This is a genomic window from Pseudoclavibacter sp. AY1F1, assembly GCF_002931075.1.
Lineage (GTDB): Bacteria > Actinomycetota > Actinomycetes > Actinomycetales > Microbacteriaceae > Pseudoclavibacter.
The window spans coordinates 111,749-153,152 of record NZ_PSTQ01000010.1; the positions used below are offsets into that span (position 1 = coordinate 111,749).

The following is a 41,404-nucleotide window of genomic DNA, read 5'->3' on the forward strand; positions in this document are numbered from 1 at the left end:
CGTGCTGCGCGCGATCGACGCGATCTACAACACCCCGACCCCCTACATCGCGGCCTGGCATCAGGCGCCCGTCAACTCACATCGGGATGACATCAGGCTCATGCTGCAGATCACGTCACCTCGGCGCGCCGAGGACAAGCTCAAGTTCCTCGCGGGATCCGAGTCGGCGATGGGTGCTTTCATTGGCGACGTCCCGCCCGAAGCCACGGCGGGCCTCCTGCGCGCGGCGCTCGCGAAGGTGGACGCAGCGTGACCCGGCCAGAGCTGGCGACGGTGGCGACGGATGCGTTCGCGCGCATCCACGGCGGCGCAGCAGACGGCCTCTGGTCGTCGCCGGGTCGCGTGAACCTCATCGGCGAGCACACCGACTACAACGAGGGCTTCGTGTTCCCGTTCGCCATCGACCGGCACACGGTGGTTGCCGCGAGGCTGCGCGACGACCGGCTCGTCCGCGTCTCGAGCGGCCTTCGCGATGGCGTCGAGGAGATCTCGATCGACGACCTGGCGCCGGATGCGCTTGGCGGCTGGTCCGCGTACGCACTTGGTGTTCTGTGGGCCGCCGGGCAGTTCGGCGCGGAACTCAGCGAGGTCCGCGGGCTCGACCTGCACGTCGAGTCGGACGTGCCCCTCGGGGCTGGGCTGTCCTCATCCGCTGCCCTCGAGGGTGCCGTGGCAGTCGCGATCGACGAGCTGTGGCAGCTTGGGCTCGACCGGCGGACGCTCGCGCGCATCGGCCGCCTCGCCGAGAACGAGGCTGTTGGCGCCCCGACGGGCATCATGGACCAGTCGGCGGTGCTCCTCGGTCAGCGTGATTCCGGTGTGCTGCTTGACTGCCGTTCGCTCGAGTCTACGATCGTGCCGCTCTCGTTCGAGGCGCAGGGGCTTGCGGTGCTTGTCGTCGACACACGCGTCGAGCACGCTCACGCCAACGGCGGCTACGCCGACCGGCGCGCGTCCTGCGAGCGGGGAGCTGCTGGCCTCGGCGTCTCGTCGCTGCGCGCCGTGAGCGTCGACGACCTGGCGCGGGCCGAGCAGGTCCTGGACGAGGAGACCTTCCGCCGCGTGCGTCACATCGTGACCGAGAACGCCAGAGTTCTCGCCGTCGTGGATGCGCTGCGCGACAGCGGCCCGCGCAGCATCGGCCCGCTGCTCGCCGAGTCGCACGCATCGATGCGCGACGATTTCGAGATCTCCGTGCCCGAGCTTGACCTCGCTGTATCGACGGCCGTCGCTGCAGGGGCCATCGGCTCGCGCATGACGGGCGGCGGTTTCGGGGGAGCGGCGATCGCGCTCGTGGAACGCGATGATCTCGCATCCATCTCGCAGAGCATCCACGAGGCCTTCGCGTCGGCGGGCTTCACGGAGCCCGCAACGTTCGAGGTGCTCCCCTCCCAAGGCGCCGCCCGCGTCTAGGGGGCCCTGGGTGTGTGCTGCGCCCGGCGGTTTCTCGCCGGCCGGGCGCGGCGCTGGCGCTTGCTCCGCCGGCCGGGCGCTCGCATCTCCGGCGCAGATGTTGGGGTTGTGCACTGCTGCTTGCGCCGAGGATGCGCCTTCCATAGGTCTGCGCGCGGACCGCGCTTCCCGGCATAGACCTGGGGCTTGCGCATCCGCTCGCAGCCAAACGGATGCGCGAGGCCCAGGTAAGTTCGCGCGCCGGCCTCTCCTCCGCAGACGTAGGGCCCTCCGCAAACTTGGGGCCCTGCACAGACGTGGGGCCCGCGCATCCGCTCGTCGCCGAACGGATGCGCGGGGCCCAGGTTTGCGGACCTGCTGCGCCGCTACCCGCGCGGGGCGAGCGACACGATGAGGTCGGTGCGCAGGTCGTCGGGGTTCATCTCGGGGCTCGGTTCGGTGACGTAGATCTCCACCATCGAGCCTGGGCCGTCGCCGGAGTCCAGGACATCCTGCATGAGGCGCCCCCACGATTCGCCGAGGCCGTCGAACGAGCCGAGGTGCGAGGCGCCGGCAGCAGGACCGACCGGCAGCGTTGAGTTCTGGATCGTGATGTCCCCGACGAGCGTCTTCTCTCGAATGGGCTCGACAACCGGGAAGCCGATCTCGACGTCGAACGTCTGGGCTGGGTCGCCGTGGTAAACGGCGAGGGCGGGACCTGCAGGCTGCACCTTGCCGGCCCCGATCGCGGCGCCAAGTGCCTGGAACGTCGTGTCGAAGAGCGTGCGCAGGTCGCCCATCGTGACGTTGTCGTACCGGGCGACGGCCAGCGGAACGGCGGTCAACTCGAAGCGCTCCACGCCCTGGCGGGGCGATTCTGGCAACGGCAGTGTCTCTGGCATGGTGTCCTCCTCGACGCCCCGTTCGAGCGGGGCAGATGCTTGACGCCAACCTAGGGCAAGCAGTCGTGCGCCGGCCGCAGTTTCGGGGTCTTCCCGGCATTCTCTGCACAATGTCTGGAGTCACCCGGCACCACCGTGAGGCGCTACGATTCCGCAGGTGGCGCGCCGGCGCAGATGACGGTCGGGTGGATGCGCCACCGGAACCACGAGAGACACGAGCTGCGCATGAACACGGTCGAGAACAACGGCATCGACACCGGGGCGACGCAGAAGCAGCCCCTCGCGCGTGCGCTGACGGCGCGGCACATCCGCTTCATGGCGCTCGGCTCGGCCATCGGAACGGGCCTCTTCTACGGGTCGTCGGCTGCGATCCAGGCCGCCGGCCCAGCCGTGCTGCTCGCCTACATGATCGCCGGCGCCGCCGTCTTCATGGTGATGCGCGCGCTCGGGGAGATGACGGTGCGTCACCCCGTGACGGGGTCGTTCGGGCAGTTCGCGAACCGCTACCTCGGCGCGCGCTGGGGCTTCATCACCGGTTGGACGTACGCGTTCGAGATGGTCGTCGTCGCGATCGCCGACGTCACCGCGTTCGGCGTCTACATGGGCTTCTGGTACCCGGACGTCGCGCGCTGGGTCTGGATCGTCGCCGTCATCCTCTTCATCGCCGCCATCAACCTGCTCGGCGTGCGCGCGTTCGGCGAGCTCGAGTTCTGGCTCGCCCTCGTCAAGGTCACGGCGATCATCGCCATGATCGCGGGCGGCATCGCGATCATCATCTTCGGCTTCGGCAACCAGTCAGCGGATGCGTCCGGCATCGGCGCGCTCTTCAACCCGGCGGCGGGCGGGTTCTTCCCGATGGGCATCGAAGGCCTCATCGCCTCCTTCGCGATCGTGGTCTTCGCGTTCGGCGGCATCGAGATCATCGGCATCACGGCGGGCGAGGCGCAAGACCCGAAGCGGGTCATCCCGAAGGCCATCAACAGCGTGCCGCTGCGCATCCTCCTCTTCTACGTCGGCGCGCTCGCGGTCATCATGATGCTCGCGCCGTGGAACACGATCACGGGGGATGCGAGCCCGTTCGTCTCGATCTTCGACGGCCTCGGGATCCCCGCCGCCCCGCACATCCTGAACTTCGTGGTCATCACGGCGGCGCTCTCGGCCATCAACTCGGACGTGTTCGGGGCTGGGCGCATGATCTTCGGCCTCGCCGAGCAGGGGCAGGCGCCGCGCGTCTTCCTGCGCGTCTCGAGGAACGGCGTACCGTGGGCGACGGTGGCGCTCATGGTCGCGGCGCTCGCGGTCGGCGCGTGGATGAACGCCGTGATCCCCGAGGACGTGTTCCTCGTGATCGCCTCGATCGCGACCTTCGCGACCGTGTGGGTGTGGATCATGATCGTCTGCTCGCACATCGCGATGAAGCGTGACATCGCGCGTGGCGGGCGGAGCGCTTCCGAGTTCCCCGTTCCGCTGTGGCCGTACGCGTCGTGGGCGACGCTGGGCTTCCTCGTGTTTGTGCTCGGGGTGCTCGGCTGGTTCGAGAACACGCGCGTGGCCCTCGTGGTCGGTGCCGTGTGGCTGGCGCTGATGCTCCTTGCCTACCAGTTCGCCGTCGGGGCGGCCGGTAAGCGGCGGGCGGACCTCGTCGACGAGACGGGCACGCTCGAGGTTCAGCCCCGCGAGCAGACGCCGGAAGTCAAGGGCACCTCGCGCGACTGACCCGCCCCGATACGATGGGGGCGCACATTCCCGGTGAAACACGATGACTGAGGCGAGCAACTTGCAATACATCTCTACCCGTGGCGGCATGCTCGGTTCCTACTCCGACGTTCTTCTCGAGGGCCTCGCCCCGAACGGCGGGCTCGCCGTGCCGGAGCTGCTGCCCCGCTTCACGAACGAAGACCTGGAGAGCTGGCGCTCGCTCGACTACGCAGGGCTGGCTACGGCGGTGCTCGGCCTCTTCGCGACCGACATCCCGCGCGACGACCTCGAGCAGCTCACGGCGCACGCGTACGGCGAGGGCCGCTTCGTGTCGGAAGATGTCGTGCCGCTGCAGAAGCTGGATGCGCGGCTCACGCTGGTCGGCCTGTCCGAGGGGCCGACCCTCGCGTTCAAGGACATGGCCATGCAGTACCTGGGCCAGACGCTCGACTACGTGCTCGGCAAGCGCGACCGCGTGCTCAACGTGCTCGGCGCGACCTCGGGCGACACCGGGTCCGCCGCGGAGCACGCGCTGCGCGGCCGCGAGCGCGTGTCCGTCTTCATGCTTTCCCCGCAGGGCCGCATGAGCGCGTTCCAGCGTGCGCAGATGTACTCACTGCAGGACGAGAATGTGCACAACATCGCGGTCAAGGGCGTCTTCGACGACTGCCAGAACCTCGTGAAGCGCCTCGCCGAGGACATCGACTTCAAGCGCGGCAACAACATCGGCGCCGTGAACTCGATCAACTTCGGCCGCATCTCGGCCCAGATCGCGTACTACGTCTGGGCGTGGCTGCGGGCGACTGACGAGCTGTCGGCGGATGCGCGTGACGGCTTCGAGGTGTCGTTCGCGGTGCCGTCCGGCAACTTCGGCAACATCCTGTCCGGCCTGTACGCGAAGCTCATGGGCCTGCCCGTGCGCAAGCTTGTGCTCGCCGTCAACGAGAACAACGTGCTGGACGAGTTCTTCCGCACGGGCTTCTACCGCCCGCGCAACGCCGAGAACACGCTCGCCACGTCGAGCCCCTCGATGGATGTGTCGCGCGCGTCGAACCTCGAGCGCTTCGTCTTCGAGTTGCTCGGCCGCGACGGCGGACGCACGGCGGCCGCGTGGAGCGAGCTCGCAGAGACCGGCGAGATCGACCTGTCGGTGGCCCAGCACACGTTCGAGCCGCTCTTCGGCATCGTCAGTGGCACCAGCACGCATGCCGACCGCCTCGCGACGATCCGCAGCGTCCACGACGCATCCGGGATCACGATCGACCCGCACACGGCCGACGGCGTGAAGGTCGCCCGCGAGCACCTCGAGGACGGCGTGCCCATGCTGGTGCTGGAGACCGCGAAGCCGCAGAAGTTCGCCGACACGATCTCTGAGGCGCTCGGCGCCGAGGTCGAGGTCGACGCGGAAACACAGGCCCTCCTCGACGCACCCCAGCGGGTCGTCGAGCTCGACGACGACGAGCAGGCACTGCGCGCGTTCATCGCGGAGCGCGTGCTGCGCTAGCTGCCCGCCCGCACTCGCCTCCGCCGCGCCCTCGCCCCCGCCCGCCCCGACGGGCACAAGAGTTGGCCAGATGCACCTCCCTGATCTCAGGGGGATGCATCTGGCCAACTTTTCTCGCGGGGCGCCGCCGCGTGCTTCGCCCCGCCCGCCCGCGCCGCGCGCCTACTTGTAGTGGTGCTCTCCGCGGGCGGCCTTCTCGACGACATCCTGGATGCGCGCGGCACGGATCGCGGGCGTCTTGATGCCCGTGATGCGGAAGATCACCTGGAAGCGTTCCTGCTTCTTCATGGCCTCGAAGAAGGCGAGCGCCGCGGGATTCGCGTCGAGCGCCGCCTGCAGGTCGGCGGGAACCACCGCATCCTTGACTCGGTAAGCGGCGTCCCAGCGGCCGTCGGCCTTGGCTCGTTCGACCTCCGCGTGGCCGGCCGGCTGCATCCGCCCCTCCTCGATGAGGCGTGCCACGTGCCCGACGTTGATCTGCGACCACGGGCTGTTCTTCCGCCGAGGCGTGAACGCCTGCAGCATGTAGTCGTCGTCGAACCGCGCCGACTGGCCGTCGATCCACCCGAAGCAGAGGGCCACCTCGAGGGCCTCTTGCCAGGTGATGCCCGGCGCCTTCGAGAGCTTCTTCCGCAGCTTCAGGCGGACGCCGCCGTCGTCGGGACCGGCCGCGAGGAACTCCTCCCACTGCGCGATCGTGAATTCGTGGATGGGTTTGTCGGCAAAGCTCACCATGTCGTCATCCTAGGAGGGCATCTGGCCAGTCGGCGCCGTCCAACTTCCGCGATGGATGCGCCTCACCGGTCGCCAGCCACGCGTCCCTCCCCGCTTCATCCCGGAAGTCGGTCAAGACCCGCGCCCAGCAGGAGGCTGAGCGCGGGCCTTGACCGTCGGTCCAAGTCGCCGAAACGTTGCGCCTACCCGGCGATGAAGCTCATGAGGAGCCGCACCGAGAGGGCGAGCACCGCGAACAAGCCGATGATGCCGAACGCGTTCTGCCACCACCTGTTGCGCATCTCGCCCATCAGCGAACGCCGGTTGGCCATGATGATGATGAGCGCGGCCAGGATGGGCGCAACCAGGATCGTCAGGGCCTGGGCGAGCACGATGAGCTCGACCGGCGAGGTCTGGAAGAGCAGCGTCACGCCGAGCCCGAAGGCCAGGATGAACCCGCTCGTGATCCGCGCCGTGAGCGTGTTCGCGGAGCCGCCCCTTCCGACGGCGTCGGACAGCATCGTGCCGCCCGCGATGGCGTTGGGGATCATCGAAGAGAAAGCTGACCCCGCGAACCCGAGGGCGAAGATGAAGCCTCCCACCGGGCCGGCCAGCGGCTCGAAGATGGCCGCGAGTCCGGTGATCGAGGTCGCCGTCTCCTCGGTCTTGCCCAGGGCGCCTGCCGCGACGATGATGACAAGCCCCGTCATGATGCCGGGCGCGATGATGCCTGGGATCGTGTCGACGAGCGTCACGTCGCGGTAGTCCTCCTCCGTGCGGCCGCGCTCCTTCGTGCCGTATGAGGTGTAGAAGGCGGCGTTGATGGAGAAGTTCGTGCCGACGAGGGCGACGATGAGCAGCCACGAGCCCTCTGGCGCCGTGAGGATGAGCCCCCGGCCCGCCGCGGACCAGTCTGGGTTCACGACGAACGCGCTCACGACGAAGCAGATCGCCATGAGGGCGACGATGCCGATGAGCACCTTCTCGATGACGTTGTAGATGCTGCGGATGAACAGCACGGCTGCGACGCCGAGCGTGCAGATGGCGGTCCACATGACGGGGGAGGAGCCCTCGACGAGCATGGAGAGCCCGAGGCCGGAGCCGACCGCGTTGCCCACCGAGAAGCAGAGCGTGATGAGGAAGACGCCGACGCCGGCGACGACCCCGAAGGGCTTCCCGAGGTGGTCCTTGATGGAGGCGATGAGCGAGACCGGCGACTTGATGCCGAGGCGCACGCTCATGTCCGTGAGGAAGATCATGAGCACCGTCGAGACGGCGATGACCCAGATGAGCGTGTACTGGTACGAGCTTCCCGCCTGGACGGCGGTGGTGAGGTTGCCCGGGCCGAACTGCCAGGCGCCCGCGACGAACGCGGGGCCGATGAGGGCCAGCTGCTGCCAGAAGCGGCGGCGAGTGCGGCTGGATTCGACGATCGTGCGGACTGCTTCGGTCGAGATGCGCGCGTGGCCTGTGCCCGGCGTCGAGTGGAGGCGTGTGTCGCCCATGGGGGTCTCCTTCGTGGAGTGCGGCTCAGCGGATGCTGTGCATCCGGCCGCGAAGTCGTCATTGACTTGGAGGGCGCGCAGGTTGGGGGAACCGGCGCGACCAGAGCCGCTTCTGGGCGGCGTGTGTCGTCGATCGTCGAGCAGTCGACGTCAAGCGTAGGGGCAGCGACCCTGTTGTCGCTGCCCCTCCCTGCTAGGAAGCGACCGTGACTCGGTCGAGCCCGGCGAGAGCAAACGCCTCGGCGATCTCGCGGTCCGCGCCGTCGGCGAGCGGCAGCAGCGGGGTGCGCACGGTCGCGTGGTCGAGGATGCCCCGGTGCACAAGGCCCCACTTGAGTGCAACTGTGCCTTCCATGTGCGAGCCGCGGTGGTACACGTTCTTCGTGACGGGCAGGAGGCGCTCGTGGATCTCGTGCGCACGGTCGTAGTCGTGCGCCTTGCCTGCCTCGATGAGCTCGACAAGTGCCTCGGGAGCGATGTTGCCGTAGCCGACGAGCAGGCCGTCGACATCGAACATCGTGGGCAGCAGGTACTCGTCGTGACAGGAGAGGATCTGCAACTCCGGGTAGGCGGCGCGCAGCGCGGGGATCTCGGTGTACCAGCGGCGCATGTTGCGCACGCCGTTCTTCGTCGCGAACACACCCTCCTGGCCTGCGATCTCGAGCTGCGTGTCGAGGTTGTAGCTGGCCTTCGTGTTGTCGGGGTACTGGAAGAGGATCAGCGGGAGTCCACTCTCTTCGTAGATGTCCCGGTACCGCGTCTGCGGTGCGCCGTCCTGGTAGCCGAAGCGCAGCCATCCGTGGGACGGGTAGACGAGGCCGGCGGACGCGCCAGCATCCACTGCCCGCTTGGCTTCTTCGGCGGCGACGGCGTTGCCCTCCTGGGTGATGCCGGCGACGATCGGGATGCGGGAGTCGACCGACTCGCGGAAGGCCGTGATGACCTTGGCCTGCTCGGTCTGCGTGAGGAACGTGCCCTCGCCGGCGTGGCCGAGGACGACGAGGCTCTTGACCCCGTCGACGGAGCCGAGCCAGGAGCCGAGGCGCTGGATGGCGTCGTAGTCGACGGCTCCATCCTCGGTGAAGGGCGTGACGGGGGCGGGGGAAAGGCCGCGGAGATCGATCGACATCTTGTCTTCCTTTGCTCATCGTTGAGGTGGTGGGTCCCGGCCGTCGCGAGCTGGCGGTGCTTCTGCTTCTGCACTTGCGTTTTGCAAACGTTTGCGGGAACGATTGCAAGTCTTGATGCAAACGTTTCCACTGTCAACCCCCGGATCCTGAGATTCCTGCCGGAGGAGCGTCAGCGCCCGGGATACACTCCTCCGCATGAGGCGAAACGACAGTGCTGTTGCCCCCGGTGCGGGCGAGCGTCGAGTCGTGACCCTCAAGCAGGTCGCCGCGGAAGCAGGTGTCAGCATCTCGACGGTCAGCCGCATCCTCGACGAACGCGCCGCCCAATCGCAGTCGGTGACGGCCGTGCGCGTCCGCGAGATCGCGAACGAGCTCGGCTACCGGCGCAACGTCTTCGCGTCCCAGCTCCGCCGCGGGTCCACCAGTACCATCGGCGTGCTCGTGCCGCGCCTCAGCGACACGGTCATGGCGCTCATGTACGAAGCGATCGAGCGCGCCGCGGCCGCACGAGGCTACGTCGCCGTCGTCGCGACGACGGGCGACGATGCCGAAGGCGAGCAGCGCGCAGCCCAAGTGCTCCTCGACCGCAACGTCGACGCGCTCATCATCGCCTCATCGCGCCGTGTCGACAGCTTCCCCCAGTCGCTGCAGGAGTCAGGCATCCCGCTCGCGCTCGTGCTGCGCACCGACGGGGTGAGCCCCTCCTCTCTCGGCGACGACGAGGTCGGCGGCTACCTCGCCGTGCGCCACCTCATCGACCTCGGGCACCGCGACATCGCGCTCGTCACCGGACCGGACTTCACCTCCAGTGCCCGCGACCGTCTCGCCGGGGCCCTGCGAGCGGCGCGCGAGGCCCACGTCGAGATCCCGGAGCATCGCATCGCGGGCGACGGCTTCCGCATCGAGCATGGCGCTGCCGCGGCCGAGCGCATCCTGAACGCCACCAATGTGCCGCCGACCGCCATCTTCGCCGCCAACGACAACCTCGCCCTCGGCGTCATGGCCGCCTCGCACCGCCACGGCCTGCGCATCGGCACCGACCTGGCGCTCGTCGGTTACAACGACGTCCCTCTCGCCGAGGCGCTGCCCGTGCCGCTCACTTCGGTGCGCACTTCGTTCGACCAGATCGCGACGACGGCACTCGAGCTGCTGCTGACGCCCGGGGTCGGGCCAGCCATCCGGCGCGCGATGCCGACCCTCATCCCGCGAGCATCCAGCTGCCCGCCACCGCACCGCTGAGGCTCCGGGCCGCCGCAGCTTCCGCTTCCGAGGTGGCCCTGACCAACATCAGTGCAAAATCGGGGCTTCCTGGGGCGTAACGGCACATTCGGGCGTTTATTGCACTGATGTTGGACAGAGCCTGGCCAGAGCTTGACTCGAATGGCTCGGCGGGCAAGCGCTGCGCAGCGTTACTCCGCTGCTCGCGTCAGTCGTCGAGCAGGTCGAGGAGGGTTCGGATGATCGCCTCGCGCTCCTCGTCGCTCGGCAGGAGCTTCGCCGCTTCCGGCAGGCTCTCGCGCGACTCGGTGACAAACGACGTCGAGTGGTAGAGGCCGTCGCCGAGGAGCTTCGTCATGTGCGCGACGAGGGGGCTGCCGGTCGACTCGAGGATCGTGTCGTGCCACGAGCGTTCGAGTTCGAGGATGGCGCGGGTCGCGCCCTGGTTGCCGTTGCGGGAGAGGTTCATGACGGCGAGCCAGGCGGTGTCGAGCTCGTCGCCGACGGAGCTGCTCATCTCGATGAAATGGCGGACGGTGGTCGCGGCATCACCCTGCAGCTGGTCCGCGCTTGCACGGGCCATGCCTGCGAAGCGCGCGATGAGCGCGTCTGCCAGCGCTTCCTTCGAGGGGAAGTGGTAGATGAGACCACCCTTCGAGACGCTGGCGATGCGGGCAACGGCGTCGAGGGTGGTCGCGGCGACGCCCACTGTGGTCAGTGACTCCTCGTAGGCGTCGAGGATCTTCTCTCTGGCGGAGCTCATGGCCGACATCCTACAGTTGCCAACTGTACCGGCTGGTCGGTATAGTCCTCTCTTATGACCACACTGATCGAACAGCGCGCAGGCCGGAAGGAATGGCTCGGCCTCGCGGTGCTGATGCTCCCCGTCCTCCTCGTGTCGATCGACAACACGGTCCTCAGCTTCGCCCTTCCCTACATCGCGCTCGACCTCGAGCCGAGCGCCGCGATGCAGCTCTGGATCATCGACATCTACCCGCTTGTCCTTGCGGGGCTCCTCGTCACGATGGGCTCGTTCGGCGACCGCATCGGCCGCCGCAAGCTGCTGCTCATCGGATCCACGGGCTTCGCGCTCGTCTCCGTGCTTGCGGCGTTCTCCGTCTCGGCCGAGATGCTGCTGCTGTCACGCCTGCTGCTCGGCGTATTCGGCGCCATGATCATGCCCTGCACGCTCTCGCTGCTCCGTGGCATGTTCCACGACCGCGCGCAGCGCCGCCTCGCCATCGCGATCTGGGCGACCGGCTTCTCGGCGGGCACGGCCATCGGGCCGATCGTCGGCGGTGTGCTCCTCGAGCACTTCCACTGGGGATCCGTGTTCCTCATCGCCGTGCCGTTCCTGCTGCCGCTCCTGATCTTCGCGCCGCTGCTCGTCACCGAGTCGCGCGACCCGAACCCCGGCCCCATCGACGTGCCCGCGATCCTGCTCTCCATGGCGGCGCTCGCGCCGATCGTCTTCGCCATCAAGCACACCGCGACTGACGGCCTCGACTTCATCTCGGTCGGCGCGCTCCTCGTCGGCCTGCTGTCCGGCTGGCTGTTCGTGCGGCGCCTCCTCAAGCAGGAGAACCCGATCCTCGACATGCGTCTCTTCGCGGTGCCCGCCTTCACCGGCTCGGTGCTCGTGAACCTCGTGAGTGTCGTCGCGCTGGTCGGGCTGCTCTTCTTCCTGTCGCAGCACCTCCAGCTCATCCTCGGCCTCACGCCGCTGCAGGCCGGTCTCATGCTGCTGCCCGGAACGGTCATGATGATCGTCGCCGGCCTCCTCATCGTGCGCGTCGTGCGCCGCGTGAAGGTGCACATCGCCATGGCGTTCGGCCTCGGCCTCGCGTTCCTCGCCTACCTGTCGCTTGCGATCACGGGCGGCTCCGCCCCGCTGTGGATGCTCGTGGCGGCGTTCACGCTGCTCGCGGCGGGAATCGCCATCGCCGAGACGCTCTCGAACGACGTCATCATCGCGAGCGTTCCGCCGGCGAAGGCCGGCGCGGCTTCCGCCGTGTCGGAGACGGCGTACGAGGTGGGCGCGGTGCTCGGCACGAGCGTCCTCGGCGGCGTGCTGACGGCGAGCTACCGTTCCGGCATGGTTGTGCCGGAAGGTGCAACGGCCGAGCAGGCTCACGCCGCCCGCGAGACGCTCGCTGGCGCCGTGAACGTCTCGAGCGAGCTTGAAGCGAGCGGCATGACGTCGCAGGCCCAGACCCTGCTTGACTCGGCGTTCCACGCCTTCGACGCGGGCAGCACGGTCACGTCGGCGGTTGGTGCCGTGCTCATGGTCGGCGCGATCTTCCTCGCGCTGCGCATGGTCGGCAAGGCCTCGGCGTAGCTCGCGGCGGGGCCGGGAAATCGGCAGAAATCGCGCCAGACACCCGGACCCGGTACTGTCGCAGTCGAGCCGTCTTCCAACGCAGGAATCCGCTTCTGCATTGAATTCGTTCCGCAGTGGGTGGGCTACTCAACCGTGATGGCTGTTTGCGTGTATTGCCACACCCAGAGGAGAACGAACGCATGAAGATCGGACTGCTGACCAGCGGCGGCGACTGCCCCGGACTCAACGCTGTCATTCGCGGCAGCGTGCTCCACGGCATCAAGACCTACGACAACGAGTTCGTGGGCTTCCGCGACGGCTGGCGGGGTGTCATCGAGGGCGACATCATGGACCTTCCCCGCACGAAGGTCCGCGGCCTCGCGAAGCAGGGCGGCACGATCCTCGGCACCTCGCGCACGAACCCGTTCGACGGCCCCAATGGTGGTCCTGACAACATCGCCGTCATGATGGAGCGCCACTCGGTGGATGCGCTCATCGCGATCGGCGGCGAGGGCACGCTGGCTGGCGCGAAGCGTCTCGCTGACGCCGGTATCCCCGTCATCGGGGTGCCGAAGACGATCGACAACGACCTCCAGGCCACGGACTACACGTTCGGCTTCGACACGGCCGTGCAGATCGCGACCGACGCCATGGACCGCCTCCGTACGACCGGCGAGTCGCACCACCGCGTGATGGTGGCTGAGGTCATGGGTCGCAACGTGGGCTGGATCGCCCTCCATTCGGGTATGGCTGCCGGCGCGCACGCCGTGCTCATTCCCGAGCAGAAGGTCGCGATGACTCAGGTCGCGGAGTGGGTCTCCGAGGTGCACCAGCGCGGGCGCTCGCCGCTTGTTGTCGTCGCCGAAGGGTTCATCCCCGAGGGCATGGACGACGTGCTCTCGCAGGGCACCGAGGTCTCCGGCCGGCCGCTGCTCGGCGGTGTCGGTGACTACGTGACTGCTGAGCTCGAGAAGCTCACGGGCATCGAGACCCGCAACACGACCCTTGGCCACATCCAGCGAGGTGGCGCGCCGACCGGCTTCGACCGCGTGCTCGCGACCCGCTTCGGCCAGTACGCCGTCGACATGGTCAACGCGAAGCAGTGGGGCAACATGGTCGCCCTCCGCGGCACGGAGATGCAGACGGTCGCCTTCGAGGAGGCGCTCGACGGCCTCAAGACGGTTCCGCAGGATCGCTGGGACCAGGCGAAGATCTTCTTCGGCCGCTAGCTACGAGCTCGGTCGGAGGGTCACTGACCCGAGATACGCGAAGAGGGCGGATGCACGTGCATCCGCCCTCTTCGCGTCGGTCAGGGTTTTGTGGAGGTGCTCTTGGCTCAGTGGGTGCCGGTCGGCCCGACCAGAGCGCCGCTGAGGGATCCGGTGAGGATGACGACGGCCAGCACGATGACAGCAACGCTCATCGTGATTGGCCGGTCGACGAACCAGCGCACGATGCGCTGCAGTGAGAAGCCGTTCGCGGGGGCGTCTCGCCAGCCGCCCTCGAGCGCGCCGCGGCGCTCAGCCCACCAGTCGTAGACGAGGGTGGCGAACGGCGGGATGGCCGCGAACCAGCCGAGCCCGAACATCCACCACGGCCAGCGCTGGTTGATGCCGACAAAGGCCGTCACGACCAGGTAGACCATGAACATGGCCCCGTGCAGTGAACCGCCGACCGAGACGAGCAGGTCGGTGGTCTGCGTGACGTACTTGAGGAACATGCCCGTGAGCAGCAGGGCCCACGTGATGGCCTCGCCGATCGAGACGGCGCGCAGCAGGACGCGCGGAGTGAGGCGCCGGTCGTCGGCCTCGGTCGCCGGAGAGCTCGCCGTGGTCTGCGTCATCTGAGCGCTCGCCCCGTTCGTTTCCGACAACGTCTAGACGCGCGCGAGCAGCGCCTCGACGGCGCTGCGGAAGATCGGGAGCCCGTCGAGGCCGGACGCCATGTGGGTTGCTGTGTCTGGCCCGAAGCCGAGCTCGACCGCGTGCTCGGGGTGCGGCATGAGACCGACCACGTTGCCGCGCTCGTTGGTGAGGCCCGCGATGTTGTTGCGCGAGCCGTTCGGGTTGACGTCGACGTAGCGGAACGCGACCTGGCCTTCGCCTTCGATGCGGGAGAGCGTCTCGTCGTCCGCGATGAACCCGCCTTCGCCGTTCTTCAGCGGGATGGTGATCTCGGCGTTCTTCTCGTACGCGTTGGTCCAAACCGTGTCGTTGTTCTCGACACGAAGCACCTGGTCGCGGCACACGAACTTGCCGTGGTCGTTGCGGATGAGCCCACCTGGCAGGAGGTGCGCCTCGGTCAGCATCTGGAAGCCGTTGCAGATGCCCAGGACGGGCAGGCCCGCATTGGCTGCCGTGATGACCTCGGCCATTATCGGCGAGTGGCTCGCGATCGCCCCGGCGCGGAGGTAGTCGCCATAGCTGAAGCCGCCTGGAAGGATGATGGCGTCGACGCCGTGCAGGTCGTGCTCGCTGTGCCAGAGGGCGACGGCTTCGCCGCCGGCGAGGCGGACTGCGCGCTGCGCGTCACGGTCGTCGAGCGATCCGGGGAAGGTGATGACGCCGACGCGGGGGCTCATGAAGCGGAGCCCTTCGACTGAACCTCGGCTGCGATGACCGACGCGAGTGAGGCCTCGGTGTCGGTGGCGACCGCGTCGTCGACCTCGTCGGCTTCTTCAGCCGATTCGGTGCCGTCTGGCAGGACGTCAATGGAGATGACGTCCTCGATGACTCCGTTGGCGAGGAGCTCGTCGGCGACCTGCGAGATCTCCTCCATGAGCTCTGCCGTGACCTCGCGGTCGGTGGTGATCTCGAAGCGCTTGCCAACGCGCACGTCGTGCAGGTGGTCCTTGCCGAGGCGCGAGAGGGCTCCGGCGACGGCCTTGCCCTGCGGGTCGAGAAGTTCCTGCTTTGGCATGACGATGACGACGATCTTGGGCATCGGGAGCGGCTCCGATCGGTGGAGGAAAGAGACGCCCCCAGCTTACCGTCAGGCGCCGACGCGCGAGGCTCGCTCAGAATGTCGGTGCACACGCATAGCCTTGACCCACATTCGCGGCCGTGGGCACCTCCACCGGCCGCCTCACTGACATTTCGGGAGCACCCATGCGCGACAAGCTCAAGCGCCTTTTCGGTGGCGGCAGGCAGGAACGCCCCGCCGCGCTGCCGGCGCCCTCCGCAACATCCATCGCTGCTCAGCTGGCGGCCCAGGCGGCGGCGCCCGTTGAGCACCTCGACGCCCCCGCCCGCGACGAGGTCATGGTCGGCGGCAACGCCGTTCAGGCGTACGCGCCAGACGACGGCGAGGGCAGGGGCCGCCGCCCCACGAGCGTTGGCGTCATGTGGACCGATCAGCTGGGTCGTGTCGCGACGCGTGCGCTGCAGGGCCTTGTCATCGTGGCGGCCGCGACCCTGCTGATCTTTGCGGGACTCCAGGTCACGATCGTCGTCATCCCCGTGCTGCTCGCCCTCATCGTCTCGGCTGCCGCCTGGCCGATCATCAGGTTCCTCACGTCGAAGAAGTGGCCGCCAGCTCTTGCGACGGTGACCGTGCTGCTTGCCATCATCGTGTTCCTCGGCGGCGCCCTCACCACGGTTGTGCTGCTGGTTCGCAACCAGTGGGGCGAGCTGTCTGACCAGGCGGTCCAGGGCTTCAACCAGGCCATCGAATGGGCGAACGCGACGTTCCCGATCGCGATCAACCAGGACCAGATCAACGAGTGGATCGGGCAGGCTCAGGACTTCATCTTCACGAGCCAGTTCGGGAACGCGGCGGCGAGCGGTCTGACCGCGGGCATCTCGGGCGTCACGACGTTCATCACGAGCGGCGTGCTCTTCGTGGTCATCCTGTTCTTCTTCATGAAAGACGGGCCGCTCATCTGGGGCTTCCTCACGAAGCCGCTCAAGGGCGCGAACAAGCGTCGCGCGAGGCTCATGGGCTCGCGTGCCGTCGAGGTCATGGGCGGCTACGTGCGCGGCACCGTCATCGTCGCCCTGGTCGATGCGGTGTTCATCGGCATCGGCCTCGCGATCATCGGTGTTCCGCTTGCATTCCCGCTCGCTGTGCTCGTCTTCATCCTCGCGTTCATCCCCATCGTGGGTGCCACCCTTGCCGGCATCCTGGCTGCCCTGGTCGCCCTCGTCACCAACGGCCTCGTCCCGGCCATCGTGGTCGTCGGAATCGTCGTGCTTGTCAACCAGCTCGAGGGCAACTTCCTGCAGCCGGTTGTGCTCGGCAAGTCGCTGAAGCTCCACGAGCTGGTTGTGCTCATCGCGCTGACCGTCGGCACGATCCTCGGCGGCATCATCGGCACGCTCCTCGCCGTTCCCGTCGCGGCGGTCAGCTGGGCGCTCATCCGCGCCTGGTACGAGCCGCTCGAGAAGCTGCAGGAAGACGAGTCCGTTCCGGATGACATGCGCACGAGGTTGCCGTGGCGCAGGGAACTCGGCGAAGAGGGTTCGGCTGTCGGTGACGTCTCGGCCGCTAAGGGCTCGAACATCGACGTCTGATGTGGAGCCAGCTCACCCGGGGTATCCGGAACAAGGGGATGCTCGCCGAGCTCAGCTCGGCGAGCATCGCAGTGGCCGTGCTCGTCGGCGTCTGGACGCTGTACACGATCGCCGACGTCACTCAGTTCCCATATGACGCCTCCGCATGGTCGTATGTGGGCATGGGGGCTCCCGCGCTCCTTGGGATCTGGCTGATCGTCGAGCTCCTCGGTATTCCGGACACGCCAGAGCGTCCGCTGCTCGCGCGCTTCATGGTCCGCACCATGGTGGTCGGGCCGGTGCTCTTCACGGCCGCTTGGCTGCTCGGTTCGCTGCTCCTCCTCGTATTGACGCTCACAGGCGGCATCGTGCCGGAACTCAACGAGACGGAATCGCCGATCGCGGAGCTGCTGCTCAATGCCTTTCTCACCTGGCTGCTTGGCGTCGCGGCCGTGCTCGGCGGGGCGCTTGTCGGCCTCGTGTTCGTGGTACTTCCCGTCATGTCCTGGCGCGATCCCGCGCGGGCCGCGTCGATCAACGCCGAGCCGGCACCGAGGGGGAGCCTCGCGAGGGCTCGGCTCGAGCGCCTGACTTTCTCCGGCATGCTCATGCTCGTCTTCCTCGCCCCGGCGCTGTGGGTGTCCGGCGAGAGCAACGCGCGCGGGCGGAACGCGGCGGAGGCGTTCCAGAACACGTGGTTCGCGATCGTCGACTTCGACCCGTCCTGGTGGGACCGCTACCTGTGGGACGTGCTCTGGGTTCTCGGGATGCTCAGCGCGCTGCTGCTCGTCGCGTCTGTTGCTGCAATCCTCCTTCTCCGACGCCCGCAGAAGGACGGGCAGTCTGGGCTGCCCGGCACCCAGGCTGCCGATCAGTAGTCCGTCCGGATCTCCTCGCTGAGGTTGTCGAATTCGTCGAGCAGCTCCTCGCCCGGGGCGCGCATCCCGAGCGTGATTCGTCGGGGGAGAGCTCTGGCCTCGGTAATAGCTGTTGTGATAATGTCAGGACATATGCGGCAGGCGGGTAGTCGTTGGCGCGGGCTCGAGGGCGAGCATCCGTGTCCGTGACCGCTCGCGAGGCTCAGTGCCCCGAACCTCGGGGTGTGTGGCTGCCGCGGCACCGGCGAACCCGGCCAACAGCCACCGATGAGGAGAACACCATGACCCTGCTCGAAACAGCGCCTTCCAACGACAAGGGCACTCCAGTCACGAACCTCGCGCCGCTCGCGTGGGCTGCCCAGAACACGAAAACCGCCCTCTGGAACGACTCGGCAGACCCGGAAGAGCTCACGAAGTCGATCGAGTTCGGAGCAGTCGGCGCGACCTGCAACCCGGTCATCGCGTTCGCCGCCATCAAGAAGCGCCCGGATGTCTGGGGTCCGCGTATCAAGGAGATCGCGGCCCAGAACCCCACCTGGGGTGAGTCCGAGATCGGCTGGCAGGCCGTGCGTGACCTGTCGATCGACGCGGCACGCCTCCTCGAGCCGGAGTTCGCGCGCAGCGGTGGCCGCAACGGTCGCCTCTCCATCCAGACCGACCCCCGCCTGCACCGCGACGCCGCGGCCCTCGCGGACCAGGCCGAGGAGTTCTCGAAGCTGGCGAAGAACATCATCGTCAAGATTCCCGCGACGAAGACGGGCATCGAGGCCATGGAAGAGGCCGCCTACCGCGGTGTGAGCATCAACGCGACCCTCAGCTTCACCGTGCCCCAGGCTGTGGCTGTCGGTGCCGCACTCGAGCGGGCCCTCGACCGCCGCGCGGCCGACGGTCTCCCCGAGCAGGAGTTCGGCCACGTCGTCACCATCATGGGCGGGCGCCTCGACGACTGGCTCAAGAAGTGGACGACCGCGAACCGCATCCTCGTCACCCCCGGCATCCTCGAGTGGGCGGGCGTCGCCGCGCTCAAGCACGCGCACTCCGTCTTCCAGGAGCGCGGCTACCGCAGCCGCGTGCTGTCGGCCGCGTTCCGCAACCAGCTCCAGTGGTCAGAGCTCGTTGGCGGCGACATCGTCGTCTCGCCGCCGTTCGACTGGCAGGCGCGCATCAACGAGAACAACCTCCCAGTCTCCGAGCGCATCCACGTGCCCGTCGACGCCGCGATCTTGGCTGAGCTCGGCGAGCTCAGCGAGTTCCGCCGCGCCTACGACGTCGACGGCATGACGCCTGAGCAGTTCGAGGACTTCGGTGCCGCGCGTAACACGCTTCGCCAGTTCCTCGACGCGGACGCCCAACTCGACGCCCTCGTGCGCGACATCCTCGTGCCAGCCGCCTAGGTTCCATCCGCTTCCCGAACTGAGCTCGGCCGCGCCGCGTCGCGACACCCGGAGTGCGCTGGGCTCACCTCGCCTGCTGCTCAATCAGCGTGGCGACGCCTGGGGGAGGGTTCGTAGTTTTCTCGCGAGGAGAACCCACGGATCCTCCCCTTTTGCGCGCCCGCCCCGCGCCGCCCCGCATCCGCGCCCTGCCTAGCCGCATCAGCTCTTCTGTGCTGCCGTAAGAGTGAGTGTGGTTCAGGCTCCTCGTGGCGCGAAGGTGCTTCTGGCTGACTCTTTTATCAGGCAGGTGTCAGTGCGCTGGGGTCCCGCGGCGGGCGGCGGGCAGTACGACGTCGTCGATGATGCCGATCAGGAAGTCGCGATCGGGCGGCCGGCGCAGGATGAGGGTGCGGAACGCGGCCATGGCTGGCGCGATCATGCTGAGGGTGTCCAGGTCGACGTCGGCGGCGATCTCGCCGCGAGTGATGGCCCGCTCGAAGAGCACGCGGTTGGCGGCGGCGCGGGGTGCGACGATCGCCTCGTGAGCTGCTGCAGCCATCTCCGGGTCGCGCGCGATCATCGAAACGACGCCGGTCATGACGTTGAGCTTGCGCTCGGCGTCGCGGATGTTCGGGGGGCGCACCATCGCGACGAGATCGCCGCGCAGGTCTCCCGTGTCCGGAAGGGCCGCCATGTCGAGGTCCTTCGATTTCATGCAGGCGACGGCGTCGAGTACAAGGTCGGATTTCGAGGCCCAGCGCCGGTAGAGGGTCGCCTTGCCGGCCTTCGCGCGGGTCGCGACCATGTCGATCGTCATGCCGTCGTAGCCCGTCTCGGCCAGCACATCCAGTGCCGCTTCGAGGATGTCGTTGTCACGCGTATGGTCGCGTTTCCGCCCGAGTCGTGGCTTCGAAACCGTCTCGGGGGGTTTCGCCGGCGCTACGGGGGAGCTCTCGGCGAGATTGGTCTGCGTCATTGAAACCGCCTCTCGTCCTCACACAGACTAGCCGTGCACATTACGGAACTCAGTGTATCCGAAACCAGTCAGTCTCGTATATGGTGATGCGCATGCCTGAATCCTCAACACCCGCGACTGACCGTCGCCGCTGGTTGACGCTGGTCGTCGTCGGCCTCGCCCAGCTGATGGTCGTCCTCGACGCGACCGTCGTGAACATCGCCCTGCCCTCAGCGCAGGCAGACCTCGGATTCTCCGACGGCCAACGCCAGTGGATCGTCACCGCCTACTCGCTCGCCTTCGGCAGCCTCCTGCTCCTCGGCGGACGCCTCTCCGACCTCATGGGGCGCAAACGCACCTTTGTCATCGGCCTCATCGGCTTCGCCATCGCCTCCGCCCTCGGTGGGGCGGCCCCATCCTTCGAGCTGCTCGTCGCAGCCCGCGCCCTGCAGGGCGTCTTCGGCGCGCTGCTCGCGCCGACGGCCCTCGCCGTCCTCACGACGACCTTCACCATCCCGAAGGAGCGCGCACGCGCCTTCGGCGTCTTCGGCGCCATCGCCGGCGCCGGTGGAGCAGTCGGCCTCCTCCTCGGTGGCGTCCTCACCGAGGCATTCGACTGGCGTTGGAACCTCTACATCAATGTGGCCATCGCCGCCGTCGCCCTCATCGGTGCCGCCATCTATGTGCCGTCGATCGCACGCACCGGGCCTCGTCCGAAGCTCGACATCCCCGGAACGCTGCTCGTCTCCGCTGGCCTCTTCGCCCTGGTCTACGGCTTCTCGCACGCCGAGACTGACGGCTGGGACTCGCCGCTCACGTGGGGCATGCTCGCCGGCGCCGTCGTGTTCCTCGGGGCGTTCGTGTTCTGGCAGACCCGCGCCGGGCATCCGCTGCTGCCGCTGCACATCGTGCGCGACCGCAACCGCGGTGCCGCCTACCTGTCGGTCATGATCGCTGGCGCAGGAATGTTCGGCATCTTCCTGTTCGTCACGTACTACCTGCAGCTCACGCTCGGCTACTCGCCGATCCAGACGGGGCTCGCGTTCCTGCCGATGATCGCGATGCTCGTACTTGCGGCGCAGCTCGGCACCAACATCTTCGTGCCGCGCTTCGGGCCGAAGCTGCTCGTGCCGATCGGAATGACGATCGCCGCCTCCGGCATGGTCTGGCTCACGTTCCTGGATGCGACGAGCACCTACGCGGGTCACGTCATGCCGCCGCTCATGCTCATCGGCTTCGCGATGGGAACGATCATGCCCGCCTCGATGCAGACTGCGACGCTCGGCGTTGACCGCGAGTTCGCTGGCGTCGCATCGGCGATGGTCAACACGAGCCAGCAGGTTGGCGGCTCGGTGGGGACCGCGCTGCTCAACACGCTCGCAGCGACCGCAGCGACCGACTACCTCCTCGAGCACGGGCCGCAGGCGGCCGGTGACGCGATGATCGCCAGCTACGCCGCCGCCTACTGGTGGGGCGCAGGCTTCTTTGCCGTCGGTACCGTCGTCTCGGCGCTGCTGTTCCGCCGCCGGGGTCAGGGGCTCTCGTTGGGCCGCGAGATCCAGGAGGAGAACGCGGCAGAGCCGGTGCTCGCGCACTAGCAGCATGGTTTCCGGATGTGCGACTCCGTTCGCGCATCCGGTACCTGACCGGCGACAGGCTCCGCTGAGTGAGGATGCGTCCCCATCGGTTCCCCCGAGCCTTCGAGTCTCGTAGGCTGGCCATGCTCGCCAGCGCTGTTCCCCATCGCGGGTCCTTCCGCGAACCCGGCGCCCAAGGTGCGAGACGTGACTCTAAGGGAGCCCTGAATCTTGAATCCCGGCAACGCTGACTACCGTGGTGGAATTCCGACCTCACCGACCTCATCGGGAAGCGCGGACTCAGCGCCTGAAGCCGACGGCGCGTTCAAACGCCGCGCGATCGTGCAGGGTGCTGCCTGGTCTGTTCCTATTCTCGCTGCAGCCATGGCCACCCCCGCGCACGCTGCTTCGCCGCGTTGCTTGGTCCCGCTCCAGATGTTCGAAGCCGTCTGTACGAACGTCAACGTGGCCACCGCGCTCCCCGCGGTCACAGCGACGGCCCCGGCCTTGGCTACTCGCATGCACTTCGTGGTCGTCGGTGGCAACGGAGCCGCGAACTTCACTCGGGGGGCGAACATCGAGGGGGACATGGCGGTTACCCCTGGCCAGCAGTTCGCGCTTCAAGCTGGAGCGGGCGGTGAATATGCGGGCACCACGGGGCGAGGTGGAAAGTCTCTGTTCGGGAACGGTGGAGACGGCTCCAACTCCAATGGCGTACGCGGATATGGCGGGGGTGGCGCTAGCGCTCTCCTCATGGCAGGTACTCCGATTCTTGTCGCGGGTGGCGGTGGCGGCGGCCACACGAATCAGTATCCGAACGCCGGAAGCGACGCAGCACGATTCTCCGGCAGCCTGTCAGTGAACACGACAGCAAGCTACGGAGGTGCGGCTCCGGTGAGCGCGCTGGCGGGCAACGGCAACGCAGGTACGACTGCATCGTCCCTAGCTGGGCTTACCGGTTACCTTGGTTGGGCTGGCAATAAGCCTGCAGTCACAGGCACGCCCACGTCGGCGCAAATCGCTTTGATGTCAGGAGGCGGGAGCGGCGGTGGTGCCGCGGCTGGAGCGCCAGGCGCTGGAGGAATTCCGGCCTGGGTCTCCAGCCCGAGCCTGACGGGCATCACGAGTGCGAATGGTGCTGCCGGTTCAGCACGCAACGGGGGTGCTGGAGCGACTCTCAATGCCGTGGCGCTGTCAGGCGGCGGTGGCGGCGGGTGGAGCGGAGGTGGTGGCGGAAGTCTGTCTCGGATCACGAGCTGGACGGGCCCGAACCCGGACACCTACGACGGTCGGTACGACATCGGGTCCACTGGTGGTGGCGGCAGCAGCCACACGAACGGAGCCTTTACGAATCTGACGGCGGTCAGCGACACTCGTGCTGTCAACACCGGCGGAAACGGCAACAACGGCTACGTGCGCGTCACCTTCTACCGCTGCTAATCGTTGGTCGACGGGCGGAGCGCAGCGGTCGTTCCGTCCGTCCGACGCCGGACGGCTGTCGACACTGGCGGGCAAATGTCCACCTCAGTAGCGCCTACAGGTCGACGAGCCGCACCGATCCGGCGACTGGCGCATCCACTTCGAGGCCCTCGGCTTCTCGTACTGACTTCTTGATGGGCAGAATGTAGGCGTCATCGCTCGGGAAGATCGACGTGCGCCACGTGGAGCCGCCGACGGTCGCCTCCACGCGCACCGAGCCGAAGCCGTGCGTGAAACGCTCCGTGGCGGCCGCGATCTTGTCGGAAGCGTCTTCGCTGAGGCTCACGAACGTCCACAGCTCGCGCCGCTTGTCCCAGCGCCACAGCGGATTCGAGAACGAGAACTCCATGCGTCCATGATCGCGTATGAGGGCGGTCGCTGGCGAGGCGCGCAGCGCTGAGGTCAGTGACCGCCTCCCGGCAGCACGTCGCGCATCCGCTGCAACCGGGTCTCGCTCTCGGCATTCAAGCCTGCGACCTCCACGGAGGTGCCGTGCTTCTCGTACTTCTCGATGACGGCGTCGAGGGCGGCGACCGTCGACGCGTCCCAGACATGCGCGGCGCTGAGGTCGATGACCACCTGCGCAGGGTCGGACGCGTACTCGAACTGCGCGTACAGGTCGTTCGAGGAGGCGAAGAACAGCTGACCCGTCACGGCGTAGGAGGCCACCGCGCCGTCGTCCGAGACGGTGCGGCGCACCTCCACGACGTGCGCGACTCGGCGCGCGAAGAGCAGCACCGCGCACAGCACGCCCGCCCCGACGCCGATGGCGAGGTTGTGCGTCGCGACCGTCGCGACGACCGTCACGAACATGACGGCGGTCTCGCTGAGCGGCATCCCGCGCAGCGTCGACGGGCGGATCGAGTGCCAGTCGAACGTCGCCCAGCACACGAAGATCATGACCGCAACCAACGCCGCCATCGGAATCAGCGCGACGACATCGCCGAGCAGCACCACGAGAAGCAGCAGGAAGACTCCGGCCAGGAACGTCGAGATGCGCGTGCGGGCGCCGGACGCCTTCACGTTGATCATCGTCTGCCCGATCATCGCGCATCCGCCCATGCCGCCGAAGAGCGCCGTGATGACGTTCGCCGCGCCCTGGCCCCAGGCTTCGCGCGTCTTGCTGGAACGAGTGTCGGTGATGTCGTCGACGAGCTTCGCCGTCATGAGCGACTCGAGCAGCCCCACGAATGCCATCGCCAGCGCAAACGGGAAGATCACCTGCAGCGTCTCCAACGTGAGCGGCACATCCGGGATGAAGAACCCGGGCAGGGTGCTGGGCAGCTCACCCTTGTCGCCCACTGTCGGGACACTGATCGACGCGAGCACCGTGATGAGCGTGAGCACGACGATCGCCACGAGCGGAGCAGGAACGACCGTGGTCAGGCGGGGCAGCCCGAAGACGATGAGAAGTGCAAGCGCGGTGAGCGGATACACGAGCCACGGCACCCCGAGCAGCTCCGGCACCTGCGCGAGGAACACGAGGATCGCGAGCGCATTCACGAAGCCCACCATCACCTGGCGCGGGATGTACCGCATGAGCTTCGCGACCCCGAGCACGGCGAGCAGCACCTGCAGGACACCGGCGAGGAGCACCGCGGCGATCAGATAGTCGAGGCCGTGCGAGGCCATGAGGGGCGCGATCACGAGGGCGACGGCCCCGGTAGCGGCGGAGATCATCGCCGGCCGGCCGCCGAGGATCGCGATCGAGACCGCCATCGTGAACGAAGCGAAGAGCCCAACTCGTGGGTCGACGCCCGCGATGACCGAGAAGGCGATCGCCTCAGGAATGAGCGCCAGCGCCACGACCAAACCGCCAAGCACTTCGACCTTCAGGAGGCGAGGCGAGCGCAGCGTGAGCAGGACTGACTGCCGCTGCTCGGGGGAGATCGCCGTGACGGCGGACACCGGCGCCGGTGCGGAAGGAGCGGAGGAGGGCACGGCTGGTCCAGTCTCGAGGGGGAGATGATGCGTACGTCAGGCTAGCCGCGCGCGTGAGTCGGCGCGAGGCTCGAGAGCGGGGTTGCAGTCACTCTGACTGCGGACTGATGACCACACGGGCGCTGCGGGCGGCTGGGGCGGGCGACATGGGTCTGGCCAGCGCGAGATCGGCAGAGGGGCCGCGAGATCGGCGCAGCGGCCGCGAGCAGTTGGAGCGCCATGGGCTGCTGCACACGCCCGCGCCGCCGCTGTGGCCCTTGCCGTCGCGGCTTGGCCTAGGCGCCGACCCCGAGCCGGTCGAAGAGTTCCGCGTAGCGGGCCTGAGTGCGCTCGATGACCTCGATTGGGAGCGCGGGCGGCTCGCCCTGCTTGTCCCAGTTCGCCGACAGCCAGTCGCGCACGATCTGCTTGTCGAACGACGACAGTCGCTGCTTGAGCGGGAGGCTCGTGTCGGCGTACAGCTTCGCGTCCCAGTAGCGGGAGGAGTCGCTCGTGAGTACCTCGTCGCCGATCGTGATCTGGCCCGTGGATGCGTTGCGTCCGAACTCGAACTTGGTATCCGCGAGGATGACGCCGCGCGCCTCAGCAATCGCCGAGGCCTCGCGGAAGACGCGAAGCGACAGGTCGCGAAGTGCCACCGCGTCGTCGAGACCGACAAGCTCGATCATCTTCTCGAAGCTGATGTTCTCGTCGTGCTCTCCCTGCGGCGCCTTGTAGGCGGGCGTGAAGATCGGCGACGGAAGGCGGTCGCCGTCCTGGAGGCCGGTGGGCAGTTCGATGCCGCACACTGTGCCGTGCTCGCGGTACTCCAGGAGCCCGGAGCCGGTGAGGTAGCCGCGGACGACGCACTCGACCGGGAACATCTCGAGGCGCACGACGCGCATGGAGCGGGCGGCGGTGTCGGCTGGCAGCGAAGCATCCCACCCCGACGGCTCGCGCAGGTGATTGGGTACGGCGATGCGGTCGAACCACCAGCGGCTCAACGCGGTCAGGCGCGCACCCTTCCCGGGAATGCCGGGGGAGAGGATGTGATCGAACGCGCTCACGCGATCACTCGCGACGACCAGCAGAACCCGGTTGTCCTCGAGTTCCTCGTACACCTCGCGCACCTTGCCGGAAGAGACGTGCGACCAGCCCTCGAGGAGGGGAGGCTGCGTGGCGTGGGTCACGACTGCTGCTCGCGGGCGGCGAGCTCTGCGATGTCGGCGCGGTACTGGGCACCGTCGATGTGGATGCGCGAAAGGCCCTGGTAGGCGAACGCGCGGGCCTCGGCGATGGTCGCGCCGGTGCCGACGACGTTGAGGATGCGGCCGCCGCTCGTCACGAGGGTGTCGTCGTCGCGTTCTGTTGTCGCGGCCTGCAGCACCTTCACGTTCGGCTCTGCCAGCGCATCCGGGACACCCACGATGGTGCGGCCCGACTGCACGTCCTCCGGGTAGCCCTCACTCGCGAGCACGATCGTGACCGCCGCGTTGTCGGCGATGGTGAGCTCCTCGGGCAGATGCCCAAGCGAACCCGTCGCGGACGCATAGAGCAGCTCGGAGAGCGGCTGGTCGAGGCGCTCGAGCACGGCCTGCGTCTCCGGGTCGCCGAAGCGGGCGTTGAACTCGATGACGCGAATTCCCGCAGCCGTCACAATGAGTCCGCAATAGAGGAGGCCGGCGAACGGGGTGCCCGCGGCGCGCATCTCGTCGACGACGGGCTTGGCGACCTGATCGACGATGAGCTTCGAGAAGGCGCGCTCGCCGCCGAAGCGGTCGTTCAGGAACGGGACGGGCGTGTATGCGCCCATGCCGCCGGTGTTCGGGCCCTCGTCACCGGCGAGGAGACGCTTGAAGTCCTGGGCGGGCGGCAGCGCGCGGACATTGATGCCGTCGGAGAAGACGAACTGTGAGACCTCCTGGCCGTCGAGGAACTCCTCGACCAGCACGGGGCCGGCAGCGAGCCAGTGCTCGGCGTGGATGAGCGCGTCCTCGCGGCTCTCCGTCACCATGACGCCCTTGCCGGATGCCAGGCCGTCGGCCTTCACCACGTAGGGCGCGCCGAACTCGTCGATAGCGGCGGCTGTTTCCTCGAGCGTCGCCGCGAGGCGCGCACCGCCCGTCGGGACGCCGGCGCGAGACATGACGTCCTTCGCGAACGTCTTCGATCCCTCGATCTCGGCGGCGGCTTTCGACGGGCCGAAGACGGGAATGCCGGCCTCGCGCAATGCGTCGGCGACGCCCGCGACGAGAGGAGCTTCCGGGCCGATGACAACAAGGTCGAAGTTCTCATCTTTGGCGAATTCCGTCACAAGCGACGGGTTATTCACGTCGAGTCGGATCACCTCAGACTCGGTGGCGATACCGGGGTTGCCCGGGGCCGTGACGATCGAGTGTGCGCGCTCGCTGTGGAGGGCGGCAACAATTGCGTGCTCGCGGGCACCGGATCCGAGGACAAGAATTCTCACCGGACCAGCCTAACCGGGGACGACGTCTCGCGCCGCCGCGTGAACCCAGATGACCGCCAGGCGACATCGGCCGCGAACACTGAACGTCCGCCGCCTGCCGTCACCTGCTCGGTAGCCCTCGCTCGCAGCTCGCGCTCGCACCTCACGCTGGCGCAGAATGGGGGCGTGCCGAAACCTCGAATCGCCGACGCCGCGGGCCTCGGCGCCATCACCGCCTGGACCGAAGCCCGCGCCGAAGATCGCCCGACGCCTCGCGCTGACGCGGCGACCGCTGTCCGCTACACGCTGCAGGCCCTCGAGGATCGCGCCCCCGGGGCAAGCGTCGAGGTGCGCGTCCCTCCCTTCGGCGCGGTGCAATGTGTCGAGGGGCCCGGCCACACTCGCGGCACGCCGCCGAACGTCATCGAGCTGGACGCCGACACGTGGCTGGAGCTCGCGACGGGCCGCACCACCTGGCATGAGGCGACGGATGCGAACCGGGTGCGCGCCTCCGGGACCCGCGCCGACGTCTCGGCCTGGCTGCCACTCGTCCGACGCTAGCGTTCTCATCCTCGCTAGCGTTCTGATCCTCGCAGGAGCCTGGTGTGCGGCAGGAACTGTCCCGGTTCGATAACGCCGGGCTCAGATGAACGAATTCGGGCCCCATTCGGATGCAATCGGGGCGATGGTTGCGTATGGAACCCAAGGTCCGACGTAGAAGTCTGCTCGTCAACTCGTCCGTCGCGTTTGTGCTTGCGGGCATCATCGCGACGACGACACACGAAGTTTCGCATCTCGTCGCCGGACTGATCGTCGGCGAATCGGGCACTCTATTCGCAACCTCCGTCGAGTTCGCCGGGGAGCGGAGCGTGAGCGACCAGATCACGACGGCGGCGACGGGGCCGATCTTCAGTCTGGTCTCGGGCTTGCTTCTCATCTTCGTCAGTCGCGAGTGGGGCAGGGGTTTCGGACGATTGCTTTGGATGTGGGTGGGCTTCATGAGCGCCCAGATCGGTTTCGGCTACTTCCTCATCGCGCCGTTTGCGACCGTTGGAGACACAGGCCGAGTTCTGGCTCTTCTGGAAGCGCCACCGATCGCTTCTTGGGTTTCGCTGGCGCTCGGAATGGTTGGGACGCTTCTCCTCTCGGCGCTCTTCGCGAGACGAGTCGTCGCGTATTCAGACGGAACTGACGAGTCGATGCGGGCATTCGGCATCTTTTCGTGGCTTATCGGTACCGGGGTGCTTGTTGTCATCTATCTGCCTGCGGCGTTCCGGCTCCCGCCCGAGGCTGTCTTCATTTCACTCCTCGGGGTCGTCGCGGCCGGCATCTTCGCGCCCATGTTCAGCTTCTTCTACCGTCTCGTGCACGTCGAAGCGGAGCCGCTCGAGTTGCGTGTACCGACTGCAGGCATCGTCGGGCTGGTCGTCGCCGCCCTCATCGTGATCGTGCCGCTCGGGATAGGCGTCCCCTTCGGATGATCTGTCTGGTGGCGAGCTGCGAGAGCTCACCGCGAACTGCGAGACAATGGGTGCATGCTCCGCGAGAACGAACCAACGCAGTCGCGCCCAGAAGACAGCGGCGACAGCACGGCTGACCGTGCGGTCGCCGCGAGGGGCGGGCTGGACGACTACGAGGCGGAGCTCGCCGAGCTCGTGGACGAAGACGAGGACGACGGCATCCGCGAGATGGACGCGAAGGTCCATCGCGTTCCCCGCATGAGCAGCTTCATGGTGCTCGGGGCGATCGTGGGCGTGCTGCTCGTGACGATTCTCACGTTCGCGTTCCCTCCAAACGAGGTCTTCACCCGCATCCAGGTGTTCGCGTTCCTGCTCGCGTTCACGGTGCCGATCACGCTCGCGCTTGGCGGGCTTGCCGGCTACATCGCCGGACGAGTCGCCGCGAAGAAGACCGTCGACGCGCGACTGATCCGCGCCGACGAGCTCGAGAACCGCAGCTAGCCCTGGCCGCAGCCGCAGCCGCAGCCGCAGCCCTAGCCGCAGCCGCGGCCGCGACGCGCTCCTCAGCGCGCGTCAGTCGTCGAGGCCTCGGGCGTGCAGCGCGTCCGACATGGCGTCGGCGCGACGCAGCGCTCGCACGACCAGAGGCACGGCGAAGGCGCGGGGGCTGCCGCGGCGCCCGCGCGCGTACTGCGCCTGCCGTGCCGTTTCCGCGAGCTCGGCGACGAGCGGCACGGCGCGCACGCCCAGCGCGAGCTGCAGGGCGACCCGATCGGGGTTGACGCCGAGGCTGCGGAGAGGCCCGAGGAGCCAGACGATCGCGCCGATCATGTCGGTCGTGCGAGTCGTGAGACTGACGAGCGTCGCCGCCAGCAGGAGCGCGACGATCGACCCGACAACCCCGATGGCACGGGCCAGGTCGGCGCTCCACCACTGGAAGGCGAAGATGCCGAGCAGGAAGATCCAGGTGGGTCGCACGCCGCGCCAGGCATAGCGCAGGCTCAGGCGCGCGAGCGCGAACCCGAGCACCGCGACCGCGACCGCGATGCCGGCGGCCGTCGGCGAGCTGATCGCGAGCACGGCGGCGCCCGCGGCCACCAGCGCGAGCAGCTTCACCCCGGCGGGCAGCCGGTGGATGACGGACGCGCCCGGCACGTAGACCGCGAGCGGGACTGAGCGGTCAGCCACGGGCTTGCACTCCGCCGCCCGCGCGAGTCACAGCGCGCCTTCCGCATCGATGACTGCGCGGTACGCGGCGATCGCGTCGAGCGGCGGCCCGTCGAAGTGGATGCGCCCCTCGTGCGCCACAAGCACGCGGTCGAAGGGCTCCAGGAGGTCCAGGTCGTGTGTCACGAGCACCACCTGCTGCGGCAGCCGAGCGATGCGGGCCGCGATGGCTCGCGAGTTGCGCAGGTCGAGCAGGGTTGTCGGCTCGTCGAGGAGCAGGATGTTGGGCTCGGTCACAAGCACCGCCGCGAGGGCGAGCAGCTGCTTCTGCCCGCCGGAGAGGAGGTGCGCGGGGTGGTCGGCGCGGTCGGCGAGGCCGACCTGCTCGAGCGCGTTGGCCGTGCGCGCGGCGATCTCAGCTTTGCTGAGGCCGCGCCGCCCGAGCCCGAAGGCGACGTCCTCGCCGACGGTGGGCATGATGATCTGCGAGTCGGGGTCGGTGAAGCAGAACCCGACGCGCCTGCGCACCTCGCGGCCGTCCCTCCTCGTGTCGAAGCCGTCGACGGACACCGTTCCGCTCGTGGGGAGCAGAAGCCCGTTGAGGAGCCTCGCGAGGCTCGACTTGCCTGATCCGTTCGCGCCGATGACCCCGATGCGCTGCTCGCCGAGCGCGACCGAGACTCCGTCGAGCACGGTCCGCCGCTGAGCGCCGTCGCCGAAGGCGACGCTCACGCCCCGCAGCTCGATCACACGTGCGTCCTGTTCATGTGGCGGGCGTCGTGAGATGCGGGAGCCCAGGCCTCACGCATCCACTGCCGGTGTGGCCGCCGTGCCTGCCTCAACCGACTGGCCGCGCCGTCGGTTCTGGATGAGCCCCGGGTACGCCTTGTGGACGCCGCGCGCGACGAGCGCCGCGATGACGGCCTTGGCGAGGTCGCCGGGAAGGAACGCCAACGCCGAGAGGGCAGCGGCGCCGAAGCCGATCTTCGCCATGAGCGCGACGCCGATGATGCCGGGAATGTAGAGCACGAACACGCCCCCGACCACGGTCGAGACGATGCCGGGCAGGATGCGGAACGGGTTGCCGAAGCGCTCGACGAGCCAGCCGACGGCGAACGCCGCGATGGGGAAGCCGATGAAGTAGCCGACAGTGGGGCTCGCGAGCACCGCAAGCCCGCCGCGGCCGCCCGCGAGGAGCGGGAGCCCCGCGAGCACAAGCACGTCGAAGAGCAGCAGCGCCGAGAAGCCGCGCTTCGCCCCCAGGACGGCCCCCGCGAGCATCACGCCGAGCGTCTGCAACGTGATCGGCACCCCGGGACCGGGGATCGTGATGGCCGGCACCACGCCGAGCGCCGCCACGATGCCCGCGAACACGGCGATCTGCGTCAGGTCGCGAGTGCGGTTCCGGGGTGCGAGGGGCGCTTCGGTCATGCGAGGACTCTACCGCCGCCTCACCCGCCGCCTGGCCGCCAGCAGCTGGGTTGCATGCTCAGCTGGCTCATCGCATCCCGGCGCGATACATACGAAAATCGCATGCTCGTTGTGGAACGAACATGCGATCTTCGTGTGGATGCACCGGGTGTGGATGCATCCCTTCAGGTGCAGCGGCAGATGCAGGTGCAGCGGCAGCTAGCTCTTCGTGTTGAGCTCGAGCCAGGCCAGGTACTCGGGGGTGACCGTCCCCGTGACGTAGTTCCCGTCGAAGCAGCTCATGTCGAGCTCCTTCACGTTGGAGCCCTCGGTGATGGCCGTGAAGAGGTCGCCGACCTCCTGATAGACGAGGCGGTCCGCGCTGATGACCGACGCGATCTCCTCGATCGACCGGCCGGACGCGACGAGCTCGCCGCGCGACGGCATGTTGATGCCGTAGACGTGCGGGTAGCGAACCGGGGGAGCGGCGGATGCGAAGGTCACCGAGTTGGCGCCCGCCTGGCGGGCCATCTCGACGATCTCCTTGGACGTCGTTCCGCGCACGATCGAGTCGTCCACGAGGAGGACGTTCTTGCCCCGGAACTCCGTCGGCAGCGCGTTGAGCTTCTGGCGCACCGACTTCTTGCGCACCTTCTGCCCTGGCATGATGAAGGTGCGGCCCACATAACGGTTCTTGTAGAAGCCCTCGCGGTAGTCGATGCCGAGGGTCTTCGCCATCTCCATCGCCGTCGGGCGGCCCGAGTCAGGGATGGGCATGACCACGTCGATGTCGCCGGCGCTGATGCTGCGCTCGACGTTCGCGGCGAGGGTCTTGCCCATACGCAGGCGCGACTCGTAGACGGAGATGCCGTTCATGACCGAGTCGGGGCGCGCGAGGTAGACGTACTCGAACGAGCACGGCACGAGGCGCGGGTTCACGGCGCACTGGCGGGAGAAGAGCTCCCCGCCCGCCGTGATGAAGATCGCTTCGCCAGGTTCGACGTCGCGGACCAGGTCGTAGCCGCCCGACTCGAGCACCAGCGACTCGGAGGCGACAACCCACTCGTCGCGACCGTGCTCGTCGTCGCGACGACCGAGAACAAGGGGGCGGATGCCGAACGGGTCACGGAAGGCGAGCAGCCCGTATCCAGAGATGAGGGCGACGGATGCGTACGAGCCCTCGACCCGGTCATGCAGGCGGGAGATCGAATCGAACAGGTTGTCCGGGGTGAGCTCGTCGCCGTTGATGCCGTGCTGCAGCTCGTTCGCGAGGACGTTGAGCAGCAGCTCGGTGTCGCTCGACGAGTTCAGGTGGCGGCGGTCGACGTTGAAGAGCTCTTTGCGGAGCTCCCGCGTGTTCGTGAGGTTGCCGTTGTGGACGAGCACGATGCCGTACGGCGCGTTCACGTAGAACGGCTGCACCTCGTCATCGCTCTTCGCGCTGCCGGCCGTCGCGTAGCGGACGTGGCCGAGGCCGACGTTGCCAAGCAGGTTCCGCATGTCGCGGGTGCGGTAGCCCTCACGGACCTGACCCTTGACCTTCGCGATGTGGAACGTGTCACCGTCTGCCGTCGCGATGCCGGACGAATCCTGGCCGCGATGCTGCAGGAGCAGAAGGGAATCGTAGATCTGTTGGTTGACGGGACTGGTCGAGACGTGACCAACAATGCCGCACACGCTGGGGGAGCTCCAAGCACAGGTAAGCAGGCCCGCGAGGGCCACGAATTTGAAGAGGCCCGCGAGGGCCACGAGTTTGAAGAGGCCCGCGAGGGCCACGAGTTTGGATGAGGCGCCGAGGCGCCGGAGACGATTTTCCGATTTTGTCACAGCTGGCGGGTCCGCGCGCACCCGCGTGGGAAGGGTTCGCTTCCGGGGTAACGCTCGTGGCGGGCTAGGCTGTTGGGCGCATCCCCCGAGGAAAGGGCATTCTGTGTCAGGCAACGACCTCTACGCCGCCGCTGGCGTCGACACCCGTGCGGGCGACACCGCCGTCGAGCTCATGAAGCGCGCCGTCCAGGCGACCCACGGACCAGAAGTGCTCGGCGGTGTCGGCGGCTTCGCTGGCCTCTTCGACGCGTCGCGTCTGACCTCGTTCACGAAGCCCATCCTCGCCACGTCGACGGATGGTGTCGGCACGAAGGTTGCGATCGCGCAGGCCATCGACAAGCACGACACCATCGGCCAGGACCTCGTCGCCATGGTCGTCGACGACATCATCGTCGTGGGCGCAGAGCCCCTCTTCATGACCGACTACATCGCGTGTGGGCGGGTCGTGCCGGAGCGTATCGCGTCGATCGTCGAGGGCATCGCGAAGGCGTGCGCCGAGACCGGCACCGCGCTCACTGGTGGCGAGACGGCAGAGCACCCCGGCCTCCTCGGGCCGGACGACTACGACGTGGCCGGCGCCGCGGTTGGCGTCGTCGAAGCCGACCGGATGCTCGGACCCGAGCGTGTGCAGCACGGTGACGTTGTCATCTCGATCGCTTCGAGCGGCCTCCACTCAAACGGCTACTCGCTGGTTCGCCGCATCGTCGCCGACCAGGGCCTCTCGTTCACGGACACCTCCGCCGAGCTCGGCGGGGTTGTCGGCGAGGTGCTCCTCGAGCCGACGCGCCTCTACACGGGCCCCCTCGTCAAGCTCCTCGCCGAGCCCGCCCTCGACGGCGCCGTGCACGCGTTCAGCCACGTCACGGGCGGCGGCATCGCAGCGAACCTCGCCCGTGTCCTCCCGCAGGGCGCGTGGATCGAGCTCGACCGCGGCGCCTGGTCTCCGAACGACATCTTCCGCGTCCTCGCGGGCTTCGCCGGCACCGACCTCGAGTCGACGGAAGGCACCTGGAACCTCGGCATCGGGATGTTCGCGGTTGTCGACGCGCAGCGCGCATCCGTCGTCGTCGAGTGGCTCGAGGCTGCTGGCCTGCCCTCCTGGGTTGCCGGCACGATCTCGACCGAGACCCGCGACTTCGCCGGCTTCGAGCAGGGTGCGAAGGGCGTCGATGGCGGCGCGGTGCGCCTCGTCGGCAGCTACGCCGGCTAGCGCAAGACGCGAGGCGTCGCTGCTCGCCGGCCCGCGAGGTGGCGCGGGCACGAAGACGCGCGTGCGCGCGCGGCGTGTCCAAGATCAGTGCAATAAGCGCTCTTCGGGGCGGTTTCGGCGCCATTGAAGCCGATATTGCACTGATGTTGGACAGGCGCCCCCGACAGGTCCAACCGGGCTCGGCCAGCCGCGCTCCAACACGCGGCGCGCCGCAGGCCCCTACTCGGCAGCGAAGGCCGCCGCGATCTCCTCGCTGGTCGCCTCATTCGCGATGAGGGCCGCGAGCAGGATGCGCGCCTGGCCGGCGCGGAGGACAGCCGCGTGAATGGCACCGACGACGGCGAGGTCGTGACCGCCTCCGCCTCCGCCGTAGCTGGCTTTGAGGACGCCGAAGGGCACGCGGCTCGACACGACGAGCGGGATGTCAGACGCCTGGCATTCCCACGCCGCGGAGACGACGCTCTGGCTCGCGTTGCCCGAGCCGAGGCCGACGAGCACGATGCCCTGCACGCCGGCTTCGAGGCTCGCGTGCAGGTGGGTGGCGTCGGCGCCGGGGCTGACCGCGACCGTGTCGACGCGCATCCCGGCGACAGGGGCGGGCAGGTGGAGGCGGCGCGCTGGCTTGTCGGTGACGCTGCGGAACGCGTCCGCGCGGTCGGCGGACGCCTTGGTCAGACCCCACGCCTTCAGAAGCCGGCCCCCGAACGCGACGAGCACGCCACGTCCACGGTTCTCGGGGTCGAGCGCGGCCGCGAGGGCGGCGGCGACGTTGGCTGGCCCGTCGGGCGCCCCCGACTCGGCAGTGAACTGCGACCCGGTGAAGACGACCGGCTTCGAGCTCTCAAGCTGCAGGTCGGTGAGCAGAGACGACTCCTCCATCGAGTCGGTGCCGTGCAACACGATGACGGCGCTCACCTCGTCGTCCTCGACCTGCCGGCGCACCTCATCGCTGATCGACTGCATGTCGGCAAGAGTGAGGCTCGACGAGTCGACTGCCATGAGGTTCACGGGCCGCAGGCGAGCACCGGGAGCATCCGCGCCCTCGAGCAACGCATCCGCGCCAAGGCTCGGCGTCGTCGCGCCGGAAGCCGTGGTCGTGCTGGCGATGGTGCCGCCCGTCGCGATGACGGAGATGAGGGGAAGAGTCGCTGAGGTCGTCACGGAATCAGTTCTACCCGGTTTCATCAAGACGCGGGCTGAGGGTTGACTTGGCGATTTCCCGGCACGGAGGCTGAGGAGGTGCCCTCCGCGGCTCGGGAACACCGAGCCCGCGCGGAACGTTGGGCACGTAACACAGAGTTAATTCGCGCCGTCCGGGAAGCACGTGCCGAATTCATGGGGCACATTCCTAAGATGGCCCAACATCACTGATGTTCTGGCTACCGCCGAAGATAGGGAAACTCCAATGCAGAAGACACGCCTGATTACTGGAGGCATCGCCGCGCTTGCAGCGATCGGCCTCCTCTCAGCCTGCTCGAACCCAACCGCCCCCGGTGCCGGTGGAACCGACGAGGGAACCGCATCCGGTGACACCATCGTCGTTTCCTCGGCGAACTTCCCGGAGTCCGAGATCATCGGCAACCTGTACGCGGAAGCGCTGAAGGATGCCGGGTTCACGGTCGAGACCCAGTTCAACATCGGCTCGCGCGAGGCGTACATCCCCGCGCTGTCCGACGGGTCGATCGACCTGATCCCCGACTACACGGGCAACCTCCTCATCTTCCTCGACCCCGAGGCCGAGACGACGGATGCGGAGACCATCAACACAAACCTCACCGCGGCGCTCGAGACGGAGGGCCTCACCGGCCTCACCCCGGCCGAGGCTGAGGACAAGGACGCGGTTGTCGTCACGAAGGAGACCGCCGAGAAGTGGAACCTGACGACCATCGCCGACCTCGCCGCCCACAACGCCGAGATCACCTACGGTGCCCCGGCCGAGTTCCAGGAGCGCCCGCAGGGCCTGCCGGGCCTCAAGGCGAACTACGGCCTCGAGCCCAGCGCCTTCACCCCCATCGCTGACGGTGGCGGACCTGCAACGGTCGACGCACTCGTGAGCGGACAGGTGCAGGTCGCGAACATCTTCACCACGTCGCCCGCGATCGTCGAGAACGACCTGGTCGTGCTCGAGGACCCGAAGAACAACTTCCCGGCTCAGCAGGTCGTCCCGATCGGCAACACCGAGAAGCTCACCCCTGAGGTCGCTGAGGTCATCGACGCCATCTCGGCGCAGCTGACCACGGAGGAGCTCATCGCGCTCAACACGCGCGTCTCCGGCGAAGAGAAGATCGAGCCGACCAAGGCCGCAACCGACTGGCTCACCGAGAAGGGCCTGCTTGGCGCGTAAGCACCGAACAACCGCAGGACCGCCGAGAGGGTGGATGCGGGTGGGGACAACTCACTCGCATCCGCACTTTCCGGCAGCAAGACCGAGCACGCCCTCGAACCAACTTCCCCCGCTTTCTCACCCCTCCAGTTGTCAAGATCCACCAGAAGGCGAGTTCCGGATGCAGCAGCACGCAGACGCCGAACGGCCGCATGTGCGCCCCACGATGCGCTCCAACAAGCGCGCCGCGCAGGGCAAGCGGCCCGTCATGGACGCGTCGTCGGCCGGCGTGAACGCGCTCGCGGGCACCAGCGCCGAGGCCTCGCTTCCGCCGACGAGCTTCGTCATCGGCCGCGACCGCATGACGCCGCGCATCCTGGAACGTCTGGCCGTGACTGTCGGGCACCTCGACATCGATCCGCACGTCCGAGTACGGCTCGGGGAAGCGCGCGGCGTCATCGAGAGCGTCATGGCCCGTGGCGAGCCCGCGTATGGCGTGAACCGCGGCCTCGGGCCGCTGCGCGACCAGGAGATTCCGGAGGAGCTGCAGCACGCCTTCCAACTGTTCGTGCTCGCATCCCACGACGCGGCCGTCGGCAAGAACCTCACCCCAATTGAGGCCCGCTCCGTCATGCTTGCGCGCCTCGCGGTCATGGCGCAGGGCAACTCCGGTGCGACGACGGCGCTGTTCGAGGGTCTTCGCTGCCTCCTCGAATGCGGCGTCACGCCCGCTATCCCCTCCGAGGGGTCCGTCGGCGCGGCCGACCTCTCTATGCTCGCCGCCGTCGGCAACGTGCTTGTCGGGCGCGGGCGCGTGCTCGACGAGACCGGCACGCAGACCGCCCCCGCCCGAGAGGCGCTCGCCACGGCCGGCCTCGTACCGCTCGAGCTCGCGGCCAAGGATGGCCTCGCGCTCGTCGGCGCGAACGCCGCCTCCGTCGGCATCGCCGCCCTCACCTCGGTGCGCCTCGACCGGTTCACCGCATCCGCCGACCTCGTCGTCGCGCACACCTTCGATGCCCTCAACGGCAGTGTGAAGGGGTTCCAGGAGAAGGTCGTCGCAGCCCGCCCCCACCCGGGTCAGATCCGCGCCGCCGCACGCTTCCGCTCCCTCCTCGGCTCGAGCCGCGCCTACGGCCCCGCCACGGCAGGCTCCCTGCAGGACCCGCTCTCCATGCGCACCGTCCCGCAAGTGCACGGCACGCTCATCGAACAGGCGGATGTGCTGCGCGAGTCGGTCACCGTCGAACTGAACGCGCGCAGCGAGAACCCCTACATCGACGTCGAGAACGACGTCATCATCTCGAACGGCAACTTCTCGACCATCCAGATGGCCATCACGGCCGACTCGGTCCGGCTCCTACTCGCGCATTTCGGCATCATGAGCGAGCGCCGCTGCTCCCTCATGATCAGGCGCCTCCGCTCGGAGCGCTCGCTCGTGGAGCAGGTGCTGTCGATCGACGACGCCGAGCATCCGTTTGTGCCGGTCATCCTCGCGAACACGGCCTCGTCGCTCATGGCGCGGCTGCAGCAGCTCGCGGCGCCCGTCTCGCACCTCGGCGGGGTCGTCGGCGACGGGGTTGAAGACCACAACGCGCAGGGCTACCTCGCCGTGCGCCTCCTCGAGGACAGCCTTGAGGCGGCCGAACGGCTCCTCGCGATCGAGGCGCTCCTCGCCGTCGGCGTCGGCGTCGCCGCCCCCGCGCCGAGCATGAAGGACCGTGCCCCGCTTGTGGTGCAGCTGTCCAAGCGCATCCGTGAAACTCTTGCCCTGAACGACCCCGCCATCATGACCTCTCAGCGAATCGACCGCGTGCGCGCCGACATCGCCGAGCTGAGCGAGCACGTGCAGGACGCGTGAGCTGCCAGCTCACGCACCAAGATCACCCCGTCCCCAGCCAAGGAGCAGCATGATCACCTTCGAGAGCGTCACCAAGACGTACCCGGACGGCACCACCGCGGTGAACGACCTCAGCCTCAACATCGAGGAAGGATCGTTTACAGCCTTCGTCGGCCCCAGTGGCTGCGGCAAGACCACTTCGATGCGCATGATCAACAAGATGATCGACGCCTCGAGCGGCCGCATCACGGTCGCGGGCAAGGACGTCGCCGACGTCCCGTCGACGCAGCTGCGTCTCGGCATCGGCTACGTCATCCAGAACGCCGGCCTGTTCCCGCACCGCACCGTGCTCGACAACGTCGCGACCGTGCTCCGGCTCAAGGGCGTGCCCGCGAAGGAGGCAAGAGCGAAGGCAATGGATGCCATCGAGCGCGTCCGCCTTCGCCCAGAGCTTGTGCACCGCTACCCGGCCGACCTCTCCGGCGGCCAGCAGCAGCGAGTCGGCGTGGCCCGTGCCCTCGCGGCCGACCCGCCCATCCTGCTCATGGACGAGCCCTTCAGCGCCGTCGACCCGGTTGTGCGCGACGAACTCCAGCAGGAGATGATCCGCCTGCAGCGCGAGCTGAAGAAGACGATCGTCTTCGTGACGCACGACATCGACGAGGCGCTCATCCTCGGCGACAAGATCGCGGTCTTCGGCCCAGGAGGTGTGCTCCACCAGTACGCGGCCGCTGAGGAGGTCATGACGAGGCCCGCGAACACGTTCGTCTCGAGCATGATCTCGAAGGACCGCGGCTACCGTGCGCTCACCTTCCGCGAAGCATCCCTCACCGCCGAGCCGCTCGCCGAACCCGTGGCGGGCATCATCAGCCTCGACCCGCACACCTCAGAGTGGTCGCTCGCGGTCGACGACAACGGGCGGCCGGATGCCTGGCTGCACCGCGCGAGCTCGCTGCGCGTCCCCGTCGGCGCCGTCGTCACCCTCGACGACAACCTGCGCCGTTCCCTAGACGCGGTGCTCGCATCCCCGGCCAGCCTCGCGGTTGTCGTCGATGAGGCCGGCGTCGCAGCCGGCGTCGTTCGCGGCGAGACAGTGTTCGCCCGCGTCGCCGAATCGAGCGGCGACCGCTCATGAACTGGCTCATCGCCAATTGGGACACGGTCTGGCCCATCATCATCCAGCACACGGTGCTCGCCGTGGTGCCGACGGTCCTCGGACTTGTCATCGCGCTCCCCGTCGGGATGCTCCTCGTCGGCCGCGCCCGTGGGCGCGCGATCGCGATCGTCGTCGCGAGCATCGTGTTCACGATCCCGTCGCTGGCGCTCTTCGTCGTCATCCCGTCGATCGTTGGCACGCCCATCATCAGCCCGCTCAACGTCGTCATCGCACTGACCCTCTACTCGACAGCGCTGCTCATCCGCACCGTGCTCGAGTCGCTCGACGCCGTACCGGCCGACGTGAAGGATGCGTCGAGCGCCATCGGCTACTCGTCAATCAAGCGGGTCATCGAGGTTGAGCTGCCGCTCGCCATCCCGGTTCTCGTCGCCGGCCTCCGAGTCGTTGCCGTCACGAACGTCTCGCTCGTCTCGGTCGGCGCCGTCATCGGCGTCGGCGGGCTCGGCCAGCTGTTCACCGCCGGGTTCCAGCGCGACTACCCGGACCAGATCTTCGCGGGCATCATCACGATCCTCGTGCTCGCGTTCATCTTCGACCGCATCATCGCCCTCATCGGCGTCGCGACCACGCCGTGGCTGCGCAGCGGCCGGGTCAAAGCGAAGCGCGCCTCGAAGCGCACACCCAACGAGCGCACTGAAACGGCGATGCTCGACACCGTGATCGGGAAGGGAAACGTCGTCTGATGTTCAATGAGATGCTGTCCTACTTCCTCGACCCGGCCAACTGGGTCGGCTCCGCGAGCATCCCCGCCCGAGTGGGCGAGCACCTCTGGTACTCACTCCTCGCCGTGGCGCTCGCCGCGGTCGTCGCGTTCCCGCTCGGGCTCATCATCGGCCACACCGGCAAGGGCACGACCTTCATCGTCGCCACCGCCAACGTGCTGCGCGCCCTCCCCAGCCTCGGTCTCATGACGCTGCTTGTGCTGCTCATGGGCCTCGGCCTGTTCCCGCCCGTCATCGCGCTGGTTGTGCTCGCCGTGCCGCCGCTCCTCGCGGGCGTCTACTCGGGCGTCGCCAACGTGAGCCGTTCGACGGTGGATGCTGCCCGCGCGATGGGTATGACCGAGTGGCAGATCGTGTGGCAGGTCGAACTGCCCAACGCGATGCCGCTCATCGTCGCCGGGCTGCGCAGCGCCGTGCTGCAGGTCATCGCCACCGCGACCATCGCCGCCTACGTCAACCTCGGCGGGCTCGGGCGCTACATCTTCGACGGCCTCGCCGTCACCGACTACGGGCGTGTGCTCGTCGGGGCGATCCTCGTGACGCTCCTCGCGTTGGTCGTCGACGGACTCCTCGCGCTGCTGGGGCGCCTCGTCGTCCCGGGCCGCAAGAAGCGCGAGCCGAAGGCGGCTGGAAGCTCCGGCTCCCGCGCGGGCTTGGGCTCCGGCTCCGGCGCAATCTCGGGCGCGACGGTCGCATCCACGAGCGCCGCCACAACAAGCGCCTAGCGCCCCCGCGCGGATTCGGCTTCGGCCGCCCCGCCC

The 41,404-nt window shown here is 68.1% G+C and carries 39 protein-coding genes (1 of these 39 only partly in view); 21 read left to right on the forward strand and 18 right to left on the reverse strand.

The window, feature by feature from the left end; all coding sequences use genetic code 11:
* Both galT and galK read left to right on the forward strand, forming a co-directional pair.
* A protein-coding gene (galT, locus tag C5B85_RS14515; RefSeq protein ID WP_258070817.1) for a galactose-1-phosphate uridylyltransferase crosses the window boundary here: on the forward strand, positions 1-253 show its end. It extends 878 nt beyond the left edge of the window; the window shows 253 of its 1,131 coding nt (coding positions 879-1,131); its start codon lies off the left edge, out of view; it ends in the stop codon at positions 251-253.
* Complete coding sequence (galK, locus tag C5B85_RS14520; RefSeq protein ID WP_374953101.1) at positions 250-1,413, forward strand: galactokinase; 1,164 nt, start codon at positions 250-252, stop codon at positions 1,411-1,413. The genes galT and galK overlap by 4 nt, the downstream gene beginning before the upstream one ends.
* Positions 1,414-1,778: 365 nt before the next feature.
* Here the strand turns inward: galK and C5B85_RS14525 are convergent, their stop codons facing one another.
* Positions 1,779-2,294 carry a GyrI-like domain-containing protein gene (locus C5B85_RS14525; protein WP_104286723.1) on the reverse strand — a complete coding sequence of 172 codons (516 nt, stop codon included), beginning with the start codon at positions 2,292-2,294 and terminating at the stop codon, positions 1,779-1,781.
* 225 nt (positions 2,295-2,519) lie between these two features.
* On the opposite strand from C5B85_RS14525, the gene C5B85_RS14530 reads away from it, so the two are divergent.
* Together C5B85_RS14530 and thrC are read left to right on the forward strand one after the other, a co-directional pair.
* Positions 2,520-4,010 (forward strand): amino acid permease, encoded by a 1,491-nt coding sequence (locus C5B85_RS14530; protein WP_104286768.1) that lies wholly within the window; start codon positions 2,520-2,522, stop codon positions 4,008-4,010.
* A gap of 61 nt (positions 4,011-4,071) precedes the next feature.
* Positions 4,072-5,496 carry a threonine synthase gene (gene thrC / locus C5B85_RS14535; RefSeq protein WP_104286769.1) on the forward strand — a complete coding sequence of 475 codons (1,425 nt, stop codon included), beginning with the start codon at positions 4,072-4,074 and terminating at the stop codon, positions 5,494-5,496.
* A gap of 162 nt (positions 5,497-5,658) precedes the next feature.
* Here thrC and C5B85_RS14540 read toward each other — a convergent pair whose 3' ends face one another.
* From C5B85_RS14540 to C5B85_RS14550, 3 genes are all read right to left on the reverse strand, one after another.
* Positions 5,659-6,231 (reverse strand): YdeI family protein, encoded by a 573-nt coding sequence (locus C5B85_RS14540; protein WP_104286724.1) that lies wholly within the window; start codon positions 6,229-6,231, stop codon positions 5,659-5,661.
* 182 nt (positions 6,232-6,413) lie between these two features.
* Positions 6,414-7,715 carry an Nramp family divalent metal transporter gene (locus tag C5B85_RS14545; RefSeq protein WP_104286725.1) on the reverse strand — a complete coding sequence of 434 codons (1,302 nt, stop codon included), beginning with the start codon at positions 7,713-7,715 and terminating at the stop codon, positions 6,414-6,416.
* Positions 7,716-7,908: 193 nt separating this feature from the next.
* The gene (locus C5B85_RS14550) at positions 7,909-8,844 is read right to left on the reverse strand and encodes a dihydrodipicolinate synthase family protein (RefSeq protein WP_104286726.1); all 936 of its coding nucleotides are present in this window, start codon (positions 8,842-8,844) and stop codon (positions 7,909-7,911) included.
* 196 nt (positions 8,845-9,040) lie between these two features.
* On the opposite strand from C5B85_RS14550, the gene C5B85_RS14555 reads away from it, so the two are divergent.
* Positions 9,041-10,084 carry a LacI family DNA-binding transcriptional regulator gene (locus C5B85_RS14555; RefSeq protein ID WP_104286727.1) on the forward strand — a complete coding sequence of 348 codons (1,044 nt, stop codon included), beginning with the start codon at positions 9,041-9,043 and terminating at the stop codon, positions 10,082-10,084.
* Between the two features lie 187 nt (positions 10,085-10,271).
* Here the strand turns inward: C5B85_RS14555 and C5B85_RS19410 are convergent, their stop codons facing one another.
* Positions 10,272-10,826 carry a TetR/AcrR family transcriptional regulator gene (locus C5B85_RS19410; protein WP_104286728.1) on the reverse strand — a complete coding sequence of 185 codons (555 nt, stop codon included), beginning with the start codon at positions 10,824-10,826 and terminating at the stop codon, positions 10,272-10,274.
* 54 nt (positions 10,827-10,880) lie between these two features.
* Between C5B85_RS19410 and C5B85_RS14565 the strand changes: the two genes are divergently transcribed.
* Positions 10,881-12,401, forward strand: a complete 1,521-nt coding sequence (locus C5B85_RS14565; protein ID WP_181064453.1) for an MFS transporter — start codon at positions 10,881-10,883, stop codon at positions 12,399-12,401.
* A 182-nt stretch (positions 12,402-12,583) separates the two neighbouring features.
* Positions 12,584-13,612: an ATP-dependent 6-phosphofructokinase gene (locus C5B85_RS14570; protein WP_104286729.1), complete on the forward strand. Its 1,029-nt coding sequence runs from the start codon at positions 12,584-12,586 to the stop codon at positions 13,610-13,612.
* Positions 13,613-13,719: 107 nt separating this feature from the next.
* Here the strand turns inward: C5B85_RS14570 and C5B85_RS14575 are convergent, their stop codons facing one another.
* The 3 genes from C5B85_RS14575 to purS are packed head-to-tail and all read right to left on the reverse strand — an operon-like array spanning position 13,720 to position 15,326.
* Complete coding sequence (locus C5B85_RS14575) at positions 13,720-14,226, reverse strand: DUF3817 domain-containing protein (protein ID WP_104286730.1); 507 nt, start codon at positions 14,224-14,226, stop codon at positions 13,720-13,722.
* Positions 14,227-14,259: 33 nt separating this feature from the next.
* Complete coding sequence (purQ, locus tag C5B85_RS14580; protein ID WP_104286731.1) at positions 14,260-14,964, reverse strand: phosphoribosylformylglycinamidine synthase subunit PurQ; 705 nt, start codon at positions 14,962-14,964, stop codon at positions 14,260-14,262.
* Positions 14,961-15,326, reverse strand: a complete 366-nt coding sequence (gene purS, locus C5B85_RS14585; RefSeq protein ID WP_104286732.1) for a phosphoribosylformylglycinamidine synthase subunit PurS — start codon at positions 15,324-15,326, stop codon at positions 14,961-14,963. Before purS ends, purQ begins: the two co-directional genes overlap by 4 nt.
* Positions 15,327-15,445: 119 nt before the next feature.
* Here purS and C5B85_RS14590 point away from each other — a divergent pair, with 119 nt between their 5' ends.
* From C5B85_RS14590 to C5B85_RS14600, 3 genes are all read left to right on the forward strand, one after another.
* A complete protein-coding gene (locus tag C5B85_RS14590) occupies positions 15,446-16,894 on the forward strand; it encodes an AI-2E family transporter (protein WP_258070818.1) in 1,449 nt (482 codons plus the stop codon).
* Positions 16,894-17,751, forward strand: coding sequence for a hypothetical protein (locus C5B85_RS14595; RefSeq protein WP_104286733.1), 858 nt, complete (start codon positions 16,894-16,896; stop codon positions 17,749-17,751). The genes C5B85_RS14590 and C5B85_RS14595 overlap by 1 nt, the downstream gene beginning before the upstream one ends.
* Before the next feature lie 281 nt (positions 17,752-18,032).
* The gene (locus tag C5B85_RS14600) at positions 18,033-19,145 is read left to right on the forward strand and encodes a transaldolase family protein (RefSeq protein ID WP_104286734.1); all 1,113 of its coding nucleotides are present in this window, start codon (positions 18,033-18,035) and stop codon (positions 19,143-19,145) included.
* A gap of 292 nt (positions 19,146-19,437) precedes the next feature.
* Here the strand turns inward: C5B85_RS14600 and C5B85_RS14605 are convergent, their stop codons facing one another.
* Positions 19,438-20,103: a TetR/AcrR family transcriptional regulator gene (locus tag C5B85_RS14605; protein ID WP_104286735.1), complete on the reverse strand. Its 666-nt coding sequence runs from the start codon at positions 20,101-20,103 to the stop codon at positions 19,438-19,440.
* A gap of 92 nt (positions 20,104-20,195) precedes the next feature.
* Here C5B85_RS14605 and C5B85_RS14610 point away from each other — a divergent pair, with 92 nt between their 5' ends.
* Both C5B85_RS14610 and C5B85_RS14615 read left to right on the forward strand, forming a co-directional pair.
* Complete coding sequence (locus C5B85_RS14610; RefSeq protein ID WP_258070819.1) at positions 20,196-21,680, forward strand: MFS transporter; 1,485 nt, start codon at positions 20,196-20,198, stop codon at positions 21,678-21,680.
* A 1,164-nt stretch (positions 21,681-22,844) separates the two neighbouring features.
* Positions 22,845-23,099: a hypothetical protein gene (locus C5B85_RS14615; RefSeq protein WP_104286737.1), complete on the forward strand. Its 255-nt coding sequence runs from the start codon at positions 22,845-22,847 to the stop codon at positions 23,097-23,099.
* A 94-nt stretch (positions 23,100-23,193) separates the two neighbouring features.
* On the opposite strand, the gene C5B85_RS14620 is transcribed toward C5B85_RS14615, so the two are convergent.
* The 4 genes from C5B85_RS14620 to purD all read right to left on the reverse strand — a co-directional run bounded on the left by C5B85_RS14620 (position 23,194) and on the right by purD (position 27,528).
* Entirely contained in the window at positions 23,194-23,487 is a 294-nt protein-coding gene (locus tag C5B85_RS14620; RefSeq protein WP_104286738.1) for a DUF1905 domain-containing protein, read from the reverse strand.
* 53 nt (positions 23,488-23,540) lie between these two features.
* The gene (locus C5B85_RS14625; protein WP_104286739.1) at positions 23,541-25,079 is read right to left on the reverse strand and encodes a SulP family inorganic anion transporter; all 1,539 of its coding nucleotides are present in this window, start codon (positions 25,077-25,079) and stop codon (positions 23,541-23,543) included.
* 275 nt (positions 25,080-25,354) lie between these two features.
* Positions 25,355-26,248 carry a phosphoribosylaminoimidazolesuccinocarboxamide synthase gene (locus C5B85_RS14630; protein WP_104286740.1) on the reverse strand — a complete coding sequence of 298 codons (894 nt, stop codon included), beginning with the start codon at positions 26,246-26,248 and terminating at the stop codon, positions 25,355-25,357.
* Positions 26,245-27,528: a phosphoribosylamine--glycine ligase gene (gene purD, locus C5B85_RS14635; RefSeq protein ID WP_104286741.1), complete on the reverse strand. Its 1,284-nt coding sequence runs from the start codon at positions 27,526-27,528 to the stop codon at positions 26,245-26,247. Before purD ends, C5B85_RS14630 begins: the two co-directional genes overlap by 4 nt.
* A gap of 165 nt (positions 27,529-27,693) precedes the next feature.
* On the opposite strand from purD, the gene C5B85_RS14640 reads away from it, so the two are divergent.
* The 3 genes from C5B85_RS14640 (at position 27,694) to C5B85_RS14650 (ending at position 29,468) form a co-directional block, all read left to right on the forward strand.
* Positions 27,694-28,068 (forward strand): sterol carrier family protein, encoded by a 375-nt coding sequence (locus tag C5B85_RS14640; protein ID WP_104286772.1) that lies wholly within the window; start codon positions 27,694-27,696, stop codon positions 28,066-28,068.
* Positions 28,069-28,202: 134 nt separating this feature from the next.
* On the forward strand, positions 28,203-28,988 hold the full coding sequence (locus tag C5B85_RS14645) for a hypothetical protein (RefSeq protein WP_104286742.1): 786 nt from the start codon (positions 28,203-28,205) through the stop codon (positions 28,986-28,988).
* 54 nt (positions 28,989-29,042) lie between these two features.
* Entirely contained in the window at positions 29,043-29,468 is a 426-nt protein-coding gene (locus tag C5B85_RS14650; RefSeq protein WP_104286743.1) for a hypothetical protein, read from the forward strand.
* A gap of 72 nt (positions 29,469-29,540) precedes the next feature.
* Here the strand turns inward: C5B85_RS14650 and C5B85_RS14655 are convergent, their stop codons facing one another.
* The 4 genes from C5B85_RS14655 to purF all read right to left on the reverse strand — a co-directional run bounded on the left by C5B85_RS14655 (position 29,541) and on the right by purF (position 33,221).
* Positions 29,541-30,155 carry an energy-coupling factor transporter transmembrane protein EcfT gene (locus C5B85_RS14655; RefSeq protein WP_104286744.1) on the reverse strand — a complete coding sequence of 205 codons (615 nt, stop codon included), beginning with the start codon at positions 30,153-30,155 and terminating at the stop codon, positions 29,541-29,543.
* 27 nt (positions 30,156-30,182) lie between these two features.
* On the reverse strand, positions 30,183-30,884 hold the full coding sequence (locus tag C5B85_RS14660) for an energy-coupling factor ABC transporter ATP-binding protein (protein ID WP_104286745.1): 702 nt from the start codon (positions 30,882-30,884) through the stop codon (positions 30,183-30,185).
* A gap of 51 nt (positions 30,885-30,935) precedes the next feature.
* On the reverse strand, positions 30,936-31,565 hold the full coding sequence (locus C5B85_RS14665) for a biotin transporter BioY (RefSeq protein WP_104286746.1): 630 nt from the start codon (positions 31,563-31,565) through the stop codon (positions 30,936-30,938).
* Between the two features lie 198 nt (positions 31,566-31,763).
* On the reverse strand, positions 31,764-33,221 hold the full coding sequence (purF, locus tag C5B85_RS14670; protein ID WP_104286773.1) for an amidophosphoribosyltransferase: 1,458 nt from the start codon (positions 33,219-33,221) through the stop codon (positions 31,764-31,766).
* A 253-nt stretch (positions 33,222-33,474) separates the two neighbouring features.
* Here purF and purM point away from each other — a divergent pair, with 253 nt between their 5' ends.
* Positions 33,475-34,581, forward strand: coding sequence for a phosphoribosylformylglycinamidine cyclo-ligase (purM, locus tag C5B85_RS14675; protein WP_258070820.1), 1,107 nt, complete (start codon positions 33,475-33,477; stop codon positions 34,579-34,581).
* 219 nt (positions 34,582-34,800) lie between these two features.
* On the opposite strand, the gene C5B85_RS14680 is transcribed toward purM, so the two are convergent.
* Positions 34,801-35,742 (reverse strand): asparaginase, encoded by a 942-nt coding sequence (locus tag C5B85_RS14680; protein WP_258070821.1) that lies wholly within the window; start codon positions 35,740-35,742, stop codon positions 34,801-34,803.
* Positions 35,743-35,986: 244 nt separating this feature from the next.
* Here C5B85_RS14680 and C5B85_RS14685 point away from each other — a divergent pair, with 244 nt between their 5' ends.
* From C5B85_RS14685 to C5B85_RS14705, 5 genes are all read left to right on the forward strand, one after another.
* Complete coding sequence (locus C5B85_RS14685; RefSeq protein ID WP_104286748.1) at positions 35,987-36,925, forward strand: ABC transporter substrate-binding protein; 939 nt, start codon at positions 35,987-35,989, stop codon at positions 36,923-36,925.
* A gap of 160 nt (positions 36,926-37,085) precedes the next feature.
* On the forward strand, positions 37,086-38,765 hold the full coding sequence (locus C5B85_RS14690; RefSeq protein WP_181064454.1) for an aromatic amino acid ammonia-lyase: 1,680 nt from the start codon (positions 37,086-37,088) through the stop codon (positions 38,763-38,765).
* Positions 38,766-38,814: 49 nt separating this feature from the next.
* Positions 38,815-39,879, forward strand: a complete 1,065-nt coding sequence (locus C5B85_RS14695; RefSeq protein WP_104286750.1) for an ABC transporter ATP-binding protein — start codon at positions 38,815-38,817, stop codon at positions 39,877-39,879.
* Positions 39,876-40,604 (forward strand): ABC transporter permease, encoded by a 729-nt coding sequence (locus C5B85_RS14700; protein WP_104286751.1) that lies wholly within the window; start codon positions 39,876-39,878, stop codon positions 40,602-40,604. Before C5B85_RS14695 ends, C5B85_RS14700 begins: the two co-directional genes overlap by 4 nt.
* On the forward strand, positions 40,604-41,368 hold the full coding sequence (locus tag C5B85_RS14705) for an ABC transporter permease (protein WP_104286752.1): 765 nt from the start codon (positions 40,604-40,606) through the stop codon (positions 41,366-41,368). The genes C5B85_RS14700 and C5B85_RS14705 overlap by 1 nt, the downstream gene beginning before the upstream one ends.
* Positions 41,369-41,404: the final 36 nt, after the last annotated feature.

Coding starts and splice junctions, on each gene's coding strand:
- C5B85_RS14695 (WP_104286750.1), top strand. CDS start 38,815: ATGATCACCTTCGAGAGCGTCACCAAGACGTACCCGGACGGCACCACC.
- C5B85_RS19410 (WP_104286728.1), bottom strand. CDS start 10,826: ATGAGCTCCGCCAGAGAGAAGATCCTCGACGCCTACGAGGAGTCACTG.
- C5B85_RS14700 (WP_104286751.1), top strand. CDS start 39,876: ATGAACTGGCTCATCGCCAATTGGGACACGGTCTGGCCCATCATCATC.
- C5B85_RS14610 (WP_258070819.1), top strand. CDS start 20,196: ATGCCTGAATCCTCAACACCCGCGACTGACCGTCGCCGCTGGTTGACG.
- purS (WP_104286732.1), bottom strand. CDS start 15,326: ATGCCCAAGATCGTCGTCATCGTCATGCCAAAGCAGGAACTTCTCGAC.
- C5B85_RS14530 (WP_104286768.1), top strand. CDS start 2,520: ATGAACACGGTCGAGAACAACGGCATCGACACCGGGGCGACGCAGAAG.
- C5B85_RS14620 (WP_104286738.1), bottom strand. CDS start 23,487: ATGGAGTTCTCGTTCTCGAATCCGCTGTGGCGCTGGGACAAGCGGCGC.
- C5B85_RS14685 (WP_104286748.1), top strand. CDS start 35,987: ATGCAGAAGACACGCCTGATTACTGGAGGCATCGCCGCGCTTGCAGCG.
- C5B85_RS14600 (WP_104286734.1), top strand. CDS start 18,033: ATGACCCTGCTCGAAACAGCGCCTTCCAACGACAAGGGCACTCCAGTC.
- C5B85_RS14595 (WP_104286733.1), top strand. CDS start 16,894: ATGTGGAGCCAGCTCACCCGGGGTATCCGGAACAAGGGGATGCTCGCC.
- C5B85_RS14645 (WP_104286742.1), top strand. CDS start 28,203: ATGGAACCCAAGGTCCGACGTAGAAGTCTGCTCGTCAACTCGTCCGTC.
- C5B85_RS14605 (WP_104286735.1), bottom strand. CDS start 20,103: ATGACGCAGACCAATCTCGCCGAGAGCTCCCCCGTAGCGCCGGCGAAA.
- C5B85_RS14545 (WP_104286725.1), bottom strand. CDS start 7,715: ATGGGCGACACACGCCTCCACTCGACGCCGGGCACAGGCCACGCGCGC.
- C5B85_RS14575 (WP_104286730.1), bottom strand. CDS start 14,226: ATGACGCAGACCACGGCGAGCTCTCCGGCGACCGAGGCCGACGACCGG.
- C5B85_RS14550 (WP_104286726.1), bottom strand. CDS start 8,844: ATGTCGATCGATCTCCGCGGCCTTTCCCCCGCCCCCGTCACGCCCTTC.
- C5B85_RS14555 (WP_104286727.1), top strand. CDS start 9,041: ATGAGGCGAAACGACAGTGCTGTTGCCCCCGGTGCGGGCGAGCGTCGA.
- C5B85_RS14565 (WP_181064453.1), top strand. CDS start 10,881: ATGACCACACTGATCGAACAGCGCGCAGGCCGGAAGGAATGGCTCGGC.
- purQ (WP_104286731.1), bottom strand. CDS start 14,964: ATGAGCCCCCGCGTCGGCGTCATCACCTTCCCCGGATCGCTCGACGAC.
- C5B85_RS14525 (WP_104286723.1), bottom strand. CDS start 2,294: ATGCCAGAGACACTGCCGTTGCCAGAATCGCCCCGCCAGGGCGTGGAG.
- C5B85_RS14540 (WP_104286724.1), bottom strand. CDS start 6,231: ATGGTGAGCTTTGCCGACAAACCCATCCACGAATTCACGATCGCGCAG.
- C5B85_RS14690 (WP_181064454.1), top strand. CDS start 37,086: ATGCAGCAGCACGCAGACGCCGAACGGCCGCATGTGCGCCCCACGATG.
- C5B85_RS14705 (WP_104286752.1), top strand. CDS start 40,604: ATGTTCAATGAGATGCTGTCCTACTTCCTCGACCCGGCCAACTGGGTC.
- C5B85_RS14665 (WP_104286746.1), bottom strand. CDS start 31,565: ATGACCGAAGCGCCCCTCGCACCCCGGAACCGCACTCGCGACCTGACG.
- C5B85_RS14650 (WP_104286743.1), top strand. CDS start 29,043: ATGCTCCGCGAGAACGAACCAACGCAGTCGCGCCCAGAAGACAGCGGC.
- C5B85_RS14570 (WP_104286729.1), top strand. CDS start 12,584: ATGAAGATCGGACTGCTGACCAGCGGCGGCGACTGCCCCGGACTCAAC.